Source organism: Nonomuraea sp. NPDC050404, from assembly GCF_040655495.1.
Classification (GTDB): domain Bacteria; phylum Actinomycetota; class Actinomycetes; order Streptosporangiales; family Streptosporangiaceae; genus Nonomuraea.
The window spans coordinates 57672-113522 of sequence record NZ_JBFAKB010000028.1 but is presented as its reverse complement, the minus strand read 5'-3'; the positions used below and the strand labels follow the sequence as shown (position 1 = coordinate 113522).

The window sequence follows — 55851 nt, the reverse complement described above, 5'->3', positions numbered from 1 at the left end:
AACGTCTCGGGCGAGCGGTTCCTGCAGTACGTCGTGTATCCCACCGACCGCGACGCCGACCCCACCTCCTGGAGTCACGCCCTGCCGGTGGGCCGCTGGACCCACGTGGCGGTGGTCAACGACGCGCGGCGCACGATCATGTACGTGGACGGCTCCAAGATCGCCCGCAACCCGTCCCAGCCCTCGAAGGGCATCTCCACGCTGGGCAGGCCGTTCACGATCGGCGGCACCCAGTTCGCGCTCAAGTACGGGCAGGGCTTCTACGGCTGGATCGGCGACGTGCGGATCGTGTCCAGGGCGCTGCGGCCCAAGGAGTTCCTCACCCCGTACGTGTGAGCGCGCGTACCGGGTAGGTTGCCCTTTCATGGAGGCACGACCCGACCACCCACTCCCCCTCCGGGGCCGCGCGACGGCCGCGGTGACCGCCGTGGCCCTGGCCGTGACGGCCTGCGGGACACCCGCGCCGAGCACCCCCGCGAGCAGCGCGGACACCCGGCCGCCCAGCGCGACGCAGAGCGCGCAGGAACCGGAGGAGGAATACCCCGCGCCGGACAGGAAGGTGCCGGCCGGGGCGGCGAAGCTGGCCACCGAGCTGAAGGAGACCACCGCCGCGCTGAACGAGGCCATCGACGCCTGGACGGAGGGCGGGCAACCGGCGCCGGGCGAGCCGCCCGAGGAGGTCGAACTGCTGGCCCTGTACCAGCAGCGCATCTACCGCTACACCGCCCGCCACCCCAAGGTCGCCGCCAGGGCGTTCGCCAAGCTGCCCGCCGCGCTGGCCTCCCAGGCCAGGGACAACACCAACGCGATCCGCGAACTGCTGTCCCTGGCCCACCCCATCAAGCCGAATGCCACGTTCAGGACCCAGCCGCCCCATTCCGCCGGCGAACTGCTCGGTTACTTCAAGAAGGCCGAGAAACGGTTCGGGGTGGAGTGGGAGGTGCTGGCGGCGGTCATGCTGGCGGAGACGAAGTTCGGCCGGGTCAGGACCGACAGCCACGTCGGCGCGCAGGGCCCGATGCAGTTCATGCCCGCCACCTGGAAGGCGTACGGGATGGGCGGCGATGTGCGGGAGCCGCGGGACGCGGTCATGGGGGCGGCCAACTACCTCAAGGCCAGCGGCGCGCCCCGCGACTACCGGCGGGCCCTGCACGCCTACAACCCCTCGCGGGCGTACGTGGAGGCGATCCTGCTGCACGCCCGCCAGATGAAGCGCGACCCGCGCGCCTTCTACGCGTACTACACCTGGCAGGTGTACGTGATCACCACGAAGGGCGAGCGCCGCCTGACCGGCCCCTAGCCCGGCTGGGGGCCGGGAGGCGTTCGGTTGCCGGTCGGCGCTCCGGCGAACCCCTCAGGCGTGGTCGGCGCAGCAGGGGGTCGGGTTGGGCACCTCCGCTGGGGTGAGGCGGCCGCCGGCCGCGGGCATGGTGAGCAGGGTCATCAGGCCGTCCCGCCAGACGGGCCTGACGTGGTCGTTGGTCACGACCAGGGCGTCGTCGGGCGGCGGGGCGGGGGAGGCGAGCACCAGCACCTGCTCGACGGCCGAGCCGGCGCGGATCTCGCCCGCGCTGAGGGTGCCGGTGAGCAGGTCGCGGCCGGGGAAGGTGACGATCCGGCCGCCGCGCCTGCCCGCGTGCTCGGCCGCCGCCAGCGCCGCGCCCTCCGCCAGCGGTCCTGTACGCGTCTCGCCCAGCGCCCACGATTCGATCCCCGGCGTGACCGGGCCCGGGACGGTCAGTGAGCAGGCGATGTGCGGTTCGTCGCCGGCCAGTCCCGCGGGGACGAAGTGGGTGCAGGCGACGGTGCCGGCCGGCAGGCCGAGCTCCCGCGCGACGGTGTGCAGCAGGTGCTCGGCCTCGGGCAGGGTGCGCGAGCCCGCGTCGATACCGAGGATCATCGGCTCGGCGGTCGTCGGTCCGGTCGTCGGTGCGGTCAGCGGACCGGTCAGCGGATCGCTGGTCATCGGCGGGGCAGCACCCAGATCGGGTTGCTGTAGAACCACAGGTCCTTCCACGGGTCGGCGTCGCCGTACACGTCGATCTGCGGGCCGTTCGGGTCCACGGCCGCGCCCATCAGCCCGGGTGCGGTGCGCTTGCCGTCGGTGCCGCGCAGGCGCACGTACACCGGGCGGTCCACGGCGCCGAGCTGGTAGGTGAAGGTGACGGTGCCGCTGTTCTTGTTCACCTCGTACGACTGCACGACCTTCGTGTTCGGCGTGGTGAAGGCGTCCTTGTCGGAGGCCGGTCCCGTGACGTCGCCCTGGATGACGTCCACCCGGGCCAGCGAGGGCGTGAACTGCGCCCAGTTCGGCCGCCCGGCCAGGGTGATCTCGATGGCCAGCTCGACGCGGGCGCCCTGACGTACCCGCAGGGTGTCGCCCAGCGTCACCCCGCGCTGGCCGGTGCCGGCCGCCCGCGCCCGCACCACCAGCCCGCTGATCAGGCCGCCGTGGTCCACCCAGATGCGGCCCGCGCGCAGGCCCTCCATGACCGCGCGGTAGGAGAAGTCCTGCGCGCCGACGTGGGTCCTGCTGTAGAAGCCGGGCCAGAAGTCGCCGGCGCCGAAGTTGGGCACACCCTTGTAGATCGGGTCCTCGTAGCGGCCGTTGGCGTTGAAGTCGCTGCCGGGGCCGCGGTCGCTGGTGTCGCCGTGCACCCAGTGGGAGTCGGAGTTGGCGGTGATCCACCACGGCTTGCCCTCGGCCAGCAGGCTGTCCCACAACCCGCCCACGGTCGCGGTCATCCAGTCGAAGCCGCCGAAGGTCTTGTAGCTCTCGGCCGGGTAACCGGGGAAGGAGTCGGCGCCGGGGCCGCCGTCGTAGATGCCGCGCCCGCCGCCGGGGCCGTACGGCTTGGGGATGCCCGCGGCCTGGTGGCCGGGCGCGCCCTCCATGCCGACCGCGATGGACGGCTGGGCGTCGCGCCAGCCGCGGATCTCGTGCGGCGAGTCGATGCCCTTCCTGGCGGGGTGGTTGGCGAAGAACAGCGCGTCCGGCACCCGCCGCCGCTTGACGGCCTCGGCCAGGAAGTTCAGCCCGGCGATGGCCAGCGCCTCGTTCTGCGGCGTGTTGGAGCTGGCGCCCTTGACCGACCCGTCGAAGGAGTTCTCGAACTCCTTGAGCGTCTCGACCTCGCCGCGGCCGGGGGCGACGAACACGGTGCCGTGCTCGGCCGCCGGGATGTTCCACTCCAGCCCCTGGAAGACCAGCGTGTCCTTGACGGCCTGCCTGGCGGCCACGATGTCCGGGTTGACCTTCTCGACGCCGATCTTGGCGTGCGTGGCGCCGCCGTGGTCGGTGATGACCATCCAGCCCAGGCCGTAGGCGTTGCCGTGGCGTACCTGGTCGATGACCCGGTAGACGGCGTCGGAGCTGTACTGCGTGTGGATGTGGTGGTCGCCGGCCAGCCACTGGTAGCCGTCCCTGGGCTCCCGGCCCCGCCCCTCGTCGCGTGTGGCGGCGGCGGGCTGGGCCTGCGTGCCGCCCATCACGCCGGCGGCGGTCAGCCCGGCGCCCAGCAGCCCCGCCCGGCGGAACACGCGCCGCCGGGAGAGCTGCTCGGGCGACAGTTCCTCGTCGGGGATCGACAGGTCCCGCGCCTCGCCGGCGTCCTGAGGTGTTTCGTGATCATGATGGTGGTGATGCCCGTGGCCCATCGGTCCTTCTCCGTCCCGCCGGTGAGGGTGCTCCGGCTACGGCGGGAGCGTGGCGGAACCGGATGAATCAGACATGAACACCGGAGGATCGATGGGTGCCGACTCCAGGGCTAGGCAGGCTCGCCGCGCTTCTGGGGCTGGGCGGGCTCGCAGCGCTCCTGGGACTGGGCGGACGGGCCGCGCTTCTAGGGCTGGGTGGGCTCGCCGCGTTCCTCCCGTCCTGCCCGGAAGTAGTCGGCGTCCCGGTCGTTGTCGAACTGCTCGTGGTAGTCGTGCTCGTCGAGCCCCCGCCGCCAGTAGCCGATCGCCACGTACTGCCGCCGGTGCAGTTTGCGCTCGTCCCTGAAGTACGCCCGCAACTCCCGCACGGCCGACGACTCGCCCGACACCCAGCCGAACACCCGCTCCCCGTCCTCGGGCCAGGGCACCGCGGTCACCGCGTCGCGCAGCAGCGTGGTGCTGCCGGCCGGCGCATCGCCGTGGTGCAGCCAGGTCAGCCGCACCCCCTCCGGCGGCGACAGCGGCTGCTCCTCCTCGGCCGAGGGGACCTCGATGAAGACGTGCCCGCGGGCATCGGGCGCCATCCGCTCCACGATGGTGGAAATCACCGGCAGCGACGTGTGGTCACCGGCGATCATGTACCAGTCGGCCTCGCCGAAGTCGCGCCCGCCCGGGCCCGCCACGGCCACCGGATCGCCGGGCACCGCCCTGCCCGCCCACGCCGAGGCCACCCCGTGGTCCCCGTGCATCACGAAGTCCACGTCCAGTTCCCCGGCCCGCTCGTCGTAGCGGCGAACGGTGTAGGTGCGGACGGTCGGCCCGCGCTCGGCGGGCCAGACGGGACGCCCGTCCGGCCCGTCCACCGGCCACTGCGGATCCGGTTCGCCCGCCGGCGGGATCAGCACCTTCAGGTTGGGCCCCGTGCCGAAACCGGCCAACTCGGGACCGCCCAGCGTGATCCGGCGCATCAGGGGCGTCACCTGGGTGACCCTGAGCACGCGCAATACCCTCAAGTCGCTCAACGAACCTCCAATGATTAAGGTTCGCCTAACCTAACCTAGATCGGGACGGGAGCCCAGATCAGGACAGGGCGCGGGCCGCGTGCACCAGGGGCACGTGGCTGAAGGCCTGCGGGAAGTTGCCGACCAGCCTGCTATAGCGCGGGTCGTACTCCTCCGCCAGCAGCCCAACATCGTTGCGCAGCGCCAGCAGCCGCTCGAACAGGTCCTTGGCCTCCTCCTTGCGTCCCTGCATCGCCATGACCTCCACCAGCCAGAAGCTGCACGCCAGGAACGCGCCCTCGCCGCCCGGCAGCCCGTCCACGTTGTTGTCGTGGGACAGCGGGTAACGCAGGATGAACCCGTCGGACATGAGCTCCTTCTCGATGGCCGCCACCGTGCCCTTCACGCGCGGGTCGTCGGCGGGCAGGAAGCCCACGATGGGGATCATGAGCAGCGCGGCGTCCAGCTCGGAGGAACCGTACGACTGCGTGAAGGTGTTGCGCGCGGCGTCGTAGCCCTTGTCGCAGATCTCCGCGTGCACGATGTCGCGCAGCGTGCGCCACTTCTCCACCGGCCCGGTACGCCCGAAGCGCTCGACGTACTTGACGGCCCGGTCGAGCGCCGCCCAGCACATCACCTTGGAGTGCACGAAGTGCCGGCGCGGCCCGCGCACCTCCCACAGGCCCTCGTCGGGCTCGTCCCAGTGGTCCTCGACGTAGTCCAGGAGCTGGCGCTGGATCGTCCAGGCCCGGTCGTCGGCCGACAGGCCGCGGGTGCGCGAGACGTACAGGCAGTTCATGACCTCGCCGTACACGTCGAGCTGGAGCTGTTTGACCGCCTCGTTCCCGATGCGCACGGGTCGGGAGTCCTCGTAGCCGTCCAGCCAGTCCAGGCGCAGTTCGGGCAGGCGGCGTTCGCCGGCGACGCCGTACATGATCTGCAGGTCCTGGGGGCGGCCGGCGATCGCGCGCAGCAGCCACGCCCGCCAGTCGGCCGCCTCCTCCAGGTAGCCGGAGCTGATCAGCGCGTCGAGTGTCAGTGTGGCGTCGCGCAACCAGCAGAAGCGGTAGTCCCAGTTGCGCACCCCGCCCAGGTCCTCGGGCAGGGACGTGGTGGGCGCCGCCACGATGCCGCCGGTCGGCGCGTACGTGAGGCCCTTCAGCGTGATCAGCGACCGCACCACGGCGTCGCGGTACGGCCCCTCATAAGTGCATTTGTCCACCCACTCCGCCCAGTACGCCTCGGTCTCGGCCAGCTGGTTCTCACAGTGGATCTCCGGCGGCATCGGCTCGTGCGAAGGGTGCCAGGTGAACACGAACGGCAGCCGGTCGCCCTCCTTGACGGTGAAGGTCGCCCGGTGGGCGTAGTCGCCGCCCTTGAGCGGCACGGGGGAGTGCAGCCACACCGAGTCCGGCCCGCCGATGGCCTGTAGATGCCCGTTGGTGCGCCGCACCCACGGGACGATCCGCCCGTAGTCGAAGCGAACCCGCAGCTGGGTGGAGACCTCCACGGTGCCGGAGACGCCCTCGACGATGCGCACGACGTCGGGGTTGCGGTCGCGCGGCGGCATGAAGTCGATCACGCGGACGGTGCCCGTCGGGGTGTCCCACTCCTGCTCCAGGATGAGCGTGTCGGGGCGGTAGCGCCGCCTGGTGGCCGGTTTCCTGCCGGTCGGCCCGATCCACCAGTGCCCGTTGCGCTCGCTGCCGAGCAACGCCGCGAAACACGACGGCGAGTCGAACCTCGGCAGGCACAGCCAGTCGATCGACCCGTCCCGCGCCACGAGCGCGGCCGACTGCATGTCCCCGATCAGGGCGTAATCCTCGATCCGCATGCTTAGACGCTACTCGGAAAAGGGGCGATCCCGTGGCCGGGGCGATCATGTCGCGTCATGCCCGTCCCCGGCCACGGGATCACGTCAGAGGGAACCAGCGGGTGAACAGTTGCGTCAACGGCCCGATGGCCAACGCGAACACCACCGTCCCCACGCCGACCGTGCCGCCCAGCAGGAAGCCTGCGATCAGCACGGTGACCTCGATGGACAGGCGCGCCAGCCGTACCGACAGGCCCAGCCGCACCAGGCCCGTCATGATGCCGTCACGGGGTCCGGGACCCATGCCCGCCCCGATGTAGAGCAGCGTGGAGAAGGCGATGGTGACCACGCCCAGCAGCAGGTAGAAACCCTGGAACGCCAGGTGTTCCGGCGTGGGCAGCAGGAAGATCGAGGCGTCCGCGAACACGCCGACGAGCAGCACGTTGCTGATGGTGCCGAGCCCCGGCTTCTGCCGCATCGGGATCCACAGCAGCATCACCAGGGCGCCCACCACGATGACGGCCATCCCGATGGACATGCCGGTGCGCAGCCCGAGGCCCTCGTGGAAGACGTTCCAGGGGCCGTTTCCGAGCTGGGACTTCACCTGGAGGGCGATGCCGAGCCCGTACAGTGCCAGGCCGCCGTAGAGGCGGAGGAGGCGGGCGGGCAGGGAACTCGGCAGCGGGACGGTTGTTTCGCTCATGATGGCACCAGATTGGCACCCTCCGGCTTGCCAAAACAGAGCCAATCACGAAAATTGGTCTTATGCGGCATATGTCGGCAACACAGGTGGCCCGGCTCGTCGACGTCGATCCGGCGGCGCGCCCGTACTATCGCGCCCTCGCCGACGGCGTACGCGACCTCATCATGGACGGCCAGATCCCGGTACGCGTCCGCCTGCCCGCCGAGCGCCACCTCGCCGAGGCCCTGCACGTCAGCCGCACCACCGTCACGGCCGCCTACGACCTGCTGCGCGAACGCGGCTACCTGCGCAGCAGGCAGGGCTCGGGCAGCTGGACCGCACTGCCCGACCCCGCCACGATGCCCGGCAACCCGTGGCTGGCCACCGGCGGCGACGGCCTCATCCAGCTGCACATCGCCGCCCCGCCCGCCCCCACGTTCCTGATCGCCGCCATGGCGCGGGCGGTGGAGGACCTTCCCCGGTACGGCCTGGGCAACGGCTACGACCCCATGGGCCTGGCGCCGCTGCGCGAGCGGATCGCCGCCCGCTACTCCGCCAGGGGAGTGGCCACCAGGCCGGAGCAGATCGTCGTCACCACCGGCGCCCAGCACGCGATCCAGCTCGTCACGGGCCTGCTCGTCGGCGCGGGCGACCCGGTGCTGGTGGAGTCGCCGACCTACCCGCACGCCATCGACGTCGTACGCCACCGCGGCGCCCGCATCGTCCCCGTCGGGATCTCCCACGAGGGCTGGCAGCCCGACCTGCTCGCCGGGGCCATGCGGCAGTCCGGGGCGCGCCTGGCCTACCTCATGCCCGACTTCCAGAACCCGACCGGCGCCCTCATGGAGGACGCGGTGCGCGCCGCCGTCACGGGCGCCGCCCGGCGGGCCGGCACGCTGCTGCTGGTGGATGAGACCTGGTCGGAGCTGGCGCTGGAGGAGGTGCCGCACACGTCCCCGATGGCGGCGTTCGACACCGACAGCCGCGTCATCAGCGTCGGCTCGGCCTCCAAGCTGTGGTGGGGCGGGCTGCGCATCGGCTGGATCCGCACCACGGCCGCGCTGGCCCGGCGGCTGGTCAGGTTCCGCTCGATGGTCGACATCGCCAGCCCGCTGCTGGAGCAGCTCGTCGTGGCGCAGCTGTTCGACCAGCTTGCGGAGACCCGCGCCGAACGCCGCCGCACGCTGCGCGCCTCACGCGACGCGCTGGTTTCGGGGCTGCGCGAGCACCTGCCCTCGTGGACGTTCGAGGTGCCGCGCGGCGGGGGCTCGCTGTGGGTGCGCCTGGACGGCGCCGGCTCGACCCCGCTCGCCGAGGCCGCCCTCTCCCACGGGATCCGCGTGGCGCCCGGCCCCTGGTTCGGCCTGGAAGGCACCCTCGAAGGCTCCCTCCGCCTGCCCTACACCCAGCCGCCCCAACTCCTCGCCGAAGCCGTCACCCGCCTGCACGCCGCCCACACCCACGGCCCCATCTCCGCCCCCCACCCCCCGGACCCGCTCATCACGATGGTGTAGCGGGGTACACCTCAACGCCGGCGCCGTGCCGCAGGATCGGGGTGCTCGGCCTGCAGCACATGAACGCATGCCGAGGCGTCAACGACGATCACCTCAGTCGCCGCGGCTCTCGTGGATGGCCGCGAGGATGTCGTCGTTGCTCGGCCCGTTCTCGCGGGGTCGCCGCAGCGCCCGCTCCACCACATCGGCGGCAGTGGGGCGGGTGATGAGCCGCAACTGGCGCCGCAGATAGTCGGACACGGTCAGCCCTTCCGCCTCCGCCTGGAGGCGAATCGCCTCATACGTCTCATTGGGGATGTCGTCGATCCGTATCGACTTGGCCACGCTCTGTGTCACCTCCCTCACGCTAGCCGTTTCCAGGGTGCGATGTGGTCTGCTTTCCCGTAATTCGCCGCCGTCACTCACTGAGACCCCTGGCCAGCGGTGCGCGCCAGTTGCGGCGCATCGCGGCCAGGCGAAGCCCGAAGGCCAGTACCGCCGCCGCCAGCGTGGCGGGCCAGCCGTGCAGCCCGTACGACGACAGCCCCGCCATCACCCCCGACCCCATCAGCGCCGGCAAGGCGTAGAGCTGGCGGTCGTACAACAGGGTCGGGATCTCCCCGGCCAGCACGTCACGCAACATCCCCCCGCCCACGGCCGTCGTGACCCCCAGCAGCGCCGCGTGCAGGGGATTGAGGCCGTACTCCATGGCCTTGCCCGTGCCGACCGCGCAGAACAGGCCGAGCCCGGCCGCGTCCAGCACCAGGATGGCCGGCATCACCCGGGCGACGTGCGGATGCCAGAAGAAGACGATCACGGTGGCCACGACGGGGACCAGCACGTACCCGAGGCTCTGGAAGGCGGCGGGGCGCACGTTCAGGATGAGGTCGCGTACGACGCCGCCGCCCAGCGCGGTCATCTCGGCCAGCACCCCCATCCCGACCACGTCGAGCCGTTTGCGCACCCCCATGAGCGCGCCGGACAGGGCGAAGACGAAAATGCCTGCGAGGTCGAGAATTTCGGACACGTTCGGAATGTCTACCGCATCGCGGGCTCGTGGTGCTCGGCCATCATCACCCGCAGCCGCCGCGTGAACACGAACAGCGCCACCCCGGCCACGATCGCGATCGCCGCCAGCACCAGGTAGTACATCGGCTCGGACAACACCCGGTTCAGCCGACCGGTCTGCCCGCCGACCGCGTCGCCCACCGACACCGCGATGAACCAGATCCCCAGCATCTGCCCCTTGAACGCCTCCGGCGCCAGCTTTGTCGTCACCGACAGCCCGACCGGGCTCAGCGACAACTCCCCGAACACCTGGATCAGGTAGACCAGCACCAGCCACCACACCGACACCCGCCCCGCCCCCGCCAGCCCCGCCGCCAGGGCCATGACCACGAAGCTCAGACCCACCATGACCAGCGCGAACCCGAACTTCTGCGGCGTGCTCACCCGCGTGCCCAGCTTCACCCACAACGCCGCGAACACCGGCACGAAGATCATGATGAACAGCGGGTTGAACGACTGCGTCGTGGCCTGATGGATCCGGATGCCGAACAGCGTCAGGTCCGTGTGGTCCTGGGCGAAGAACAGCAGCTTGCTCGGCGCCAGATCGAAGATCATCCAGAAGATGGACGCGGCCGCGAACAACCAGATGTAGGCCCGCATCCGGATGCGCTCGTCCTCGGTCAGGTCGTGGCTGCCGAACATGATGTAGCCGAAGTACACGACCGGCACGATCAGGATGACCAGCGTGAGCGCCACGGTGAACCGGTCGGTCGTGAGCGTGCCGGTCATCGCCCAAGCGCCCAGCGCGAGCGCCGTCAGCAGCACGCCGAGGATCACCACGCGGCCGAAGCGGCGGCGTTCGCGGCGCGACAGGCGCATGCCGGGGCGCTCGCCGACGCCGCGCAGGGACCCGCGGCCCAGGACGTACTGGATCAGGCCCAGCGCCATGCCGACCGCCGCCGCGCCGAACCCCAGGTGCCAGCGGTCGCCCGTGGCCAGCCAGCCCACCACGAGGGGCGCGAAGAAGCCGCCCAGGTTGATGCCCAGGTAGAACAGCGAGAACCCGGCGTCCCTGCGCCCGTCGTCCTCCTCCGGGTAGAGGCGGCCGACCATGACGGAGATGTTCGGCTTGAGCAGGCCGGAGCCGGTGATGATCAGCAGCAGGCCGAGCCAGACGAAGAACGGCGACGTCACCGGGATCGCCATGCTGATGTGCCCGAGCATGATGACGAACCCGCCCCAGAACACCGACCTGCGCGCGCCCAGGATGCGGTCGGCGATCCAGCCGCCCGGCAGCGCCACCAAATAGATGAGCGCGCCGTAGACGCCGACGACCGCCTGCGCGGTCTCCTGCGACAGGCCCAGGCCCTGGTTGGCGGGGGAGGCGGCCATGAAGGAGGCGAGGATCGCGCGCAGGCCGTACCAGGAGAAACGTTCCCACATCTCGGTGCCGAACAGCGTGGCCAGGCCCCACGGGTGCCCGAAGAAGGTCCTGCCGCCGCCTCTGGTCATGCGCGCTCTCCCGCGTGTACGTACCGCACTTGCTTGATTACTCTACGCAAGGTCGGCGCAGGGGCTTGCCGGTGACTCGGCGGTGTGGTGCGATGCAGGTCACATTCATGTAAGTGAATACTGACCGGAGGCGGGTGCCATGGCCGAAGTCCTCGAAGTCCGGGCCGAGATCGAGCGGCAGATCGATGGCCGTACCGTGTGTGAGCGGCTTGAACAGGCGGCGGAACGATATCCCGACGCACCCGCCTATTCCGACCCGGAAGGCGACGGCTGGCGCACGCTCACCTACGGTCAGGCCCGCCTGCGCGTCCTGGAGATCGCCGCCGCGTTCGCCGCGCTCGGGCTGGAGCCCGGCGAGGCGGTGGCCCTGATGATGGTCAACCGCAGCGAGCACGTCCTGGCCGACCTCGGCGCGGTGCACGCGGGCGGCGTCGGGTGCACGGTCTACTCGACGTTCGCGCCCGAGCAGATCGCGTTCGTGGCCGGCGACGTGGGCGCCCGCTACGCGGTGCTCGGCGGCCCGGCGGAACTGGCCCGCTGGGAGCCGGTGCTGGACGGCCTGGACGGCCTGCGCAAGATCATCATGCTGGAGGGGGCGCCGGCCGGCGAACGCTTCATGAGCTGGGCCGACTTCCTCGACCTCGGCAGGGACCGGCTGGCCACCGACCCCGCCGGCATCGAGGCCCGTTGGCGCGCGGTCACCCCCGGCGACGTGGCCACCGTGCTCTACACCTCCGGCACCACCGGCACCCCCAAGGGCGTGCCGCTCACCCACGCCAACATCTTCTACGAGGTCGCCGCCACCGACCGCCTCACCTCGCTGCCGCAACTCGGCACGCAGATCTCCTACCTCACCTACGCGCACATCGCCGAGCGCATACTCAGCCTCTACCTGCCCCTGGACAAGGCCTCCCACGTGCACTTCTGCACCGACCTGGCCAACCTGGGCGCCACGCTGGGGCAGGTGCGGCCGATGATGTTCTTCGGCGTGCCGCGCGTGTGGGAGAAGATGATGGCCCGCCTGCTCGCGGTGCTCGCCACCCAGACCGAGGAGCAGCAGGCCGCCGTGCACCAGGCCATGGCCGCCGGCGTCGCCAACATCGAGGCCGGCCAGTACGGTCACACGATCACCCCCGAGATCCGGGCCGCCTACGAGAAGGCCGACGCCTCGCTCCTGTCCGTCATCCGCGGCATGATCGGCTTCGACCGCGCGGAATGGACCGCCACCGGCGCCGCGCCGCTGCCCGACGAGGTCCAGCGCTTCTACGCCGGCCTCGGGCTCAAGGTCATCGACGTGTACGGCATGACGGAGACGACCGGCGCCTTCACCGGCAACAGCCCCGCCTGCTACCGCCTGGGCACCGTCGGCAGGGCCGAGCCCGGCGTCGAGATCCGCATCGCCGAGGACGGCGAGATCCTCACCCGCAGCCCGCTCAACACCGGCGGCTACCTCGGCCGCGCCGAAGCCACCGCCGAACTGATCGACGCCGACGGCTGGCTGCACACCGGCGACATCGGCTCGGTCGACGAGGACGGCTTCTACCGGGTCGTGGACCGCAAGAAGGAGCTGATCATCACCGCGGGCGGCGAGAACATCTCCCCCGCCGAGATCGAGAACCACCTCAAACAGCACAACCTCATCGGCCAGGCCCTGGCCTACGGCGACAACAGGCCGCACACCGTGGCCGTGCTGACGCTGGACGCCGAGGTGGCGCCCGGCTGGGCGCAGGCGCGCGGCATCACCTTCGGCTCACTCGCCGAACTGGCCGAACATCCGGAGGTGCTCAAGGAGGTCGACGCGGCGGTCCAGGCCGCCAACGCCAGGCTGGCGCGGGTGCAGCAGGTCAAGAAGTGGGCGCTGCTGGGCGTGGAGTGGACCGCCGAGACCGAGGAGCTCACGCCCAGCCTGAAGCTCAAGAGGCGGATCATCCACGCGAAGTACGCCGACATCATCGAAGGGCTTTATTCGGGCTGAACCCCGGTTTTGCCATTCGTGGCGTGTGTTGGGGTCCTGGCCATTACCGGACGGTTCCTACCGTCTCGATCATGACCAGAAGCCTACTTCTCGTCTCGCTCGCGGCGGGGTCGCTCACGGTGCCCGTGCCTGCTGCCTCCGCCGCGACCGAGCCCGCCATCCGCGCCATCACCGTACGCCCCACCGATCCGGTGGTCGGGGCGCACGGTTCCGTCAGCCTGGTGATCGACGTGATCGCCAAGGGCGTACGAGGTAAGGACGGCGTCTCCGTCAAGGTCGAGCCCGGCGCCCCGCCCGCCCAGACGATCGGCCAGTCACCCGCCACCCGACCGGCCGCGCCACCTTCCCACACGCCCGCCCGGCCACCGTCCCACGTCCCCGCCCGGCCACCGTCCCACGCCCCTGCCCAGCCACCGTCCCACACCCCCGCTCAACCACCGGCACGCCCTCCCGCGAAACCACCTGCGCGGAACCCCGCCCACCCGCCCGCGAAACCACCGGCGCAGGACACCGCCCGGCCTCCGGTTCATGCACCCGCCAAGCCACCCGCACAGGACGCCGTGCGCCCACCGGCCAAGGCACCCGCACAGGACGCCGCACGGCCACCGGCTCATACGCCTGCCCAGCCGCCCGCGCAGAACTCCGTTCGCCCACCGGCCCTGGCACCCGCCGAACCACCGGCCAAGGCACCGGCTCAAGGACCGGCCCTGGCCCCGGGGCAGGCGACCTCGACTCAGGCCTCACCCCTCGCCCCGGCTCAGGCGTCGGCGCCGTCACCTGCCATCGCCCAGCACCAGGCCCCGTCCGCCGGCACGCCCACCTCAGGCACGACCACCTCAGGCACGGCGCCCTTGGGAACGGCGTCCATGGGGAACGCACCTGGCGGCACCGCGCCCATGACCGGCGCCGCGTCCGGCGGCATCGCGCCCATAACCGGCACCGCGCCCATGACCGGGACGGCTTCCGGGGGCAATGCACAGTCACCCGCCTCCGTACCGGCCCCTCTTGAGAACCTGCAGCTGGCCCCGGCCTCCGCTCCCAAGGACGGCGTCCCCGCGGACGCCCGTGCCGAGCTACCCCCGCGACTGGTGTGGCGCCTGGCGCCGGGCGCGGCCCGGATGTCGGACGGCTGGCAGACCTGGCGCTTCCTGCCGGACAAGAAGCTCAACCGCTTCTATCCCGCGGGCACCTGGACGATCGCGGTGACCGCCAAGGGCGCGAACGGGCAGACGATCACGCAGTACTCCTCGTTCGAGCTCAGGCGCGAGACCAGGCTCGCGTCGGTACGGGCCGAGAAGTCGGCCGGCGCGGACGGCGTACGGCTGCGTGGCTCTCTGACGCGCGTGGACCCGCGCGGCCTCACCGACTACGGCCCGTTCGGCAAGCAGCGACTGGAGGTCCTCTGGCGCCAGGACCCGTCCGCGACCTGGGAGAGGGCGGGCGAGACGACGACCGACGCGGCCGGCGCGTTCGTCAGCACGGTCCAGGGCCGCACGGGCGGCTACTGGCGCGTCCGCTTCCCCGGAACAGGACACTACGCCTCGGATATCTCTAAATCCCGACAAATCGCACAATAGCGACTCAAAAGGTCGCTCGCTCAAACCCAGCAGCCGCCGCCGTTGCGGAATCGTGATCAACTTTGCCAGAACTTTTCCTTACCCTTACGCGTCATTGGCAATGGCGTGCCCCATTTGGGGTGCGTTGTTTCGGACGGGGAAGGATTTCTGTTCTGATGATGCGACGTCTCGCCGCCGGCCTGGCGGCTGCTGCTGTGGGTGCGACGATGGTGGCCACTGCCGCCTCGCCCGCGCTCGCGGACCCGGGCCTGGACCCGGATGTCGCGGGTGGCCGTACCAGCCTCTCGCTCGATGTGAACCCCGAGCCCGCCAGGAAGGGCAGGCCGCTGCACATCGAGGGCAAGCTCTCGGTCCAGTGCCAGGGCGACTACATCAGCGGACTGGTCGTGGTGCTCCGCTCCGACCGCTGCCAGAAGCAGGAAGGCTGGCACCGCCTGGCGTGGAAGCGGGTCGAGATCCTCTTCCAGCCGGCCGGCAGCGGCCGCTGGGAGCACGTGGACACGGTCCGCACCAGTGGTAACGGCTACTTCGGCCTGAAGGTGCCGGCTCGCTCGTCGGGTACGTTCCGCGCGGTGTTCGAGGGCAGCAAGTACCTCGCTCCCTCCGAGGGCACGGACTCGATCAGGGTCTTCGGCTACCGGGGCCACCGCCACTAGTGAAATCGCAGACGCCCGGCCACTCCCGGCCGGGCGTCCGCCATATCCAGGCCCAGCCCGACATCAGCCCCGGGCCAGCCCGACACCAGCCCGGGACCAGCCCGGGACCAGCGCGGTGCGGGATCAGTAGGAGACGGCGACCTGGACCCGGTGGTGTCCGGCGGTCTCCGCCTCGTCCACCAGCGCCACCGCCAGATCCGCGTACGAGAACGCCGCGTCCCCCTCGCGGGACTCGGGCACCCGCCCGTCCCCGAACCGGTACTTCCCGGTCCTGTCCGCCTCGGCGTCCAGGAACACGGGCGGTGGCGTGATGACCACCCAGTCGAGCGCCGACGCCGCCAGTACCTCCAGCTCCACCGCGTGCCCCAGCGAGAACGCCCGCGCTTCGGCGGATGCGCCAGGAGCGTCTATGAGCCGCACTCCGGGCGAGACCTCCAGCAGGGTGCCGATGCCCAGCGCCACCAGTCGCGACACCCCGGCCCGCGCCAGCCCGTCCACCAGCGCCCGCGAGGCCGCCGCGTAGAACTCCTCCGCCGGCACATCCAGCCGCGCCGACACCTGCAGCGCCACATCATGCCCCGCCGCCAGTCGCGCCACACTGTCGCCGTCGGTCACGTCTCCAGAGACCACCTGCACCCGCTCGCCGCCCAGATCGGGATATTTGGCCGGATCCCGCACCACGGCCGTCACCTCATGCCCCCGCCCGGCCGCCTCCGCGACCACCTTCGCCCCGGCCCGCCCGCCGGCCCCGAACACCACGAATCTCACGCCGAGCCTCCACCGCCATCACAACCGGCGACCGGGCCTTCCGGGCGCCGCCTTCGCAGAAGGTAGAGGGCGATGTGCCGGTTTCCGCAACGATAGTGACCCCGAGCGAGGCGTCCCAGTGACTCCGAGCGAGGCGTCGCCCATGACGCACTGCCCGCGAAGGCCGGGCGTTACCTACGATGGCGGCATGCTCGAACCACTTGATCCGGACATGTTCACCGGTTGCCCTCCACCGGCGGCGCCGATCCGCATCGGCGGCAAATGGACCCCGATGATCATGCGCTGCCTGGAGGCGGGACCGCGCCGCTTCACCGAGCTCCAGATCCCCTTGCGTGGAGTCACCCCGAAGGTGCTCACCGAGTCCCTGCGCGCCATGGAACGCGACGGTCTGCTCGCCCGCACCACGTACGACGAGATCCCGCCACGCGTCGAGTACGAGCTCACCGACCTCGGCCACAGCCTCCTCACCTTCATGGACGCCGGCTGCGCGTGGTCCCGCGAGCACCTGCCCGAGGTGCTGCGCGCCCGCGACGCCTGGCACTCCGCCGCCACCTGAGCCGGGAAGCCTCCCGGCCGGACAAGGGGCGGCGAGGAATCGATCTAGGGAAGAATGTGTTGTCGTGCGATGTAGCGGCGGATTTTGAGGACAGGCCGACAGCCGTCGTAGTCTGGCCCTCTGGCGAACGGAACAGGAGGTGACGCCCCATGTTGCGAGACTCGTTCGGACGGGTGGCGACAGACCTGCGGGTGTCCCTCACGGACAAGTGCAACCTGCGCTGTACGTACTGCATGCCGCCCGAAGGTCTTGACTGGCTGCCGAACGCCAAGCTGCTCACCGCCGACGAGATCGTCCGGCTGGTGACGATCGGCGTCGAGCAACTCGGCATCACCGAGGTCCGCTACACCGGCGGCGAGCCCCTCCTGCGGCGCGAACTGGTGGACATCGTCGGCCGCACCACCACCCTGACCCCCAGACCCCAGGTCTCTTTGACTACCAACGGCATCGGCCTGGCCCGCCTGGCAGAACCGCTGGCCGCCGCCGGGCTCGACCGGGTCAACGTCTCCCTCGACACGCTCGACGCCGCCACCTTCAAGCGCCTGGCGCACCGCGACAGGCACGCCGACGTGATCGCCGGCCTGGCCGCCGCCGACGCCGCCGGCCTGCGACCGGTCAAGGTGAACGCCGTGCTGATGCGCGGCGTCAACGACCACGAGGCCGCGCCGCTGCTGCGCTGGTGCCTCGACCAGGGCTACGAGCTGCGGTTCATCGAGCAGATGCCGCTCGACGCCCAGCACGGCTGGAGCCGCGAGGACATGGTCACCGCCGACGAGATCCTGGGCCTGCTGTCCGGCTCCTTCGACCTCACCCCCGACGACCTGGAGGAGCGCGGCAGCGCCCCCGCCGAGCGGTTCCTCGTGGACGGGGGCCCCGCCAGGGTCGGGGTGATCGGCTCGGTGACGCGGCCGTTCTGCGGGGCGTGCGACCGGGTCAGGCTCACCGCCGACGGCCAGGTACGCAACTGCCTCTTCGCGACCGAGGAGTCGGACCTGAAGGTGGCGATGCGCGACGGCGCCTCTGACGAGGAACTGGCCGCGCGGTGGGTGGCGGCGGTGTCACGCAAGCGGGCCGGCCACGGCATCGACGACCCATCGTTCCTGCAACCCTCCCGCCCCATGTCCGCCATCGGCGGCTGACCCCCCACCGGCCATGCCCGACGCCGCGCCCAGGCCACCCGGGAACCCACCCCCGTCCAGCAAAGCCACCGCCCAGCCACCTGCGCGCCCCAGCAACGCCACACCCAGCCATGGCATACGCGAAGCCGCCGCGCCCAGCGATGCCGCGCCCTACAACGCCGCGCCCAGCGATGCCGCGCCCTACAACGCCGCGCCCAGCGATGCCGCGCCCTACAACGCCGCGTCCCGCGAGGCCGCGTCCCGCGACGCCACGCCCAGTGACGCCACGCTCGGCGATGGCAGACGCGACGTCGCCGCGCCCGATGCATCCGGGCCGGATGAGTTCGCGCCCGATGAGTCCGCTCCCGGCTACGCCGCGTCAGCCCAGCCCTATGACGCCGTCATTCTCGCCGGTGGGCAGGCGCGTCGTCTGGGTGGGGCCGACAAGCCCGCGCTCACCGTGGGCGGCAAATCCCTGGTGGAGCACGTGCTGGCGGCCGTCTCGACCGCCCGGACCGCGATCGTGGCCGGTCCGGAGCGTGACCTGCCCGGGGTCGTGTTCGTCAGGGAGGATCCGCCGGGCGGCGGCCCCGTACCGGCCCTGACAGCCGGGCTGGACAGGGTGACGGCCCCCTGGGTGGTGCTCCTGGCGGGCGACCTGCCCTTCATGACGGCGAAGCACGTCAGCGCCATGCTCGGCGCCGCGCGTCAGGCGGGAGGCGGCGTCGTGCTGCTGGACGACGGCGGGCGCGAGCAGTGGCTGGCGGGCGCGTGGCCGGCCGCCGAGCTGAAGGGCGCCCTCGCCGCGTACGCGGGCCGCTCGCTCAAGGGCCTGCTCACCCCTCTGGTACGCGCCCGGCTGACACTGCCCGGACGACCCTGGTTCGACTGCGACACACTGGACGACCTACAGGAGGCTCGCATGAACGTGCTCAACGAATGGACCATCCTGGCCTGCAAGGAGCTGGGCATCGACCCGGCCCGCGTGGACCGCGACCAGATCCTCGACCTGACCAAGGAGGTCGCGCACGGCGTCGCCAGGCCGGCCGCGCCGCTCACGGCGTACCTGCTCGGCCTCGCCCAGGGCGCAGGCACCGCCCCCGAGGACGCCGTGGCCAGACTGACCACATTGGCGAAAAACTGGGGCGAGGAGACCGCCGAGACGCTGACAGACGGCTGACACTCGAACGAACTCTTGAAGTCAAGCCGGCGGATCCTGAAGATTTCCTGTGAATAACGAGGCGGGGGCGCGTGTAAACGATTTCGGGAAAGCCGCCCTATCCGACTTCGCGGCCGGCCGACACTGATCAGGAAACAGGTCCGGGAAAAGGGCGACGCCGGGTGGTTACGGGGGCAAACCACCCGGCGTCGCTTCATCGGCGTTCCGACGGGGGCCCGGAACGCCGGCACCAGCACTCCGACGGGGGACCGGAGCGCTTGGCTAAAGCGTACACCTACAACCCATGGGATGCGTCAAGACTTAGTCACGACCCGATCTCGCGTCGATGCAGCGGTATCTCGGTTTGGTTAGCTTCAGGGGTCTGAAAGGTAGGGGGAGGGGCTCCTCCTGACCTCTCATTGGCCCCGATTACCGCTATGTATGGCAAAAAGACGGCGGCGGCGATGAACAGCAGCCGGTACGGCCACGGCACCGGCACCACGACCGCCAGGATCAGGCAGATCGTCCGGATCCCCATCTTGATGAGGTAACTGACCTCTCGCTTGCGGATGTCCGCGCTCAGCGACGGCCGGGCGTCTGTGACCTGGTGGACGTCTGATTTTCTGCGCCACCCCTTCATGTCTTCCACCGTAGCCCCAGGGCGGGTCGGTGGCGATGCCGGCCCGGCGTGGGTGGAGGGGTCATGCGATCATGGCCTTCGGGTAAGGAGGATGTGGAGATGACGGATCGTACGTACCGGGTCACCGAGATCGTCGGAACTTCAGGGGAGAGCGTCGACCAGGCCATCCGCAACGGCCTCAGGAGGGCCTCCGAGACACTGCGGCACCTCGACTGGTTCGAGGTGACGGAGATCCGGGGGCATCTCGACGGGGGAGAGGTCGCGCACTTCCAGGTCGGCATGAAGGTGGGCTTCCGTCTGGAAGACGCCTGAAGCGTCCATGGCAGGGCGGTGACGGCCTCGCCGGCGCCGCCCACCGCCACGACCCCCGCCAAAGGCTCAGCGGCCCTCTCAGCGCCGCAACCCACCCACGAAGCCCTCAGCGCCGCCCACGAACTCGGTGCCGCTCACGAAAAGCTTTCAGCGCCGCAGCCCGCTCGCGAAGCCCTCAGCGCCGCCCCACAGCCAGCCCTCAGTGCGACAGCCCCGTTCGCGAAGGTGCAGTGCCACTCGCCCTGTGGCGGCAGGTGCGGCGGTTCGGGCGCGAATCCGTACAGCGCCGTACAGCCGTCATGAGTCCGGCGGTTTCGAGGACGAGCGTGACGCTTGCGTCTCCCGCACCAACCGCCTCACCCGTGCCGCCCCGAGCGGTTACATTGGCGCTCGTGAGTGGTGAGTTCCACATCCTGCTGGTGTGCACGGCCAACATCTGCCGCTCAGCCATGGCAGAGGTGATCGCCCAGGCGATGCTCCGCTCCGCGGCCATGCCGGTGGTCACGGGCAGCGCGGGAGTGCGCGCGCTGGTCGGGCACCCCATGGCCCCCCACGCGCTCGCCACCCTCGGCAGGCTCGGCCTCGACGGCCGCGCCCACCGGGCCAGGCCGCTGGACCTGGACCTGATCAGGCGGTCCGACCTGCTGCTGACCATGGAGAACGCGCACAACGCCGTGGCCGTGCACCTCGACCCGCAGGCGGCGGCCAAGACGTTCACACTGCCCGAGTTCGCCGCGCTGGCGGCGGGCGCGGGGGGCCGCCGCTACCGCTCGGAGACGGCCGAGCGGGCGCGGGCGATCGTCGCCTCGGCAGCCGAGCGCCGCGCCGGGCGGCGAGCCCTCGAGGTGTACGACCCGTACGGCGGTCCGCCGGAAGGCTACGAGGCCTGCGCCAAGACACTGGGCGAGGCGCTCAGCCACGCCCTGGCCGCCCTCCTGGGCCCCCGCTGAGACGCCCAGACGGTCGCGGTCCCGCTGAGACCGCGACCGTTCAGTCAGCTCGCTTGGCTGACCGTGGACATGTTGAAGTCGGGCACCCGCACCGGCGGCATGACCGTCCGCTGGAAGTAGTCGCTCCACTCGCGCGGCAGCGTCTGCTCCCCGGCGCCCACCTCCGTGATCCGCCCCAGCAGGTCCACCGGGCTCTCGTTGAAGCGGAAGTTGTTCACCTCACCCACGACCTCGCCGTTCTCGACCAGGTAGACCCCGTCCCTGGTCAGCCCGGTCAGCAGCAGCGTCTGCGGATCGACCTCGCGGATGTACCACAGGCAGGTCAGCAGCAGCCCGCGCCGGGTGGAGGCGATCATGTCCGGCAAAGACGCCCCGCCCGAGGGCCCTGACATGATCAGGTTGTCGATGCCGGGCGTCACCGGCAGCTTGCTCAGCTCCGCCGAGTAGCGGGTCTGCATCAGCGCCTCCAGCCGCCCGTCCTTGATCCAGTCGGTCGGCCCCAGCGGCAGCCCGTTGTCGAACACCGAGCTCTCCCTGCCGGAGGCGTGCGCCGTCACGAACGGCGCGCACGTGATGCCCGCCGCCGCGGGGTCGCTGGACAGCGAGACGGGCAGCGTGGCCAGTTGCTCGCCCACGCGGGTGCCCCCGCCGGGCTTGGCGAACACCGAACGCCCGTCCAGCGCGTCACGCGCCCCCGACGACCAGAACATGTAGATCATCAGGTCGGCCACCGCGCTCGGCGGCAGCAGCGTCTCATAGCGGCCGGCCGGCAGGTCCACCCTGGTCTTGGCCCACTCCAGCCGCTGCGCCAGCGAGGAGCCGAGCGCGGCCACGTCCACGTCGGTGAAGTCCTGGGTGGACACGCCGGTCCACGCCGAACGCTTCAGGTCGCCGGACTTGGCGTTGAGCTCCAGCCGCCCGGTCGGCTGGTCGTGCCGCAGCCGCAGGCCGGCGGAGGTGCCGAGGAACGTCGAGGTCAGCGAGTGCTCGGCGAAGCCGTACAACTTCCTGCCGCCGGCCTCGGCCGCCGCGAACGCCTCGCCGAGCGCGGGCGCGAATCCCTCGAACACCCCGATGTCGGTCGGCCGCACCTCATCGCCCCAGTGCGGGGCCGCGTCGCCGCCCTCGACGAGGGCGCGGGCGTCGTCGGCCGGCCTGGCCTCGCGCGCCGCCGCGTCGGCCGCAGCCACCACGTCGGCGAGCTGCTCCTCGCGTACGGCGGCCCGCGACACCACCCCCACGCTCTGCCCCGAGATCGAGATCACGGTGAGCTGGGACGAGCGCGCGACGCCGTTGGTGGTCAGCGTGTTCCCCGCGAAGCGCAGGTTGGCCGTGGACCCCTCGTCCACGAGCACCACACAGCCGTCATTCCGGGAGAGTTCGAGCGCCCTCTCCACCATCTCCTGGGGACCCACTACTTGCCACCCTCCTGCACGGTGTTGAGGATCCGCACGCCGCGCAGCAGCGCCGACGGGCATCCGTGGCTGACCGGCGCGACCTGCCCCGGCTGCCCCTTGCCGCAGTTGAACGCGCCGCCGAGCACGTACGTCTCCGGCCCGCCGACCGCCTCCATCGACTGCCAGAAGTCCGTCGTCGTCGCCTGGTAGGCGAAGTCCCTGACCTGCCCCTCCAGCCGGCCGTGGGAGATCCGGTACGCCCGCTGCCCGGTGAACTGGAAGTTGTAGCGCTGCATGTCGATCGACCAGCTCTTGTCGCCGACGATGAAGATGCCCCGCTCGACGCCCGAGATCAGCTCCTCCGTCGAGGGCCCGCCGGGCGCGGCGGCCAGCGACACGTTCGCCATGCGCTGGATCGGCATGTGGCCGGGCGAGTCGGCGAAGGCGCACCCGTTGGAGCGCCCGAGCCCCTTCATCAGCGCCATCCGCCGGTCGAGCTGGTAGCCGACCAGGATGCCGTCCTTGATGATGTCGAAGCTCTGCCCCCGCACGCCCTCGTCGTCGTAACCGATCGTGGCCAGGCCGTGGGTGACGGTGCGGTCGCCGGTCACGTTCATCAGCGGCGAGCCGTAGACCAGCTCGCCGAGCTGGTCGAACGTGGCGAAGCTGGTGCCCGCGTACGCCGCCTCGTAACCCAGCGCCCGGTCCAGCTCCGTCGCGTGGCCGATCGACTCGTGGATCGTCAGCCACAGGTTGGACGGGTCGATCACCAGGTCGTAGTCGCCCGCCTCGACCGAGGGCGCGGCCAGCTTCTCCGCCAGCAGCTCGGGCAGCCTGGCCAGCTCGTCCTGCCAGTCCCAGCCGGTGCCGGTGAGGTATTCGTACCCGCGCCCGACCGGCGGCGCGATCGTCGACATGTCGTCGAAGCCGCTCTCGGCCGCCTTCATCGCGTTCAGCTTCGGATGCACCCGCACCCGCTGCTGCGTGGTCACCGTGCCGGCCGTGTCGGCGTAGAACTTCTGCTCCTTGACCTGCAGCAGCCGGGCCGAGACGTGGTCGGCGCCCTTCAGCAGCCCGGCCGACCACTCGGCCAGCAGGCCCACCTTGTCGGCGGACGGCACCTCGAACGGGTCCACGTCGTACGCCGAGACCCACACCGCCTCGGCGTGCACCGGCTCGGGCGCCAGCTCGATCGGCTCCCTGTTGATCGGCGCGCTCACCTCCGCCACGCGCACCGCCTGCTCGGCCACCACGGCGGCGGCCTCGGGCGTCAGATGGATGCCGGCGGCGAACCCCCAGGTGCCGCCCTTGACGACGCGTACGGCATAACCGAGGTCGTCGGCGTCCATGGCGCCTTCGAGGCGGGCGTCGTACAGGCTCAGGGTCTCGGCCCTGACGCGTTCGAGCCGGAAGTCGGCGTGCTCGGCGCCGAGGTCGCGAGCGCGTTGCAAGGCGGCGTCCGCGAGCTGCCGCAGCGGCAGCTCCAGGAAATCGGGATCGATCTGGCGCATGTCCACGATCCTAACCCCGTGATCTTGTCTCACCCGGACAAGCCGATACCCGCCGGTAGGAGATAGCGTCAGTTCTCATGGCACGCTCTGTACTCGTCACCGGGGGCAATCGCGGCATAGGCCTCGCGATCGCCCGTGAACTCGCCGCGGCAGGCGACGCCGTCGCGGTCACCTACCGATCGGGGGAGCCTCCCGAGGGCCTGTTCGGCGTGCGCTGCGACGTCACCAGCATGGCCGACGTCGAGGCCGCGTTCGACAAGGTCGAAGCCGAGCACGGCCCCGTCGAGGTGCTCGTCTCCAACGCCGGCATCACCAAGGACACGCTGCTGGCGATGATGAAGGAGGAGACCTTCACCGACGTCATCGACGCCAACCTGACCGGCGCCTTCCGCGTCGCCAAGCGGGCCATCAGGCCCATGATGCGGCTCAAGCGCGGCCGGATCATCCTCATCTCCTCCGTCATCGGCCTGACCGGCCAGGCCGGCCAGGCCAACTACGCCGCCTCCAAGGCCGGCCTGGTGGGCTTCGCCCGCTCCCTGGCCCGCGAGTACGGCTCGCGCAACATCACGGTCAACGTCGTCTCTCCCGGCTTCGTCGCCACCGACATGACGGCCGAGCTCGACCAGGAGGCGATCGTGGCCAACATCCCCCTCGGGCGGCAGGCCGCGCCCGAGGAGGTCGCGCGCGTCGTGCGTTTCCTGGCCGGTGACGACGCCTCCTACATCACCGGGGCCGTGATCCCCGTCGACGGCGGACTTGGAATGGGGCACTGACATGGGCATTCTCGAAGGCAAGCGGATCCTGGTCACCGGGGTGCTCACCGACGCCTCGATCGCGTTCTCGGTGGCCAAGCTGGCCCAGGAGCAGGGCGCCACGGTCGTGCTGACCGGCTTCGGCCGGCTGAGCCTGGTGGAGCGGATCGCCAAGCGGCTGCCCTCGCCGGCGCCGGTGCTGGAGCTCGACGTCCAGAACACCGAGCACCTCGACACGCTCGCCGCCCGGGTGGGGGAGCACGTGGACGGTCTCGACGGCGTCGTCCACTCGATCGGCTTCGCCCCGCAGACGGCGCTGGGCGGCAACTTCCTCAACACCTCGTGGGAGGACGTCGCCACGGCCCTGCAGGTCTCGACGTACTCGTTCAAGTCCCTGGCCGTGGCCTGCCTGCCCCTGATGAAGGAGGGCGGGGCGGTGGTCGGCCTCGACTTCGACGCCTCCAAGGCGTGGCCGGTCTACGACTGGATGGGCGTGGCCAAGGCGGGCCTGGAGTCCTGCAACCGCTACCTGGCCCGCGACCTGGGCAAGCACAACATCCGGGTCAACCTGGTGGCGGCCGGGCCGCTGCGCACGATGGCGGCCAAGTCGATCCCGGGCTTCAAGGAGTTCGAGGACAGCTGGCCGGACAAGGCCCCGCTCGGCTGGGACCTGTCGGACACGCTGCCGACGGCCAGGGCCTGCGTGGCCCTGATGTCGGACTGGTTCCCCGCGACGACGGGCGAGATCGTACACGTGGACGGCGGTGTCCACGCCATCGGCGGCTGACCCGCGCCCGTCCGCTTGACCGTTCCCCCTCCTCGCGCGACGTTGGCCCAGGGCCCTGGAGCCCGGAGTCATCCGTGAGGAGGAGGCGGTCACATGGCGGACAACCTTGAGGACCTCATCGGGCGGATGTGGACGGCGGCCCTGTCCGGGGACGACCACGGCGCGGCCGACGCCGCGCTCGACGCGCTCGACGACGGCCTGCCGGTGGAGGACCTGCTGCTGGACGTGCTGGCCCCCGTCCAGTCGCGGGTCGGTGACGCCTGGGCCGCCAACGACGTGACCGTCGCGCAGGAGCACCTCGTGACCGGGGTCAGCGAGCGCGTGCTCGCCGCCGTGGTACGCCACCCGGCCGCCCGCGCCCGGCTGGCCGGCGTCAGGGGCCGGGCCGTGGTGGCGTGCGTGGACGGGGAGTGGCACGCCTTCCCCGCGCGGCTGCTGGCCGAGGTGCTGCGGCTGAACGGCTGGCGGGTCGACTTCCTGGGCCCGCACGTGCCCACGCCGTACCTGCCGATACACGCGCACGAGGCGGCGGCGGACCTGATGCTGCTGTCCGCCTCGCTGCCCACCAGGCTGCCTGCCGCCCATGAGGCGATCGCGGCCTGCGCCGGGACGGGCAAGCCCGTGCTGGCGGGCGGGGCCGCCTTCGGCGGGGACGGCCGCTACGCCCGCATGCTGGGCGCCCACGGCTGGGCCGCGGACGGGCGGGCCACCGCGGAGCGCCTGACGGGGGACCGGCCGTTCGGCACGACCGCCCAGGAACCGCCCCATGCGGTGGACCAGGAGTACGAGCAGATCATCGGGACGGCGCAGGACCTGGCCGGCTCCGTCATGTGGCGGCTGGGTGAGCGCATCCCCTCGATGGCCGCCTACAGCGAGCGGCAGCTCAAGCACACCAGGCAGGACATCCTCTACATAGTCGAGTTCCTGGCCATGGCGCTGTACGTGCGCGACCGCACCCTCTTCTCCCGGTTCCTGTGCTGGATGGCGGGTCTGCTCACTGCCCGCGGCGTACCGGAGCAGACCCTGACACCGGCCCTGGAACTGCTCGCGGACGTGCTGAAGGGCTGCCCCCGGGCGCTGGCCACGGTCGAGCACGGGCAGGAGGTGCTGCGCCGCGAACACGGCAAGGACAAGCCCGGGCACCCCTTCTGATTCAGGGGGACTCCTCACTCAGGCCGATCACGGCCTCGGCCACGGTGGCGAACAGGGGCAGCAGGCCCTCCAGCCCGGCCTCTCCCAGGACCCGGCAGATCGATCCGCGCTGGTCGACCAGCGCCATCAGCCCGCCCTGGCGTCGTACGTGATGAGCCAGCAGGACGAGCACGTCCACGCCGAAGTCATCAAGGAAGTGCACGTGGCTGACCTCGAGTATCAGCCGCCCGCCGGTGCCTCCCAGTTGCCTGATCTCCCGCTCGATCTGGTCCACGGTGGCATCGTCAAGGCTTCCGCGCAGGGCGAGGACCGTCCACTTGCGCTGGAAATCCGGAACTTGTCTGCGTTCCGCCACGCTCCCTGATCATCTCACTGGCTCGGCATGGATGGGGCAGACCCACACCTGCCCACAGGAAGGGGCGCAATCCGGAAATCGGAGAGGCCGGCGAATCCTTTTACGCCACCCGGTGCCGGCCGTTCCCGGCACGCACCGGCTCGAACGGAATCGACTCCGTGGGCTCCGTACGCTGCCGCCGCTGCTGCACGATCCGCGTCGCCAGCACGGCCGAGCCCAGCAGCGCGATGGTCAGCACCGTCCCCAGGACGTCGGAGGCGGGCGGGCTGGGGCGTACGACGCGCTGGTCCTGCATCGGCACCGCCAGCTCATGCGCGAAGGGGTTGGGCCACAGCAGGTCCACCCGCGGCTCCTCCGCGTGCGCCCGCTCCTTCTCGGCGACCGGCTGCCCGGTCTCCACGAGCTGCGGCCGGCTGTCCGGGCGGGTGGCCTGGCGCGTGGCGGAGGGCGTGGGGGTGCTCATCCAGCCCCTGCCGGTACGCGCCCTCGAAGAAGCGGGCGGGGAGGAGGGCGAGGCCCGCGGCGTCAGCCGGTCGACCACGCCCTGCTCCTGGCAGGCCAGCACGGGCAGGCACACCTCGTTGAGCGTCTCCGGCACCACCCCGGTGCTCTCCGGCTTGGGCACGGAGGTCTTCGGCGCGGGCTCCGGTTCCGGCTCGGACTTGGCCTTGGTGGTCGGGACGACCTCCCCGACCCGGCCGAGCACCTCGTCGGTGGTCTTGTCCAGCCCGTCGGTCACCTTCTCCGTGGTCCCGCCGGTCAGGGTGTTGACCGTGCCGGTGACCGTGTCCACGACGTCGCACAGGGCGTCGGTCACCCCTGAGAGCAGTCCGCCGCCGCGTGTGCAGTCCGCCGCGCTGGCCGACACGGCGGGCGCCGCCACGGGGACGGCCGCCAATGCCACCGCGAGAACTCCGGCCGAGATCGCGGTCCTGCTCCCCATCCGTCCCCTCCTGCGTCGCTTCCGGGGGAAATCTTTATGGACATCGCGCGTCAGACGCAGGCGTTTGCCGGGTAACGTTGCGATTCGGTATCGAGTAGTGATACGCGAGCCACTCTCTCGTTCCGGGTCCTCCCGCCGCAACCGGCGGGCCTGCGGCTCCTGCCGCCGCTGCTCCCGGCCATCCGGCCCGCGGCCGGGCCGGTCAGTCGAGGGACGACACGTCATCGAGGGCCTCTCGGATCTCTATCGGCAGGACGACGTCCTCCGCGGGCAGGACGCCCTTGAGCTGTTGGTGCGTACGGGCCCCCACGATGGCGGAGGCCACTCCCGGCTGATCGCGCACCCAGGAGAGCGCCACCGCCAGAGGCGACACGCCGAGCCCGTCGGCGGCGGTCATGACGGACTCCACCACACGGCGGCTGCGCTCGTCCAGGTATGGGCGGACGAAGTCGGCGAAATGGGGCGTCGCCGCGCGCGAGTCGGCCGGGACCCCGGTGCGGTACTTGCCCGTCAGCACCCCGCGCCCGAGCGGCGACCAGGCCAGCACGCCCACGCCCAGCTGGGCCGCGGCGGGCAGCAGCTCGCGCTCCGGCTCGCGGGCCAGCAGGGAGTACTCGGCCTGCACGGCGGTGATCGGGATGCGCCCGGGTACCGACTTCTGGGTGACGGCCGCCGCGGCGAGCTGCCAGCCGGCGTAGTCGCAGACGCCCGCGTACACGGCGCGGCCCGAGGAGACGATCGCGTCGAGCGCGGCCAGCGTCTCCTCCAGCGGCACCTCGGCGTCGTAGGTGTGCAACTGCCACAGGTCCACGTAGTCGAGCCCGAGCCGGTTGAGCGAGTCGTCCACGGCCGCGATCAGGTGGCGCCTGGAGGCGTCGCGCGGGCGGCGGCCCGTCGGCGTCACCACGGCCTTGGTGGAGATCACCAGCTCCGAGCGCGGCACCGAGTCGCGCAACATCCGGCCCAGCAGCCGCTCGGCGTCGCCGCCGGTGTAGACGTCGGCGGTGTCGACGAGGTTGCCGCCCGCGTCGAGGAACGTGCGGAGCTGGGCCACGGCCTCGTCCGCGTCGGTGTCACGACCCCAGGTCATCGTGCCGAGCCCCAGCCGGGACACCGACAGGCCGCTGTGGCCGACATAGCGCTGCTCCATGATCCCGCCAGGTTACCGTCCAGGTCGATGAAACGTTGTGATCGACGCCTGCGACACTTGCTGGATGACCACGCTGCTTCTGGCCCGGCACGGGCTGACGGACCTCACCGGGCCGGTGCTGGCCGGCCGTACTCCCGGGGTGCATCTGAGCGAGGCGGGAAGGGCGCAGGCCGCCGCGCTCGCCGGGCGCGTCGCGGGCGTCAGGCTCGATGCCATTGTCTCCAGTCCGCTGGAACGCTGCCGGGAAACGGCGCAAGCGGTCGCGGACGGGCGCGATGGCGAGGTGCTCATCGACGACCGGTTCATCGAGTGCGGCTACGGCGAGTGGACCGGCCGGCCCATCGCCGAACTGGCCAAGGAGCCCCTGTGGCGGGTCGTGCAGGCACACCCCAGCGCGGCGACATTTCCGGAAGGGGAGGCGCTGACCGAAATGCAACATCGCGCCGTCTCGGCGGTGCGGGAGTGGAATCTACGCCTGGGGGAGAAGGCTATCTACCTGGTCTGCAGCCACGGCGACGTGATCAAGTCGATCGTCGCGGACGCTCTGGGCCTCCACCTCGATCAGTTTCAGCGGATAACAGCCGATCCGGCGGCGGTCACCGTCATTCGCTATGCCCCCTTGCGTCCCTTTGTTCTCAGGCTTAACGATATGGGGGAATTGCGGCTCACCGAGGATTCGGAGGAGAAAGACGGGGGAGAAAACATCACCGGGAGCGATGCCGCCGTCGGCGGTGGACCCGGAACCACGTAAGGTCAGGCTATGCCGGTCTTCGACTACGACCCACCAGAGAGGTTCGTCGCCGGTGCCTTGGGGCAGCCGGGCGCACGGGTCTTTTTTCTGCAGGCCAGGGCCGAGGGCAGACTGACCACGGTGGCGCTGGAGAAGTTGCAGGTTGCCGCACTCGCGGGCAGGCTCGACGAGCTGCTCGACGAGGTGCTGCGGCTCAGCGGGGGCACCGCCCAGGTTCCCGCGCTGGCCCCGGCCGACCTGTCCGACGAGGCTCCGCTCGACGCGCCGGTCGCGGAGGACTTCCGCGTCGGTACCATGGCGCTGACCTGGGACTCCGAGAAATCGCAAGTAGTGATAGAGGCGCAGGAGGTCGTCGACGAGGACGATCTCGACAGACCCGACCCCGCCGTGTTGCGCGTGCGCATCAGCGCCGGGGCCGCGCGTGCCTTCACCCGGCGAGCCCTCGAGATCGTCTCCGCGGGCAGACCGCCGTGCCCCCTGTGCGGCCAGCCGCTCGACGCCGCAGGTCATGTCTGCGTCCGCCTCAACGGCTACCGCGGGGGTGAGGCGGCTTCATGACCGCTCCCGAGAGCGAACCGGCCGTCAAGCCCCCAGCCCCACCGCCGTCCATCCATGACGAGGAGGCGCTGACGCTGCTGCGCGACGGCAGCATCGACGTCGCCGGTCGCCTCGTCGAGGCGACCAACATGACGCTCTACTGCTCGGTCAAGCTCGGCTCGCGCTCGGCCGCCTGCGTCTACAAGCCCGTACGCGGCGAGCGCCCCCTGTGGGACTTCCCCGACGGCACCCTCGCAGCCCGCGAGGTGGCCGCCTTCGAGGTCTCCCAGGCCACCGGCTGGCGCATCGTGCCGCCCACGGTCTACCGCGACGGGCCCTTCGGCCCCGGCATGTGCCAGTTGTGGATCGACACCGAGCGCGAGATCGACCTCATGCGGCTGGTCAAGAGCCGCAACCCGGTCGTGCGCCGGATGGCGGTGTTCGACGCTGTGGTCAACAACGCCGACCGCAAGGGCGGCCACCTGCTGCCGCTGCCCACCGGCCACGTGTACGGGGTCGACCACGGCGTCTGCTTCTCCGCCGAGGACAAGCTGCGCACGGTCCTGTGGCAGTGGCGCGGCAAGCCGCTGGCCCGCGAGGCGGTGGCGGTGCTGGCCAAGCTCGAACGCGACATCGAGTCCGGCGCGCTGGGGCGCACGCTTCGCGAGTTGCTGACCCAGGCCGAGGTCGAGGCCACCTGGCAGCGCGTCAGAAAACTGCTGGACACCGGCGTGCACCCCTACCCGTCGGAGGGATGGCCGGCCATACCCTGGCCCCCCATCTGAGGTGTCCTGGGCCCGTTTATTACCCTTTGCCCATGTGTACGCTGATCGTGAGAACCGCGCCACATCTGACCCTCATGGGCGTGAGAGACGAGTTCGCCGACCGGCCCTGGGAAGGGCCGGGGGAGCACTGGCCGGAATATCCGGGCGTGATCGGCGGGCGTGATCTGAAGGCCGGCGGCACCTGGCTGGCCGTCAATCCGGCGGCCCGCCGCGCGGCGGCGCTGCTCAACGGCCACGGCCGGGAGGCCGAGGAGCGGACGAGGCTCTCGCGGGGCGACCTGGCGCTGCGGGCGGCGTACACGGGGGAGGAGCCCGGCTCCGACCTGACCCGCTACGACCCCTTCCACCTGGTGCTCGCCGACCTGTCGCGGGTGCGCCTGTTCAGCTGGGACGGCGAGCGGCTGTCGAGCTCCGACCTGCCGGACGGCACGAGCATGGTCGTCAACTCGGGCCTGGACCCCGACAGCGAGCGGGTCGTGACCTACCTGCCCCGCTTCCGCGACTCCGCCACCTGGGCGGAGCTGATCAAGGAAGAGCCGTCGCCCGACCGGAGCGCGCTCATCATGCGGCACGAACTGCCCGACGGGCGGATCTTCGCCTCCCTGTCGGTGATGGAGGTCGAGATCGCGCCCGGCGGTGTGACCTACGACTTCACCGACCTGACCGCCGATCGGGACGGATAGGCTCAAAGACATGAGATCGTGGTCCGCCCAGAACGTTCCAAAGCTCCCAGGTGAGAGCATTCCGCTGCGTCTCTACGACACGTCGGCCAGGCAGGTACGGCAGACCGATCCCGGGCCGACCGCCAGGATGTACGTCTGCGGCATCACCCCCTACGACGCCACCCACCTCGGCCACGCCAACACCTACCACGCCTTCGATCTGGTGGGCCGGCTGTGGCGGGACGCGGGCCACGAGGTGCACTACACGCAGAACGCCACCGACGTGGACGACCCGCTGCTGGAGCGGGCCGAGCAGACCGGTGTCGCCTGGCAGGAGCTGGCCGAGCGGGAGATCGAGCTGTTCCGCGGCGACATGGAGGCGCTGCGCATCATGCCGCCCCGCGAGTACGTCGGCGTCACCGAGGTCGTCGGCCGGGTGGCGGACCTGATCTCCCGGTTGTCGGCCAAGGGCGTCACCTACGAACTCGACGGCGACGTCTACTTCAACGTGGCCGACGCCCCCAAGTTCGGCCAGGTCTCCGGCTACGACGAGCAGGAGATGCTCGCCCTGTTCGCCGAGCGCGGCGGCGACCCCGACCGGCAGGGCAAGCGGCACCCGCTCGACTGGTTGTTGTGGCGCGCCGAGCGGCCCGGCGAGCCGGCCTGGGACTCGCCGCTGGGGCGGGGCCGCCCCGGCTGGCACATCGAGTGCACCGCGATCGCCCTGGACAACCTGGGCGCCGGCTACGACGTGGCGGGCGGCGGCTCCGACCTGATCTTCCCCCACCACGAGTGCGGCGCCTCCGAGGGGCACGCCGCGACCGGCGAGTGGCCGTTCGCCAAGTTCTACACGCACGCCGGCATGGTGGCGCTCGACGGCGAGAAGATGTCGAAGTCCAAGGGCAACCTGGTCTTCGTCTCCAAAATGCGCCGGGAGCACGATCCGATGGCGATCAGGCTCGTGCTGCTGGCCCACCACTACCGCGCCGACTGGGAGTACGTGCCGGAGCTGATCGCCGAGGCCGAACGCAGGCTGGCGCTGTGGCGCTCGGCCACCGGGGTGGCCGCCGGGCCGCCCGCGGAGGAACTGCTGGCGACGGTGCGCGAGCGCCTGGCCGACGACCTCGACTCGCCGTCCGCGCTGACCGCGATCGACGCCTGGGCCGAGCAGGCCGTGGCCGGCGACGGCCGTGACACCGCCGCCCCCGCACTCGTCCGCGACCTCACCGACGCACTCCTGGGCGTCACCCTGACCTGAGGCGCCGATGGGGCGTCACCCTGACCTGAGGCGCCGAGGGGTAGTCGCCCTGACCTGAGGCGCTGGCTGGGAGTCGCCCTGGCCTGACGGCCGCTGAAGGAAGGCAGGCTCAGGCGACGCCCGTGGCTTCTTCGAGCTCCTTGACCGCGGCCAGCTCCTCGGCGAACCACGCGATCGTGCGGCGCAGCCCCTCGGCCGCGGGGACCTGCGCCCGCCACCCGAGCCGCTCGGCCGCCAGCGCCGTGTCGGGCCGCCTGACCTTGGGATCGTCGGCCGGGCGGTCGATGAAGCAGATCTCCGACGACGACCCGGTCAGGCCCCTGATCAGGGTGGCCAGCTCCAGCATGGTCAGCTCGTCGGGGTTGCCGATGTTGACAGGCCCCGCGAAGTCGCTGCCCGCCATGGCCAGGATGCCCGACACGGTGTCATCGACGTAGCAGATCGAGCGGGTCTGCGACCCGTCGCCGGTGATCGTGATCGGCTCGCCGTTCAGCGCCTGCCGGATGAACGTCGGGATCGCCCGCCCGTCGAACGGCCGCATGCGCGGCCCGTAGGTGTTGAAGATCCGCACGATCCCGGTGTCGGTGGCGCGCGAGTGCCGGTAGGCGGTGGTCAGCGACTCGGCGAAGCGCTTGGCCTCGTCGTACACGCTGCGCGGCCCGACCGGGTTGACATTGCCCCAGTACGTCTCGCGCTGCGGATGCTCCAGCGGGTCGCCGTACACCTCGCTGGTGGAGGCCAGCACGAACCTGGCGCCCTTCTCCCTGGCCAGCCCCAGCGCGTGCAGCGTGCCCACGCTGCCCACGCGCAGGGTCTCGATCGGGTAGCGCAGGTAGTCGGCGGGGGAGGCGGCGGAGGCGAAGTGCAGGACGAGGTCGAGCCGGTGGGGCACGTGCACGTACCCGGTCAGGTCGCACTCGATGAGCCGGAACTCGGGCCGTACGAGGAGGTGCTCGACGTTGCGCGGCCCGCCGGTGAGGAAGCTGTCCATGCAGACCACCTCCGCGCCCTCATCCAGCAGCCGCTCGCACAGATAGGAGCCGAGGAACCCGGCGCCTCCGGTGACCAGAGCCTTCATGACGTGACCTCCAGGGCGGCTTCGACGACTTCACGAACCTCGATCTTGAGCAGGCCCGGGTCGGGTGACTGCCCGTGCGGGTCCCCGTTCCGCCCGGCCCACAGCGCCACGTGACGCCAGCCGGGCGGCGGCCCCCACAACGACGGCGAGACGGGGCCGAACAGCACCACCGACGGCACGCAGAACGCCGTCGCCAGGTGCGCCACGCCGGTGTCGCCGCACACCACCAGCCGCGCGTTGGCGACCAGGTCGATCAGGTCGGCCAGGCCGGTACGCCCGGCCAGCATCCGCTCCGGCGGCAGCCCCGCCAGCTCGGCCACCCTGACGGCGATCGGCACCTCCGCAACGTTCCCCGTGACGACCACGTCCTCCAGCGCCGCGGCCACCTCGGCGAAGCGCTCGGGCGGCCAGCGCCGCGCGGGGTAGGCGGCGCCCGGGTGCACGATCACCGGCCCCGTCCTGTCGGAGACGCCCAGCGTCAGGTCGCCGGGGTCGGCGGGGACGCCGTGCCACTCCAGCAGGCCGCACCAGCGCCGCACCTCGTGCACGCCGTCCTGCCACGGCGGCCCGGTGCCGAAGCTGATCAGCCGCCCCGGATCCGTGCGCCGCAGCGCCTCGACGCTCTGCGGCCCCCTCCCGTGCAGGTTCACCGCGATGTCCGGCCGTGCGAACGGCACAGGGCCCGGACCCGACACGTCCACCTGGTCGTCCACCGCGCCGATCAGCGGCAGCAGGGCCTCCAGCGGCCGTGGCGCGGCCAGCGTGATGCGGTGTTTGGGGAAGGCCTGGCGCAGCGCCCGCAGCGCGGGCACGGCCGTGAGCAGATCGCCCAGGCCGAGCCCGCGCAGCGCCAGCAGCTCTAGGGCCATGACGTCTCCGTGGACGGGCAGACGACGAGCTCTCTCACCTCGCAACCGGCCGGCTGCCGCAGCGCGAAGACGATGGCCTGGGCCACGTGGGCGGGATCGTTCAGCCCGGCCTCGGGGCCCGGCTTGTACTGTTCGGGACGGCCGTCGAAGAAGCCCGTCCGCATGCCGCCGGGAATCAGCAGCGTCACCCCCACCTCCCCGCGCAGCTCGACCGCCAGCCCCCTGGTGAAGCCGACCACGCCGAACTTCGAGGCCGAGTACGCCGAGGCGTCGCTGAGCGGCCGCAGCCCCAGCGTCGAGGCGCAGGTGACGACCGTGCCGCGGGTGTGCTTGAGATACGGCAGCGCGGCCCGTACGACCGCGGCCGTGCCCAGCAGGTTCACCTGGATGACCCGCTCCCAGTCGGCGGCCGGCACGTCCTCCAGCCGCCCGCAGGCGTCGATGCCCGCGGCCGTCACGACGCCGTCCAGGCCGCCGGCCCGCTCGGCGAGCTCGCGTACCGCCCGCTCGGCCTGCCCCCGGTCGGCCAGGTCCGCGGTCACGTGCTCGAAGCGCTGGTCGGGCTCGCGTACATCGACGACCAGCGCCTTCCAGCCCTCCTTCTCCACCGCCTCGGCGGTGGCCAGGCCGAGACCGGAGGCCCCTCCGGTGATCAATACGTTCACTGGATCTCCCTGATCAGGTTCGTTGTCGAACGTCCCGGCAGGGTGCTCAGCACGATGATCTCCGCGCCGAGCCTGCCGAGCACGCCGGATTCGGGCAGCACTTCCCCCTCGTAGTCGCCGCCCTTGACCCACACGTCCGGGCGCAACTGCTCGATGGCGCCCACCGGGGTGTCGTCGTCGAACACCAGCACCGCGTCCACGCAGCCCAGCGCCCGAAGCACCTCCACCCGGTCGCGCACGTCCACGATGGGCCTGGACGGGCCCTTCAGGCGGCGTACCGAGTCGTCGGAATTGACGCAGACGACCAGCGCGTCGCCCAGCGCCCTGGCCCGCCGCAGCAGGCTCACATGGCCCGCGTGCAGCAGGTCGAAGCAGCCGCCCGTGGCGATCAGCCGGCCGCCTTGGGAGCGGGTGAGGCCGGCCACCTCCAGCGCCGTGCGCGGCCGGTCGCCGAGCCGCTGCTCGCGCACCCGGACGGCGGCGGCCCCGCCGCGCTCGACGAAACGCGAGGCCTCGCCGACGCCCATCGTGACCGCCTCCTCGGCGCTGCCGCCCTCGCGCAGCACCAGCGCGGCGGCGGCGGCCAGCCGGTCGCCCGCGCCGCAGGAGTCCTGACCGCCCGCCCGCACCGGCGCCGGCACCTGCGTCAGCGGCCCGCCCGCCACGGCGAGCACGGCTCCGCTCTCGCCGGTCGTGACGGCCACCGCCCCGGCCCGCAGCTCCCTGACCAGCCGGCGGGCCGCCTGGTCAGGGCCGTGGTAGCCGGACGGGCACAGCAGCCTCGCCTCCGCCTCGCTGGGCGTCACCAGCGCGCAGCCGGGCATCGGCCGCCCGCCGCGCGGATGCGGGTCCCACACCACCGGCGCGCCGCCGCCGCCCAGCAGCTCGCGGGCCAGCCCGGCCATGCCCCTGCCGTAGTCGGAGACCAGCACCGCGCCGGCCCGCCCGATCGCCTCGACGGCCTGCGCGGTGGGGGAGTGCCTGGCCGTGCCGTCGCCGGTGTCCAGCCTGACCAGCGTCTGGCCCCTGGACCTGATCCTGGTCTTGCGCACGGTGCCGCCGTGCAGCGGCAGCCGTATCAGATCCAGCTCCTGCGACAGCAGCCCGCACAGGCGGTGCCCGTCGGGATCGTCGCCGACCGCCGTGACCAGCACGACGTCGGCGCCGTCCCGGGCGGCCAGCAGCGCCGCCAGGCCCGCGCCGCCCGGCCGGGCCCGCTCGGCCGCGACGTCCACCACCGGCACCGGCGCGTCCGGGCACAGCCGTTCGGCCTCACCCAGGACGTCCACGTCCAGCAGCGTGTCGCCGATGACGACCAGCGGAGCGCCTCTCAAAGCGGGTCCCCGACCGGCCGCAGCGCCTCCTCCATGGCGTCGCACAGCAGGTGGATCAGGGCCAGGTGCACCTCCTGCACGGTGGCGGTCTCGCCGGGCACGGCCACCGCCGCGTCGCACAACTCGGCGAGCGCGTTCGGCGCCGGGCCCGTCATGCCCCACGCGATGACCCCCGCCTCGCGCGCCGCGCCGGCCGCGGCCAGCACGTTCGGGCTGCCGCCGCTGGTGGACAGGCACAGCAGCACGTCCCCCGTACGGCCGTGAGCGCGCACCTGGCGGGCATAGACCTGATCGGCGCCGAAGTCGTTGGCGATCGCCGTCAGCGACGAGCCGTCGGCGTGCAGCGGGATGGCCGCGTACGGCCGCCTGTCGTCCCTGAACCTGCCGACCAGCTCGGCCGTCAGGTGCTGCGCCTCCGCCGCCGAACCGCCGTTGCCGCAGGCCAGCAGCCTGCCACCGGCGGCCAGCACGCCGGCCAGCTGCCCTCCCCAGCCCCGGACGGTGACCGCGTGGTCATCGACCTTCTCCAGGGTGTTCCAGAGTTTTTCCAGATGCGCATCCATGACTCAACCCCCCAGGGCCGCCAGACGGCAGACCTTTCCGTCGATGACCTGCGTGTACACGGCCTCGGTCGACTCGGCCACGCTCGGCCAGCCGTACCGCTCGCGGGCCCGGCGGGCCCCCGCCGCGCCCAGCGCCACGCGCAGCGCCGGGTTGCCGAGCACCTCCTTGAGCGCCCTGGCCAGGGCTCGCGGCCGGCGCGGCGGGACGAGCATCCCGCAGCCCGCGACCGTGTCCAGGTGGCCGCCGACCGCCGAGGCGATGACCGGCACCCCGCACGCCATGGCCTCGACCGGGACCAGCCCGAACGGCTCGTACCAGGGCACCGAGACCACGACGTCGGCCGAGCGCATCAGCGCGGGCACGTGCCGGCGCGGCACGCTGCCGATGACGTGCACGCGGTCCCCGAGCCCGTACCCATCGGCCAGCTCGCGCAGCCGGAAGGTCTCCCCGTCGTCGTGGCTGCCGCCGGCGATCACCAGGTTGGCGCCCGGCAGCTGGCGCAGGGCACGGAGCACGGTGTCCACGCCCTTGCGCGGCACCATCCGGCCGATGCTCAGCACGAGCGGCCCGTCCAGGCGCGGCGCCACCGGCCCGTCCGGGCGGAACGCCGTCAGGTCCACCCCGCACGGCACCACCGCGATGCGCTGCTCGGGTATCCCCATCGCGCACAACTCGCCCACCTCGTCGCTGCAGGTGGCCAGGACCGCGTCGGCCCTCAGGCCGATCTCGCGCTCGGTGTCGATGCGGTGCGCGGGGCTGGTGTCGGCCTCGCCCTGCCAGCGCCGCTTGACGGTGCCGAGCGCGTGGTAGGTCTGCACCACCGGCACCCCGCCGGCCGCCAGCAGCGCGGCCTGGCCGCTCATCCAGAAGTGCGCGTGCACGACGTCCGGCGGGCGCGCCGCCCAGCGCGCGGCCAGCCGTTCGGTGAACTCCGGCATGTACGGGGGCAGCTCGTCCTTGGGCACGGGAGCCGCGGGGCCGGCCGTGACGTACTCGACCGTGACGCCCGGCGCCAGGTCCACCGACTCCGGCTGAGCCGGTGACGAGCGCCGGGTGTGGATGCTCACGGTGTGCCCGCGCTCGGCGAGGGCCACCGCGAGCGCGGCGACGTAGACGTTCTGGCCGCCGGAGTCCACGCCGCCGACGGCAGCCAGCGGGTCCGCGTGCTCCGAGATGAGATCGACCTTCACTGCGTCAGCTCCCTCACTGCCTTGACCACCTGCTCACTTGTCACGTGGGACAGGCACGGGTGCCCGGGTACCGGGCAGTTCCGCGCCCTGCTGCCGCGGCAGGGCGCCTCCTGGTCGCCCAGCAACACCGCGGGCACGCCGTACGGGGCCCACCGGGCAGCCGGGACGACCGGGGCGAACAGGCTCACAACCGGCGTGCCGACCGCCGCCGCCAGGTGCGCGGGCCCGGTGTTGCCCGCCACCAGTACGGCGGCACGCTCGATCACGGCAGCCAGTTCTGCGAGTGTGGTCACTCCGCCCAGGTCGACTGCGACGTCACTGGCGACATAGGCGGTGAGTTCACGTTCGGTGCCTGTCACGACGACCTGGTGCCCGTCTCCGGCCAACTCCCGTACGGCCTGCCGATGCCTGTCGGCAGGCCATGTCCGGGCGGGGGCCGACGTCCCTGGATGCACCACGACATACGCGCCTTTGTCGGCAACGCCGCCGACGCCTATGCTTTGCCCCGTAAATTTCGCGATATCCGGCAATGGCCGCTGAACAGCGAGTTTGCCGTCATCGCCCGCCGGCAGCCGGAACCCCGCGGCCCTCGCCACCGCCAGCATCCGCTCCGCCTCCGGCACGTCCACGCTCTCGTCCACCACGTGGCGCACGTCGAGCAGCGAGCCCGGGTAGTCGTTGCTGATCGCGGTGATCCTGGCCACCCCGGCCAGCCGCAGCAGCAGCGCCAGCGGCAGCGCCGACTGGTGGAACGAGGTCAGCAGCACCGCCTCGTCGATCCCGCCGGCCATCTCGATCAGGCCGGCGACCTGGGGGCCGGTGACGGGGGGCGGGGTGTGGTCGATCCACGGGGCACGCCACTCGATCACCCGGTCCACGCCGGGCAGCAACTCGGCGGCCGCCCTGCCGTGCGGGCCGGCGAGGAAGACCACCTCGCGGGCGCCCGTCCGCACGGCCCGTACCGCGGGCCCGGCCAGCAGCACGTCCCCGGCGTCATCGAGCCGCGCCACCAGCACGCGCGGCCGTTTGGAACGTTCCGAACGGCTCATCGCCGCACCCTCCATTCCCCCCGCAACCGGTGCACGCAGGCGACCGGCGGGATCAGTACGCTCGTGACGCTCATCCGCAGCACCTCGCCCGGGGTACGCGGCCCCGGCGCGATCCGCCGCCACGCGAACTCCGCGCTCAACCCGGCCCACCCAACCGCCGCCACCCACGCCACCACGGGCACCACCCGCCTCCGGGTCGCGAGGGACGCCGCCGCGAGGAGGGACGCCGTGAGGCCGGTGGCCGTGGTGAGGGCGTGCAGGCGCAGCCGTCCGGGGCCGCCGCCGATGTCCGTGCGCCACGACGGCCCGTGCAGACGCCGCATGAGGGCGTCGTCGGCGTTGCCCCGCTGGAAGCGCACGCTCGCCCAGAACCCGTCGGCCCGCACCGGATGCGCCGTCACCCGCTCGCCCACGACCAGCCGATGCCCGGCCCGGCCCACCCGCAGCGCCAGGTCGGCGTCCTCCCGGTAGGCTCGGGGGAAACGTTCGTCGAAGCCGCCCACCGCCGCCAGCACCGACGGCCGGTATGCCATGTCGGCCGTCACCCACAGCGCCCCGGCCAGCCCCGCCGTGTGCCGCTCGGCGTCGGTCGGCGGGCGCTCGGGCAGCGGCACCACGATGCGCCCCTGGCTGCCCGCGACATCGCCCGGCAGGTCGATGAGATCCTTGTGCAGCGCCTCGGCCCACCCCGGCGCGGGAACCACGTCGTCGTCGAGGAAGACCACCCACGGCGTGCCGGCCGCCCGCCATCCGGCGTTGCGCGCCGCCGCAGGACCGCGCCCGCCCGACCGCACGACGCGGACATGCGCGGGCAGCGACTCCATCACGGCAGACGGCTCCTGTTCGTGGGTGCCGCCCGCACTGACCGTACCCGCTCGGGCACTCTCCGTACCAGGGGGGCCGGATGCTTTTCTGTCGTCCACCACGATCACCGGCACGTCCGGCCCCACGGCCGCCAGCGTCGCGCGCAGCGAGGGCCGCCCGATCGTGGGGATCACCACGGTGATCACGAGGCGTACATCTCGCCGCGCCGCACCAGGTACGGCCCCAGCACCAGCACCTCCACCGGCGAGGACCCGAAACACTCCAGCGCGTCGCGCGGATCGTCCACCATGGGCCGCCCCGCGGTGTTGAGGCTCGTGTTGACCACGACCGGCAGCCCCGTACGCGCCTCGAACTCGCCCAGCACCCGCGCCATCAGCGGCTGCTCGCGCGGCGAGATCGTCTGGATCCTGGCCGTCCCGTCCACGTGCACGACCGCCGGGATGCGCGCGGCCCAGTCCGGGTGCACGTCGTGCACGAACAACATGTACGGCGACGGCACCGGCCCCCGGCCGAAGATCTCCCGCGCCCGCGACTCCAGCACCATGGGCGCGATGGGCCGGAACTGCTCGCGTCCCTTGACGTCGTTGAGCCGCTCGGTGTTGCGCGCGTGCCCCGGATGCGCCAGCAGCGAACGCTGCCCGAGAGCCCGCGGCCCGTACTCCGCCCGCCCCTGGAACCACGCCACGATCCGGTCGGCCGCGAGCTCGGCGGCCACGGCGGCGGCCAGGTCGGCCGGGCGCGTGTACGGCACGCGCGCCACGTCCAGCCACGCCCCCAGTTCCTCGTCGGTGAAGCCGCGCCCCAGCGCCGCGTCCCGCATGGGCACGACCTGCTCGCCGTGGGCCTGCGCCAGGTGCAGGGCCCCGCCCAGCGCGGTGCCGGAGTCGCCGGCGGCCGGCTGGACCCACACCTCCTCGAACGGCCCCTCCGCCAGCAGCCGGGTGTTGGCCACGCAGTTGAGCGCCACCCCGCCGGCCATGGCCAGCCGCCGCTCGCCGGTCCGCCCGTGCAGCCAGCGCGCCAGGTCCAGCAGCACCTCCTCCAGCCGGGCCTGCACGCTGGCGGCCAGGTCGGCGTGGTCGCAGGTCCAGGGGGCGCCCCTGCGCAGGGCCTTGGCGTACCCGCTCCAGTCGATCGGCTCGACCCGGAACCCGCCGTCCCCCGTCGCGTAGATCAGCTCCCGCAGCGCCTCCAGGTGACGGGGTGTGCCGTAGGAGGCCATCGCCATCACCTTGTACTCGTCGCTGGAGCGCAGGAAGCCCAGGTGTTCGGTGACGTCCTCGTACATGAGGCCGAGCGAGTGCGGCAGCGGCTGCGTGGCCAGCACCTCCAGCTCGCCGCCGGTGTAGCGGCCCGCCAGGTGGGAGAGGTTCTCGCCGCGCCCGTCGCACACCAGTACCGCGCAGTCGCGCCACGGCGCGGTCAGGCCGGCCGAGGCGGCGTGCGCCACGTGGTGCGGCACGTAGCCGACCTGGCCGGGGTCCAGCCCCGGCAGGGCGGTGGCGAGGAAGGCGGGCGCGCGCACCGCGTACCTGGTGCGCAGCTCCTCCCAGTCGCCCTCGGGCTCGCCGCTCACCAGGGACGGGTCGTAGGAGTAGGCCACGGCGTCGAGGTCCTCGGGGGAGAGGCCGGCCTCGCGCAGGCACCAGGCGGCGGCCAGCTCGGGCAGCTCCCAGGCGGAGAACGCCAGCGGCCGCTTGCCGTGCTTGCGGCGGCTGAAGCGCTCCTCCTCAGCGGCGGCCACGATCCGCCCGTCGACCACCAGCGCCGCGGCGGGGTCGTGGAAGATCGCGTTGATGCCGAGAAAGTTCATGCTTCCTCCCCTAAGGATGTCGAGAACCGCTACCGAGAGAAGCGATGCTCAAACCTGCCGACCCCGCATGAGGTGCGAAAACGGACCAAAATCCTGAATTTGGTCACTGTGAGTAGTTGTTTGCCTGGTCGGGTGCCGGGTAGCTGCCGGGCACGCGACGGAGGTGAAAGGTGTTCGAAAAGCGACGTCCCGGCGCCGTGCTCTTCGACCGGGACGGGACCCTGATCAGGGACGTGCCGTACAACGGCGACCCCGCCCTCGTCGAGCCCATGCCGGGCGCGATCGAGGCGCTGATCAGGCTCAGACGCGCCGACGTGCCGGTGGCCGTGGTCACCAACCAGTCGGGCGTGGCCAAGGGCCTGCTCTCCCCGGACGAGATGGACCAGGTCAACGCCAGGGTGGAGGAGCTGCTCGGCCCGTTCGACGCGTGGGCGATCTGCGTACACGACGACGCCGACGGCTGCACCTGCCGCAAACCCGCGCCCGGCCTCGTGATCAGGGCCGCGGCCGTGCTCGACGTCAGCCCGCGCGACTGCGTGGTGGTCGGCGACATCGGCCGCGACATGGAGGCGGCCAGGGCCGCCGGCGCCAGGGGCATCCTCGTCCCGACCAAGGAGACGCTGCGCGATGAGATCCAGCAGGCCGCCGAGGTCGCCGACGACCTCATCGACGTCGTGGACCGCGTGCTGAGCGACGCGGAGAGCCCCGTGCCGGCCGCCGCGGCGCCCTGGGCCCGCGCCATGGGCTGGAGCCGCTGGTGAGGATCCTGCTCTGGCACGTGCACGGCTCCTGGGCCGGCGCGTTCCTCAGCGGATCCCACGAGTACGTGCTGCCGCTCGTTCCCGGCCGTGGTCCCGACGGCCGGGGACGGGCGGCGACCTACGACTGGCCCGACAACGCCCGCGAGGTGCCCTACGACCGCCTGCGCCACGAACCCGTGGACGTTGTCGTCTACCAGCGCCCGCACGAGATCGACCTGGCCCGCGAATGGCTGGGCCGCGACGTGCCCGGGATCTACGTCGAGCACAACACGCCGGTCGGCGACGTGCCCCGCACCCGCCACCCGCTGGCCGGCCGCGCCGACATCACGCTCGTGCACGTCACCCACTTCAACGAGCTGTACTGGGACAACGGCCGCGCCCCGACCCGCGTCATCGAGCACGGCGTCCCCGACCCCGGCCACCTGTACACGGGGGAGTTGCCCAGGGCGGGCGTCGTGGTCAACGAGCCGGTACGCCGCACCAGGGTCGCCGGGACCGACCTGCTGCCCCGCTTCGCCGAGCGGGTGCCGCTCGACGTGTTCGGGATGAAGGTGAACGGGCTGCCGTACGGCACCCACGAGGACCTGCCCCAGCACGCCATGCACGCCGAACTCGCCCGCAGGCGCGTCTACCTGCACCCCTACCGCTGGACCTCGCTCGGCCTGGCCCTGATCGAGGCCATGACCCTGGGCATGCCCGTGGTCGCGCTGGCCGCCACCGAGGCGATCGAGGCCGTGCCGCCCGAGGCCGGCGTGTTGTCCACGAAGGTGCACGTGCTGGCCGACGCCCTGCACGCCTTCGCCCGGGATCCGGAGAGCGCGGGTCAGGCCGGCAAGGCGGCCAGGGCGGCCGCGCTGGCCCGCTACGGGCTCGGCCGGTTTCTGGCCGACTGGGATGACCTGCTGCTCAGCGAGGTATGACGCCCTGAGGTGTGGGTAGCGCGAACATCATGATGATGCTCGACTGGACACGCAGGGCAGCCTGCCTCGACCTGGACCCGGAACTGTTCTTCCCGATCTCCATGGAAGGTCCCAGCCAGTCTCAGGTCGAGCAGGCCAAACAGGTGTGCGGGAATTGCCCCGTACGGGAGACCTGCCTCGCCTACGCGCTGGACACCCGGCAGGCGTACGGCGTGTGGGGCGGCACCGACCCCGCGCAGCGACGAGAACTCACCCAGCCGGCCGGGGCCCGCTAGGTCTCGCCGGCACCCGCCGGATCAGATGGCGGGCAGGGCCTCGGCGAGGAAACGTTCGCGCTCGGCAGCCTCCAGGTGGTCGCTGAACAGCACGCCGTCGAGGTGGTCGGCCTCGTGCTGCAGCACCCGCGCCAGCACCCCGAGCGCCCGCACCGTGACGGGCTTGCCGAACATGTCGCGGCCACGCGCCGTGACCATGTAGGAGCGTTCCAGTGGCCACCACACGCCGGGCGCGGACAGGCACGCCTCATCAGCGGTGACCCGCCGCTCCGACAACTCAAGCCGCGGATTGATCAGATGGCCCGACCTGCCGTCGTAGGAGTAGACCAGCACCCGCACCGGCTCGCCGATCTGCGGAGCGGCCAGGCCGGCGCGGCCCGAGGCCGCCCGCATGGTGGCCGTCAGCGCCTTGACCAGCCGACGGAGCTCCCGATCGAAATCCTGGATCGGTGCCGCGACCGAGCGGAGCACCGGATCATCGAACACGCGAATAGGCCGGACCGTCACCCGCAACTCCCCGATAGGCCGCGTCGTCTCCAAGAACGTTTCCCATGACCGAGCCGGGCCAATCGTGAAGCTTGTTGCTTGTAGCACAGCGGTAACAGAAGAGACCCAGTGGCGAAACCCCCCGAAAGCAGTATCGGAGGGTGATCTCACTTGCGTCACACGCGCCTGTGATGTCTGGCCGGGCGCTCGGGGCCCGGCCAGACATCTTCGACTATCTGGAGGTGCCAGCATGAGCGCGCTTCCCCTTGAGGGCGGATCCTCCCCGGAGACGGCGCCCGACGCCCTGGCCGGCTTCACCATCGGCGTGACCGCGACCAGGCGGCGCGAGGAGTTCGGCGCGCTGCTGGAGCGCCGTGGCGCGCGCGTCGTCAGCGCCCCCGCGATCCGGCTCGTCCCCCTGGCGGAGGACGCCGACCTGCTCGCCGCCACCCGCCAGAGCCTGGAGCAGCCGCTCGACGACGTGGTCGTCACCACGGGCGTCGGCTTCCGCGGCTGGATGGCCGCCGCCGAGGGCTGGGGCCTGTCCGCCGACCTGGGCGAGCACCTGTCCACCTCCCGCCTGCTGACCCGCGGCCCCAAGGCCAGGGGAGCGGTACGCGCGGCCGGGCTCAACGACCACTGGACGCCGGCGACCGAGTCGTGCCAGGAGGTCAAGGAGTACCTGCTGGCCCAGGACCTGCGCGGGCGGCGCATCGCGGTACAGCAGCACGGCGAGCCGCTGCGCGACTTCGTGGACGACCTACGCGGGGCCGGGGCCGAGGTGATCGAGATCCCGGTCTACCGGTGGCTGCCCTACCGCGACATCTCGCCGCTGCGCCGCCTGATCAGCCAGACGATCTCCGGTTCGGTGGACGCGGTCGCCTTCACCAGCGCGCCCGCCGTGCACGCCATGCTCGGCGCGGCCAGGTCGGAGGGGCTGGAGGAGTCGCTGCTGGCCGCGTTCAGCGGATCCGTCGTGGCCGCTTGCGTCGGGCCCGTCACCGCCGACCCGCTCACCTCGCGCGGCGTGCCGACCCTGCAGCCCGACCGCTCCCGGCTCGGCGCGCTGGCCCGCGCCCTGGCCCGGCACCTGCCCGAGCACGGCGTCACCCGGCTCACGGCCGGCGGGCACCGGCTGGAGATCCGCGGGCACGCGGTGGTCGTGGACGGCGAACTCCGGCCGCTGCCGCCCGCCCCGATGGCGGTGCTCAAACGCCTGGCCGACAAGCCGGGGCACGTGGTGTCGCGGGCCGACCTGCGTACGGTGCTGCCGGGCAGCGTCGCGCGCGACTCGGCCGAGCACGCCGTGGAGATGGCCATCACCCGGCTGCGCCGCGCCCTGGGGCCCAGCGGCATCGTCGAGACGGTGGTCAAGCGCGGCTACCGCCTCGCCTGCCAGTACGAGGCAGCCCTTTGACCACCACGCACGCCCACGATCACGCCGACACGCATCACTTGCAGCATGAGGAGAACACCATGCCTTGGGGCACTGCGTTTTCCGGTCGCGTCACGCGCGCCGGGGGAGACCGGTGACGCCCGCACTCGTCCTGGCCGCGCACGGCACGCGCAGCGCCGCGGGGGAGCACACCCTGGCGGCGCTGGCGGACACGGTCAGAAGGGTCCGTCCAGGGCAGCGCGTGGAGCTGAGCTACCTGGAGATCAGCTCACCCCTCCTGGCGGAGGTCCTGCCCGCGGTCCGCGGCCCGGTGGTCGTGGTCCCGCTGCTGCTGGCCGGCGGCTACCACGTGCACATCGACCTGCCCGAGGTCATCGCCGAGCACCGCCCGGACGCGGTGGTGGCCGGCTGGCTGGGGCCGCACCGGTTGCTGACCTCGGCGCTGGCCCGCAAGCTGGCTCGGGCGGGCCTGCGCGCCACGGACGCCGTGCTGCTCGGCGCGGCCGGCTCGTCCGACCCGTCGGCCCTGGCCGACGTGCGCGCCGCCGCCCACCAACTCGCCGTCCGCCTGGCACGCCCGGTGACGGCGGCCTTCGCCTCGGCCGGCACGCCGTCCCTTGAGGAGGCGATGGAACGGCTGCGCTCGACACCCGCCGCCCGCGTGGCTATCGCCTCGTACCTGCTCGCCCCCGGCTACTTCCACGACCGGCTGGTGTCCTCGGCGGAAACGGGGCCGGTGAGCGACCCGCTGGGCGCGGACCGCGACGTGGCGGCACTGATCTGGCACCGCTACGACGAGGCCCTGCACCGCACCAGAACCACCGCCGAACCCCAGCCCCTGACCCGAACCTGACGATCACGCGTAGCCCGCGGGCCCGCAGGCAGGCAGCCCCGGAGTCCCCGCAGGCCCGCCGCCCGCCGCGGTGGGCTGGAGGTGGCCAGGCGGGGCGGGGTGGGGCGGAGGAGAGGTCAGGCGGGCTGGGGGATGGGTTCCAGGCGTAGCTCCCGTACGATCTCGCGGGCGCTGGCCTCCCGCGCCGGCCCGTCGTCGGCGCCGACGAACATCTCGATGTAGGCCCGGTGGAAGCAGCCCGCGACCAGCAGCCGGGCGCTCCCTTCCGGGTCCACGTCGGCCCGTACCCGGCCCAGCCCCTGCTCGGCCGCCAGGTAAGCGGCCAGCGGCGCGGTCTCCGTACGGGGCCCGAGCCCCGTCTCGCGGACGGCCTGGCGGAAGCGGACCGTCACGTTCGGCGAGGTGAAGGCCGGAAGTGCGGCGCTTTGTACATCTATGTAGTAGTCAATCCCCGCTCGCGCAATCGGCAGAAGATTGTCCGCTACGGACCCTTTTCCGATGCGATGGGAAAGATCGTGGAGAATGCTGAGCCAGAGGGGGAGGCGGTCCTGCAGCAGGGCGAGGAAGTAGTCCACCGAGCCGCCGGCCCGGTCCTCCCTGAGCGAGACGGCCATCTCCAGGATGCGCCGCCTGGTGTCCTGGCTCCTGCGGGGCGGGTCTATGTGGGGTGTCGCCATGGCATGCCTTACGTGCGCGGTCAGTTGTTGAGCAGCATCACGTGCGAAGCCGAGGTGCCCGGAGGTTCCGGGCGACTCTAATCTGGGATCCCAACTTGGTGGAAAATTATACGGGTTCCCGATTATGGCCCAAAGGCGCGAAACATTGGCGGATTTGCGCCCTGAGCGTTAGCTGTCAGTGTCGCGGTCCCTGCGCCGCAGGTAGCGCTCGAACTCGGCCGCGATCGCATCGCCACTGGCCTCGGGCAGCTCGGCGGCGTCTTTGCGCTCCTCAAGCTCCTTGACGTAGTCGGCCACCTCGCTGTCCTGCGAGGCCAGCTCGTCCACGCCGCGCTCCCAGGCCCGCGCCTCCTCGTCGAGGTCGCCCAGCGGCATCGGCACCTCCAGGACGTCCTCCAACCGGCGCAGCAGCGCGAGCGTCGCCTTGGGGTTGGGCGGCTGGGCCACATAGTGCGGCACCGACGCCCACAACGAGATCGCGTCGAGCCCCGCCTGGCCGAACGCGTGCTGCAGCACTCCCACGATCCCCGTCGGGCCCTCGTAGCGGCTCAGCTCCAGGTTGATCGAGCGGGCCAGCCCCGAGTTCGTCGCGCCGCCCAGGATCGGCACCGGACGCGTGTGGGGCGAGTCGTTGAGCAGCGCGCCCAGCATCACCGCCAGCTCGATGCCCAGCTCGCGGCAGACGTAGATGATGTCGGAGCAGAACGAGCGCCAGCGCATGTTGGGCTCGATGCCGCGCAGCAGGACGATGTCACGCTCTAGGCCCGGCGGCCTGGCGCGCAGCAGCCGCGTCGTCGGCCACGTGATCGACTGGCCCGGCCCCTCGGCCAACATCTCCACCACGGGCCGGGTCACCTGGAAGTCGTAGTAGTCGTCGGGGTCGAGCGAGACGAGCGGCTCGGCCTTCCAGGCGGACTCGAGATGGGCGATCACACCGCTGGAAGCCTCACCCGCGTCGTTCCACCCCTCGAACGCGGCAATGAGCACCGGGTCGACGAGCTCGGGGAGCCCTTCGAGCTCTATCACGTGTCGCCTCCTCTCTCCATCGTCCCGCTAAGCCTATGCGGTAAGCAGGCTTCACCGTCACCGATCTTCCCGCGAACGCCGCGCCGTACCCCACCTCGAACGGCCTGCGCGTGTGTGGGCCGGCAGGGGCGCGAACGGTCCCGATCGCCGGAGCAGCGGCGGCCCGAGGGGCGTGGGCGGCACGTAACCCCAGGTAACGGCACGGTTGCCGCACGTCCGCCCCACCTCGCGCACGCGGGCGCGGGCGTGACGGAAGTCCGGGAAGAAACGGGCTCGGGCCGATGCGAGGCGGACGCGGCGTTCGCGCCCCGCGAACTCCACAAGCTTGCGAGGGCGCGTCGCGGGGGCCGCGTCCAGGAAACCCGCCGCCCAGGAAACCCGCCGCCCAGGAGGGCCGGCTCGCGCGGGAGCTCTTCGGTGGGTCAGCGGCCGCCGTCGGTCGTGCGGACGATCAGCACGTCGCACGGGGCCCGGTGCGTGACCTCCGACGGCACCGACCCGAGCAGCCGCCCCGCCAGCGTGTTCAGCCCCCGGTTGCCCACCACGAGCAGGTCGGCCCGGTGCCGCCCCGCCAGCGAGACCAGCACGTCCACCGCCTCTCCCTGCTCGGCCGCCAGCACCACGTCACCGGCGCCCGCCGCCACGGCGTGCCCGCGCGCCGCACGCAGGGCGTCCTCCGCCGGGGTGGCCCCGCTCACCTTGTACGCCAGCCGCCCCAGCAGGTCGGCCGCCGCGGCCCGCTCGCTCTCCCGCATGGGCAGGTACGCGCAGGCCAGCACGAGCGTGGCGCCGGTGGCCGAGGCCAGGGCGGCCGCCGCCGAGACCGCGCGGAAGGAGGACGCCGAGCCGTCGGTGCCGACGAGGACGGTGCGGTAGGCCATGGAGCCTCCCCAGGGGGACGTCTCACGCAATTGACACAAAATACAATAGCGGTGAACGCAGGCCGGAGGTGTGCGCGAACTGCGCTTGAGGCGCACCGGATAAGCTTTCCCCCATGAGCATCTCCCCGTCCTTGCGAGAAGTGTTGTCCCAGCGCGTCATCGTCGCCGACGGGGCGATGGGCACCATGCTCCAGGCGCAGGAGCCCACGCTCGACGACTTCCACGGTCACGAGGGCTGCAACGAGGTGCTCAACGTCACCCGCCCCGACATCGTGCGCGGCGTGCACGACGCCTACTTCGCCGTCGGCGTCGACTGCGTGGAGACCAACACCTTCGGCGCCAACTGGGCCGCGCTCGGCGAGTACGACATCCCCGACCGCGTCTTCGAATACTCCGAGGCGGGCGCCAGGATCGCCCGCGAGTCCGCCGACCACTGGTCCACGCCCGACCATCCGCGCTTCGTGCTCGGCTCCATGGGCCCCGGCACCAAGCTGCCGACCCTCGGCCATCTGCCGTACGCGAAACTGCGCGACTCCTACCGTGACAACGCCGCGGGCCTCATCGCGGGCGGCGCCGACGCGCTGATCGTCGAGACCTGCCAGGACCTGCTGCAGGTCAAGGCCGCCGTCATCGGCTCCAGGCGGGCGATCGAGGAGTCGGGGCGCGACATCGTGCTCATCGCCCAGGTCACCATCGAGACCAACGGCGCGATGTTGCTCGGCTCCGAGATCGGCGCCGCGCTGACCGCGATCGAGCCGCTCGGCGTCGACATCGTCGGCCTCAACTGCGCCACGGGCCCGGCCGAGATGAGCGAGCACCTGCGCTACCTCGCCCGCCACTCGCGGCTGAAGCTGTCGTGCATGCCCAACGCGGGCCTGCCGGTGCTGACCGCCGACGGCGCGTACTATCCGCTGAGCGCGCAGGAACTGGCCGACGCCCACCAGAACTTCACCCGCGACTACGGCCTGTCCCTGGTCGGCGGCTGCTGCGGCACCACCCCCGAGCACCTGCGCCAGGTGGTCGAGCGGGTGCGCGGCAAGGAGGTCACCGGGCGCCGCCCGCACCCGGAGCCGGGCGCCTCCTCGCTCTACCAGACCGTCCCGTTCCGGCAGGACACCTCCTACCTGGCCATCGGCGAGCGCTGCAACACCAACGGCTCCAGGGCCTTCCGCGAGGCCATGCTCGAAGGCCGCTGGGACGACTGCGTCGAGACGGCCCGCGACCAGGCCCGCGACGGCGCCCACATGCTCGACCTGTGCGTCGACTACGTGGGCCGCGACGGCGTGGCCGACATGAAGGAGCTGGCCTTCCGCTTCGCCACCGCCTCCACCCTGCCGATCATGCTCGACTCGACCGAGCCCGCGGTGCTGCAGGCCGGCCTGGAGATGCTCGGCGGGCGCGCGGCGGTCAACTCCGTCAACTACGAGGACGGCGACGGCCCCGACTCCCGCTTCCAGAAGATCATGCGCCTGGTACGCGAGCACGGCTCGGCCGTGGTCGCGCTGACCATCGACGAGGAGGGCCAGGCCCGCACCGCCGACTGGAAGGTGCGCGTGGCCGGCCGCCTGATCGACGACCTGACCGGCAACTGGGGCATGCGCGTCGAGGACATCATCGTCGACTGCCTGACCTTCCCCATCGCCACCGGCCAGGAGGAGACCAGGCGCGACGGCCTGGAGACCATCGAGGCCATCCGCGAGCTCAAGCGCCGCTACCCGGGCGTGCAGACCACGCTGGGCCTGTCCAACATCAGCTTCGGCCTCAACCCGGCCGCCCGCATGGTGCTCAACTCCGTCTTCCTCAACGAGTGCGTCAACGCCGGGCTCGACTCCGCCATCGTGCACGCCTCCAAGATCCTGCCGATGGCCCGCATCCCCGACGAGCAGCGCCAGGTCGCGCTCGACATGGTCTACGACCGCCGCCGCGAGGGCTACGACCCGCTGCAGAAGTTCATGGACCTGTTCGAGGGCGTGGACGCCGCCGCCATGCGCGCCGGCAAGGCCGAGGAGCTGGCGGCGCTGCCGCTGTGGGAGCGGCTCAAGCGGCGCATCATCGACGGCGAGAAGAAGGGCCTGGAGGCCGACCTCGACACCGGCCTTGAGCAGCGCCCCGCCCTGGAGATCATCAACGACGTGCTGCTCGACGGCATGAAGACGGTCGGCGAGCTGTTCGGCTCCGGCCAGATGCAGCTGCCGTTCGTGTTGCAGTCGGCCGAGGTGATGAAGACGGCCGTCGCCTACCTCGAACCCCACATGGAGCGCGTCGAGGGCGAGACGAAGGGCCGCATCGTGCTGGCCACCGTCAAGGGCGACGTGCACGACATCGGCAAGAACCTCGTCGACATCATCCTGTCCAACAACGGCTACCAGGTCGTCAACCTGGGCATCAAGCAGCCGGTCTCGGCCATCCTGGAGGCCGCCGACGAGCAGAAGGCCGACGTCATCGGCATGTCGGGGCTGCTGGTGAAGTCCACGGTGATCATGAAGGAGAACCTGGAGGAGATGAACTCCAGGGGCCTGTCGGAGAAGTACCCGGTGCTGCTCGGCGGCGCCGCCCTGACCCGCGCCTACGTCGAGCAGGATCTGGCCGGGCTGTTCGAGGGCGAGGTGCGCTACGCGCGTGACGCGTTCGAGGGGCTGCGGCTGATGGACGCGTTCATGGCCGTCAAGCGCGGCGTGGCCGGCGCGAAGCTGCCGCCGCTGCGCGAGCGGCGCGTCAAGACCGGCGCGGTGCTGGAGCGCACGCCCGTCGAGGAGCTGCCCGCCCGCTCCGACGTGGCCGCCGACAACCCCGTGCCGGCCGCGCCCTTCCGGGGCGACCGCGTGGTCAAGGGCATCTCGCTGAACGAGTACGCCGCCTTCCTGGATGAGCGGGCCCTGTTCCTCGGCCAGTGGGGGCTCAAGCCCACCAGGGGCGGCGACGGCCCCGGCTACGAGGAGCTGGTCGAGACCGAGGGACGGCCGCGGCTGCGCATGTGGCTGGAGCGGATGCAGACCGAGGGCCTGCTGGAGGCGGCCGTCGTCTACGGCTACTTCCCGTGCGTCTCCGACGGCGACTCGCTGATCATCCTCGGCGACGACGGCAACGAGCGCACCCGCTTCACCTTCCCGCGCCAGCGCCGCGACCGGCACCTGTGCCTGTCGGACTTCTTCCGCGGCAAGGACACGGGCGAGGTCGACGTGGTCGGCTTCCAGGTGGCCACCATGGGCTCGAAGATCTCCGACGCCACGGCCGAGCTGTTCGCCAAGGACGCCTACCGCGACTACCTGGAGCTGCACGGCCTGTCGGTCCAGCTCACCGAGGCGCTGGCCGAGTACTGGCACGCCCGGGTGCGCTCGGAGTGGCGGATCGGCGGCGAGGAGTCCCTGGACGACATGCTCAAGGTCAACATCCAGGGCTGCCGCTACTCCTTCGGCTACCCGGCCTGCCCCAACCTGGAGGACCAGAAGCAGCTGTTCGAGCTGCTCGACCCCGAGCGCATCGGGGTGTCGCTGTCGGAGGAGTTCCAGCTCCACCCCGAACAGGCGACCTCCGCCCTGGTCGCCCACCACCCGGAGGCCAAGTACTTCAACGTCTGAGCACTCAGGGGGGTCAGGCCGTTCGCGGCAGGGCCCTGCTGTTATGCAGGATGCGGAAGCGCCCGCCGGCGTCGGCGTCGAGGAAGATGATGTCCCGGTGCTCGCCGTGCTCGGCCTCGACCTCCACGAAGTGGGCGTCGTCGAGCGCGGCCAGGGTCGTGACCGGGTTCGTGACCAGGGTCTCGACGAGCTCGCCGCGCGGGATGACGGTCATGGTCAGCGACCGCCGCCCGTCGTGGCCGATCCTGATGGTGGCCAGGCCCATGTCGAAGTCGCCCACGTACCGGCGGGGATCGGCGACCGGCACCGCGACCGCCGGGGGCCGCGGCGGCGCGGGCGCGCGCACGCCGCCCAGCTCCTCCAGCAGCGGGAGCACCAGGTTCTGGTAGAGCCCGGCCGTGCCGCCGCCGTTGGTCAGCAGCGCCACCGCGACGCCCGCGTCCGGGACCATGCGCAGGAACGCCTTCTGGCCGATCGTCGCGCCGTGATGGCCGATCACCGTGCCGCCGTCCCAGTCATGCAGCTCCATGCCGAGCCCGTACGCGGCGGGGAACCCCGACAGCGGCGGCGACGACACCTGGCGGGCGCGCATCGCGCGGGCGGAGGCGGCGGAGAGCAGCCGCGTGCCGTCGCCCGCGAGCCCGTCGGCCAGCAGCGGCCGGGCGAACTCCAGCAGGTCCGTGGCGCTCATGACGAGCCCGCCCGCCGGATCCAGCGCCCGCGGCAGTGACCAGGCCGGGGCCGGCCCCGCGTGCTCTCCCTCGCCGACGTGGCCGACGGCGGCCCGGTGCATGAGCGCCTGTTCCGGCAGCGTGACCGCGGCCCGCAGGCCGAGCGGCTCGATGAGCCGCCACTGCGTCGAACGGCTCCAGCTGTGGCCGTCCAGCACCTCGATCAGCCGGCCGAGGACGACGAAACCCGCGTTGTTGTACGAGAACAGCGTCCCCGGCGCGGTGACCTGGGGTGCGCCGCGCAGGTTGGCCACGAGGGCCGCGACGGCGTCGTCGCCCCGGCCGTAGTCCGTGATGTCCTCACCTGCGAAGCCCGCGGTGTGCGTCAGCAGGTGCCGCGGCGTGACGGTCGCGGCGGCGTCCGGGTCGGCCAGCGCGAAGTCCCGAAGGTGGTCCCTGACGGGCCGGTCGAGGTCCAGCCGCCCTTCGTCCGCCAGCTGCATGATCATCGTGGCGGTCCACGTCTTGGTGATCGAGCCGATCTGGAAGATCGAGCCGGGGGTGGCCTCGACGCCGGTGCGCGTGTTGAGCACGCCGGTGGCGGCCTCGGTGATCGCGCCGTCGTACAGGACCGCGAGGGTGGCGCCCGGGACGCCGTGCCGGCCGGCCTCCTCGGTGAGGCGTTCCTGGACATCTATTGAGTTCATATTTGGCACTATAGCCAAAAGTGGAATCAATGTCGCGGTAGAGTTCCGGTGGAGGACGATCGGCAGGAAGGACGCCAGTGAGTGACGTCGGTGTGCTGCACCCGGTGCGGATCCGGGTGGCGCAGATCCTGGCGCTCGGCCCCCATACGGGCACCGAACTGCGGCAGGCGCTGCCTGACGTGCCCTACAGCACGCTCTACCGGCATGTCCGCTGGCTCGCCGGCGCCGGCGTCATCCGCGTCAGCGGGGAGCGCAAGGTGCGCGGGGCGGTCGAGCACACCTACGAGCTCGACGAACCCGCGGTCCAGGTGGCGGTGCCGGATCCGGCGCGGATGACGGCGGCCGACCACGACCGGGCGGTGACCGCCTTCGTCACGGGTCTCATGGCGCAGGCGCACGCCTACCTGGAGGGGGAGCCGGAGGATCCGGTCGCGGACGGGCTGACGTACCTGACGACGCAGCTGTGGGTGGATGAGGAGGAGCTGGCGCTGGTGCGGGCCCGGCTGCGGGAGATCATCGCGCCGCTCGCGCGCAGCGGCCCCGGGCCGGGGCGGCGGCAGCTCACCCTGGGGATCGTCGCGGTCCCGCGCTCCGGCGGCGGCACACCGCATCCCCCCGCCGCCACACACCCAACAGCGAAGCCGGATACGGGTGTGGACCCAGAGGCGAACTCTGGCTGATTTTCCGGGGCGGGCCCGCGGAACTCCTCCGCGAGAACGTTCCTCGTGCGTTCAGAACGGGATGACGGCGGCGCGTGCCGTTCGTTCAGCACAAGGCGAGCACGATTCAGCCCTCCGTTCACGCGGGGGCTATGACATGGGCCGACACTTACCACCGAATCGGGGGCAAAGCATGGACGCGGTATTTTTCGACATGGACGGGCTGCTGGTCGACAGCGAGCGGGTCTGGCTGGAGATCGAGACAGAGGTGATGGGCAGGCTCGGCGCCGAGTGGACGCCCGAGCACCAGGCCCACCTGGTCGGCGGGTCCATGGAGCGCACGGTGGCCTACATGCTGGCGGTGTCGGAGTCCGCCGTGCCGCCGCAGACGGTACGCGAGTGGATGATCGACGGCATGGTGAAGCGGCTGGCGTCGGGGGTGCGCGTCATGCCCGGCGCCTCCGAACTGCTCGACGCCCTGCGCGCCGAGGGGGTGCCGGTCGGGCTGGTCACCTCCTCGCTCAAGGAGATCGCCGACGCGGCGCTCAAGAGCATCGGCAGGGACCGTTTCGACCTGGTCGTGACGGCCGACGACGTGACCCGTACCAAGCCGGACCCCGAGCCGTACCTGACGGCCGCCCGGCTGCTCGGCGTGCG

Annotated in this window: 56 protein-coding genes (2 of these 56 running past the window's edge); 27 read left to right on the top strand and 29 right to left on the bottom strand. The window is 71.7% G+C overall.

The features are described 5' to 3' along the window. Together AB0I81_RS50100 and AB0I81_RS50095 are read left to right on the top strand one after the other, a co-directional pair. Positions 1 to 336 carry the end of a LamG-like jellyroll fold domain-containing protein gene (locus tag AB0I81_RS50100; protein WP_360674099.1) on the top strand. The gene continues 1539 nt to the left of window position 1, outside the view, so 336 of the gene's 1875 nt are visible here — the last part of the coding sequence; its start codon lies off the left edge, out of view; the stop codon is at positions 334 to 336. Positions 337 to 364: 28 nt separating this feature from the next. Further along, positions 365 to 1300, top strand: coding sequence for a transglycosylase SLT domain-containing protein (locus AB0I81_RS50095; RefSeq protein WP_360674096.1), 936 nt, complete (start codon positions 365 to 367; stop codon positions 1298 to 1300). A 54-nt stretch (positions 1301 to 1354) separates the two neighbouring features. Here the strand turns inward: AB0I81_RS50095 and AB0I81_RS50090 are convergent, their stop codons facing one another. From AB0I81_RS50090 to AB0I81_RS50070, 5 genes are all read right to left on the bottom strand, one after another. Continuing rightward, on the bottom strand, positions 1355 to 1966 hold the full coding sequence (locus tag AB0I81_RS50090; RefSeq protein ID WP_360674093.1) for a hypothetical protein: 612 nt from the start codon (positions 1964 to 1966) through the stop codon (positions 1355 to 1357). Continuing rightward, on the bottom strand, positions 1963 to 3657 hold the full coding sequence (locus tag AB0I81_RS50085) for a histidinol-phosphatase (RefSeq protein ID WP_360674090.1): 1695 nt from the start codon (positions 3655 to 3657) through the stop codon (positions 1963 to 1965). The genes AB0I81_RS50090 and AB0I81_RS50085 overlap by 4 nt, the downstream gene beginning before the upstream one ends. Before the next feature lie 185 nt (positions 3658 to 3842). Beyond that, entirely contained in the window at positions 3843 to 4655 is an 813-nt protein-coding gene (locus tag AB0I81_RS50080) for a siderophore-interacting protein (protein ID WP_360674087.1), read from the bottom strand. Between the two features lie 82 nt (positions 4656 to 4737). Further along, positions 4738 to 6492 (bottom strand): glycoside hydrolase family 15 protein, encoded by a 1755-nt coding sequence (locus tag AB0I81_RS50075; RefSeq protein ID WP_360674084.1) that lies wholly within the window; start codon positions 6490 to 6492, stop codon positions 4738 to 4740. Between the two features lie 79 nt (positions 6493 to 6571). Next, entirely contained in the window at positions 6572 to 7174 is a 603-nt protein-coding gene (locus tag AB0I81_RS50070) for a hypothetical protein (protein WP_360674082.1), read from the bottom strand. Between the two features lie 71 nt (positions 7175 to 7245). Between AB0I81_RS50070 and AB0I81_RS50065 the strand changes: the two genes are divergently transcribed. Continuing rightward, positions 7246 to 8667, top strand: a complete 1422-nt coding sequence (locus tag AB0I81_RS50065; RefSeq protein ID WP_360674079.1) for a PLP-dependent aminotransferase family protein — start codon at positions 7246 to 7248, stop codon at positions 8665 to 8667. A 93-nt stretch (positions 8668 to 8760) separates the two neighbouring features. On the opposite strand, the gene AB0I81_RS50060 is transcribed toward AB0I81_RS50065, so the two are convergent. From AB0I81_RS50060 to AB0I81_RS50050, 3 genes are all read right to left on the bottom strand, one after another. Further along, positions 8761 to 9003 carry a hypothetical protein gene (locus tag AB0I81_RS50060; RefSeq protein ID WP_360674076.1) on the bottom strand — a complete coding sequence of 81 codons (243 nt, stop codon included), beginning with the start codon at positions 9001 to 9003 and terminating at the stop codon, positions 8761 to 8763. A 61-nt stretch (positions 9004 to 9064) separates the two neighbouring features. Continuing rightward, entirely contained in the window at positions 9065 to 9673 is a 609-nt protein-coding gene (locus AB0I81_RS50055) for a trimeric intracellular cation channel family protein (protein WP_360674073.1), read from the bottom strand. Between the two features lie 11 nt (positions 9674 to 9684). After that, entirely contained in the window at positions 9685 to 11166 is a 1482-nt protein-coding gene (locus tag AB0I81_RS50050; protein WP_360674070.1) for an oligopeptide:H+ symporter, read from the bottom strand. A 139-nt stretch (positions 11167 to 11305) separates the two neighbouring features. Between AB0I81_RS50050 and AB0I81_RS50045 the strand changes: the two genes are divergently transcribed. The 3 genes from AB0I81_RS50045 (at position 11306) to AB0I81_RS50035 (ending at position 15374) form a co-directional block, all read left to right on the top strand. Then, the gene (locus AB0I81_RS50045) at positions 11306 to 13141 is read left to right on the top strand and encodes an AMP-dependent synthetase/ligase (protein ID WP_360674067.1); all 1836 of its coding nucleotides are present in this window, start codon (positions 11306 to 11308) and stop codon (positions 13139 to 13141) included. A gap of 71 nt (positions 13142 to 13212) precedes the next feature. Next, the gene (locus AB0I81_RS50040; RefSeq protein ID WP_360674065.1) at positions 13213 to 14718 is read left to right on the top strand and encodes a hypothetical protein; all 1506 of its coding nucleotides are present in this window, start codon (positions 13213 to 13215) and stop codon (positions 14716 to 14718) included. A 155-nt stretch (positions 14719 to 14873) separates the two neighbouring features. Further along, on the top strand, positions 14874 to 15374 hold the full coding sequence (locus AB0I81_RS50035; protein WP_360674062.1) for a hypothetical protein: 501 nt from the start codon (positions 14874 to 14876) through the stop codon (positions 15372 to 15374). A gap of 123 nt (positions 15375 to 15497) precedes the next feature. Here AB0I81_RS50035 and AB0I81_RS50030 read toward each other — a convergent pair whose 3' ends face one another. Continuing rightward, complete coding sequence (locus AB0I81_RS50030) at positions 15498 to 16142, bottom strand: NAD(P)H-binding protein (RefSeq protein ID WP_360674059.1); 645 nt, start codon at positions 16140 to 16142, stop codon at positions 15498 to 15500. Positions 16143 to 16329: 187 nt separating this feature from the next. Here AB0I81_RS50030 and AB0I81_RS50025 point away from each other — a divergent pair, with 187 nt between their 5' ends. The 3 genes from AB0I81_RS50025 (at position 16330) to AB0I81_RS50015 (ending at position 18996) form a co-directional block, all read left to right on the top strand. After that, positions 16330 to 16698 (top strand): helix-turn-helix domain-containing protein, encoded by a 369-nt coding sequence (locus AB0I81_RS50025; RefSeq protein WP_360674056.1) that lies wholly within the window; start codon positions 16330 to 16332, stop codon positions 16696 to 16698. Positions 16699 to 16847: 149 nt separating this feature from the next. After that, entirely contained in the window at positions 16848 to 17837 is a 990-nt protein-coding gene (gene moaA, locus AB0I81_RS50020; protein ID WP_360674054.1) for a GTP 3',8-cyclase MoaA, read from the top strand. Positions 17838 to 17850: 13 nt separating this feature from the next. After that, positions 17851 to 18996 carry an NTP transferase domain-containing protein gene (locus AB0I81_RS50015; RefSeq protein ID WP_360674051.1) on the top strand — a complete coding sequence of 382 codons (1146 nt, stop codon included), beginning with the start codon at positions 17851 to 17853 and terminating at the stop codon, positions 18994 to 18996. A 304-nt stretch (positions 18997 to 19300) separates the two neighbouring features. On the opposite strand, the gene AB0I81_RS50010 is transcribed toward AB0I81_RS50015, so the two are convergent. Continuing rightward, positions 19301 to 19615: a DUF3099 domain-containing protein gene (locus tag AB0I81_RS50010; RefSeq protein ID WP_360674048.1), complete on the bottom strand. Its 315-nt coding sequence runs from the start codon at positions 19613 to 19615 to the stop codon at positions 19301 to 19303. A 99-nt stretch (positions 19616 to 19714) separates the two neighbouring features. Here AB0I81_RS50010 and AB0I81_RS50005 point away from each other — a divergent pair, with 99 nt between their 5' ends. Then, positions 19715 to 19927, top strand: coding sequence for a dodecin (locus tag AB0I81_RS50005; protein ID WP_360674046.1), 213 nt, complete (start codon positions 19715 to 19717; stop codon positions 19925 to 19927). A 392-nt stretch (positions 19928 to 20319) separates the two neighbouring features. Then, entirely contained in the window at positions 20320 to 20877 is a 558-nt protein-coding gene (locus tag AB0I81_RS50000) for a hypothetical protein (protein WP_360674044.1), read from the top strand. Between the two features lie 44 nt (positions 20878 to 20921). Here AB0I81_RS50000 and AB0I81_RS49995 read toward each other — a convergent pair whose 3' ends face one another. Together AB0I81_RS49995 and AB0I81_RS49990 are read right to left on the bottom strand one after the other, a co-directional pair. Beyond that, positions 20922 to 22292, bottom strand: coding sequence for a metallopeptidase TldD-related protein (locus AB0I81_RS49995; protein WP_360674041.1), 1371 nt, complete (start codon positions 22290 to 22292; stop codon positions 20922 to 20924). Continuing rightward, positions 22292 to 23785 (bottom strand): TldD/PmbA family protein, encoded by a 1494-nt coding sequence (locus tag AB0I81_RS49990; RefSeq protein WP_360674038.1) that lies wholly within the window; start codon positions 23783 to 23785, stop codon positions 22292 to 22294. Before AB0I81_RS49990 ends, AB0I81_RS49995 begins: the two co-directional genes overlap by 1 nt. A gap of 77 nt (positions 23786 to 23862) precedes the next feature. Between AB0I81_RS49990 and AB0I81_RS49985 the strand changes: the two genes are divergently transcribed. The 3 genes from AB0I81_RS49985 to AB0I81_RS49975 all read left to right on the top strand — a co-directional run bounded on the left by AB0I81_RS49985 (position 23863) and on the right by AB0I81_RS49975 (position 26476). Continuing rightward, positions 23863 to 24558, top strand: coding sequence for a beta-ketoacyl-ACP reductase (locus tag AB0I81_RS49985; protein ID WP_360674035.1), 696 nt, complete (start codon positions 23863 to 23865; stop codon positions 24556 to 24558). Between the two features lies 1 nt (position 24559). Next, on the top strand, positions 24560 to 25324 hold the full coding sequence (gene fabI / locus AB0I81_RS49980; RefSeq protein WP_360674032.1) for an enoyl-ACP reductase FabI: 765 nt from the start codon (positions 24560 to 24562) through the stop codon (positions 25322 to 25324). A 93-nt stretch (positions 25325 to 25417) separates the two neighbouring features. Further along, entirely contained in the window at positions 25418 to 26476 is a 1059-nt protein-coding gene (locus AB0I81_RS49975) for a cobalamin B12-binding domain-containing protein (RefSeq protein WP_360674029.1), read from the top strand. A gap of 1 nt (position 26477) precedes the next feature. Here AB0I81_RS49975 and AB0I81_RS49970 read toward each other — a convergent pair whose 3' ends face one another. From AB0I81_RS49970 to AB0I81_RS49960, 3 genes are all read right to left on the bottom strand, one after another. Then, positions 26478 to 26831, bottom strand: a complete 354-nt coding sequence (locus AB0I81_RS49970; protein ID WP_360674026.1) for an STAS domain-containing protein — start codon at positions 26829 to 26831, stop codon at positions 26478 to 26480. Between the two features lie 100 nt (positions 26832 to 26931). Continuing rightward, entirely contained in the window at positions 26932 to 27774 is an 843-nt protein-coding gene (locus AB0I81_RS49965; RefSeq protein WP_360674023.1) for a hypothetical protein, read from the bottom strand. A 202-nt stretch (positions 27775 to 27976) separates the two neighbouring features. Then, positions 27977 to 28924 (bottom strand): aldo/keto reductase, encoded by a 948-nt coding sequence (locus tag AB0I81_RS49960; RefSeq protein ID WP_360674020.1) that lies wholly within the window; start codon positions 28922 to 28924, stop codon positions 27977 to 27979. A gap of 64 nt (positions 28925 to 28988) precedes the next feature. Here AB0I81_RS49960 and AB0I81_RS49955 point away from each other — a divergent pair, with 64 nt between their 5' ends. The 5 genes from AB0I81_RS49955 to mshC are packed head-to-tail and all read left to right on the top strand — an operon-like array spanning position 28989 to position 32917. After that, positions 28989 to 29675 (top strand): MSMEG_4193 family putative phosphomutase, encoded by a 687-nt coding sequence (locus AB0I81_RS49955; protein ID WP_360674017.1) that lies wholly within the window; start codon positions 28989 to 28991, stop codon positions 29673 to 29675. Between the two features lie 9 nt (positions 29676 to 29684). Continuing rightward, positions 29685 to 30233: a DUF3090 domain-containing protein gene (locus AB0I81_RS49950; protein WP_360674014.1), complete on the top strand. Its 549-nt coding sequence runs from the start codon at positions 29685 to 29687 to the stop codon at positions 30231 to 30233. Next, on the top strand, positions 30230 to 30997 hold the full coding sequence (locus AB0I81_RS49945; protein ID WP_360674012.1) for an SCO1664 family protein: 768 nt from the start codon (positions 30230 to 30232) through the stop codon (positions 30995 to 30997). The genes AB0I81_RS49950 and AB0I81_RS49945 overlap by 4 nt, the downstream gene beginning before the upstream one ends. A 32-nt stretch (positions 30998 to 31029) precedes the next feature. Next, positions 31030 to 31680 carry an NRDE family protein gene (locus tag AB0I81_RS49940; RefSeq protein ID WP_360674010.1) on the top strand — a complete coding sequence of 217 codons (651 nt, stop codon included), beginning with the start codon at positions 31030 to 31032 and terminating at the stop codon, positions 31678 to 31680. 10 nt (positions 31681 to 31690) lie between these two features. Next, positions 31691 to 32917 (top strand): cysteine--1-D-myo-inosityl 2-amino-2-deoxy-alpha-D-glucopyranoside ligase, encoded by a 1227-nt coding sequence (mshC, locus tag AB0I81_RS49935; protein ID WP_360674008.1) that lies wholly within the window; start codon positions 31691 to 31693, stop codon positions 32915 to 32917. Between the two features lie 109 nt (positions 32918 to 33026). Here the strand turns inward: mshC and AB0I81_RS49930 are convergent, their stop codons facing one another. From AB0I81_RS49930 to AB0I81_RS49890, 9 genes are read right to left on the bottom strand one after another with little or no spacing between them, the layout of a single operon-like run. Next, positions 33027 to 33995, bottom strand: a complete 969-nt coding sequence (locus AB0I81_RS49930) for a UDP-glucuronic acid decarboxylase family protein (RefSeq protein WP_360674005.1) — start codon at positions 33993 to 33995, stop codon at positions 33027 to 33029. Next, positions 33992 to 34864, bottom strand: a complete 873-nt coding sequence (locus tag AB0I81_RS49925; protein ID WP_360674002.1) for a glycosyltransferase family 9 protein — start codon at positions 34862 to 34864, stop codon at positions 33992 to 33994. Before AB0I81_RS49925 ends, AB0I81_RS49930 begins: the two co-directional genes overlap by 4 nt. Further along, positions 34855 to 35529, bottom strand: coding sequence for an SDR family oxidoreductase (locus AB0I81_RS49920; RefSeq protein ID WP_360673999.1), 675 nt, complete (start codon positions 35527 to 35529; stop codon positions 34855 to 34857). Before AB0I81_RS49920 ends, AB0I81_RS49925 begins: the two co-directional genes overlap by 10 nt. Further along, positions 35526 to 36863 (bottom strand): PfkB family carbohydrate kinase, encoded by a 1338-nt coding sequence (locus AB0I81_RS49915; protein ID WP_360673996.1) that lies wholly within the window; start codon positions 36861 to 36863, stop codon positions 35526 to 35528. The genes AB0I81_RS49920 and AB0I81_RS49915 overlap by 4 nt, the downstream gene beginning before the upstream one ends. Then, a complete protein-coding gene (locus tag AB0I81_RS49910; protein WP_360673993.1) occupies positions 36860 to 37426 on the bottom strand; it encodes an SIS domain-containing protein in 567 nt (188 codons plus the stop codon). The genes AB0I81_RS49915 and AB0I81_RS49910 overlap by 4 nt, the downstream gene beginning before the upstream one ends. A gap of 3 nt (positions 37427 to 37429) precedes the next feature. Continuing rightward, positions 37430 to 38617 (bottom strand): glycosyltransferase, encoded by a 1188-nt coding sequence (locus AB0I81_RS49905; protein ID WP_360673990.1) that lies wholly within the window; start codon positions 38615 to 38617, stop codon positions 37430 to 37432. After that, positions 38614 to 39666: a glycosyltransferase family 9 protein gene (locus AB0I81_RS49900; RefSeq protein WP_360673987.1), complete on the bottom strand. Its 1053-nt coding sequence runs from the start codon at positions 39664 to 39666 to the stop codon at positions 38614 to 38616. The genes AB0I81_RS49905 and AB0I81_RS49900 overlap by 4 nt, the downstream gene beginning before the upstream one ends. Further along, positions 39663 to 40676, bottom strand: a complete 1014-nt coding sequence (locus tag AB0I81_RS49895; RefSeq protein ID WP_360673984.1) for a glycosyltransferase — start codon at positions 40674 to 40676, stop codon at positions 39663 to 39665. Before AB0I81_RS49895 ends, AB0I81_RS49900 begins: the two co-directional genes overlap by 4 nt. Next, on the bottom strand, positions 40673 to 42304 hold the full coding sequence (locus AB0I81_RS49890; RefSeq protein ID WP_360673981.1) for a carbamoyltransferase C-terminal domain-containing protein: 1632 nt from the start codon (positions 42302 to 42304) through the stop codon (positions 40673 to 40675). Before AB0I81_RS49890 ends, AB0I81_RS49895 begins: the two co-directional genes overlap by 4 nt. A gap of 170 nt (positions 42305 to 42474) precedes the next feature. Between AB0I81_RS49890 and AB0I81_RS49885 the strand changes: the two genes are divergently transcribed. Genes AB0I81_RS49885 through AB0I81_RS49875 form a run of 3 tightly spaced genes read left to right on the top strand, consistent with a single transcriptional unit; the run spans position 42475 to position 44260 of the window. Further along, the gene (locus AB0I81_RS49885; RefSeq protein WP_360673978.1) at positions 42475 to 43065 is read left to right on the top strand and encodes an HAD-IIIA family hydrolase; all 591 of its coding nucleotides are present in this window, start codon (positions 42475 to 42477) and stop codon (positions 43063 to 43065) included. Next, entirely contained in the window at positions 43062 to 43985 is a 924-nt protein-coding gene (locus tag AB0I81_RS49880) for a glycosyltransferase (protein ID WP_360673975.1), read from the top strand. The genes AB0I81_RS49885 and AB0I81_RS49880 overlap by 4 nt, the downstream gene beginning before the upstream one ends. Positions 43986 to 44014: 29 nt before the next feature. Further along, on the top strand, positions 44015 to 44260 hold the full coding sequence (locus AB0I81_RS49875; protein WP_360673972.1) for a WhiB family transcriptional regulator: 246 nt from the start codon (positions 44015 to 44017) through the stop codon (positions 44258 to 44260). Between the two features lie 21 nt (positions 44261 to 44281). Here the strand turns inward: AB0I81_RS49875 and def are convergent, their stop codons facing one another. Then, a complete protein-coding gene (gene def / locus AB0I81_RS49870) occupies positions 44282 to 44767 on the bottom strand; it encodes a peptide deformylase (protein WP_360673969.1) in 486 nt (161 codons plus the stop codon). Between the two features lie 229 nt (positions 44768 to 44996). On the opposite strand from def, the gene AB0I81_RS49865 reads away from it, so the two are divergent. Both AB0I81_RS49865 and AB0I81_RS49860 read left to right on the top strand, forming a co-directional pair. Then, the gene (locus AB0I81_RS49865) at positions 44997 to 46163 is read left to right on the top strand and encodes a uroporphyrinogen-III synthase (RefSeq protein ID WP_360673966.1); all 1167 of its coding nucleotides are present in this window, start codon (positions 44997 to 44999) and stop codon (positions 46161 to 46163) included. A 112-nt stretch (positions 46164 to 46275) separates the two neighbouring features. After that, positions 46276 to 46995, top strand: coding sequence for a CbiX/SirB N-terminal domain-containing protein (locus tag AB0I81_RS49860; RefSeq protein WP_360673963.1), 720 nt, complete (start codon positions 46276 to 46278; stop codon positions 46993 to 46995). 116 nt (positions 46996 to 47111) lie between these two features. Here AB0I81_RS49860 and AB0I81_RS49855 read toward each other — a convergent pair whose 3' ends face one another. The 3 genes from AB0I81_RS49855 to AB0I81_RS49845 all read right to left on the bottom strand — a co-directional run bounded on the left by AB0I81_RS49855 (position 47112) and on the right by AB0I81_RS49845 (position 49579). Next, entirely contained in the window at positions 47112 to 47672 is a 561-nt protein-coding gene (locus tag AB0I81_RS49855) for a hypothetical protein (protein ID WP_360673961.1), read from the bottom strand. 168 nt (positions 47673 to 47840) lie between these two features. Further along, positions 47841 to 48698 (bottom strand): PAC2 family protein, encoded by an 858-nt coding sequence (locus AB0I81_RS49850; protein ID WP_360673958.1) that lies wholly within the window; start codon positions 48696 to 48698, stop codon positions 47841 to 47843. Positions 48699 to 49120: 422 nt separating this feature from the next. After that, a complete protein-coding gene (locus AB0I81_RS49845) occupies positions 49121 to 49579 on the bottom strand; it encodes a universal stress protein (protein WP_360673955.1) in 459 nt (152 codons plus the stop codon). Positions 49580 to 49692: 113 nt separating this feature from the next. Between AB0I81_RS49845 and metH the strand changes: the two genes are divergently transcribed. Then, the gene (gene metH, locus AB0I81_RS49840; protein ID WP_360673952.1) at positions 49693 to 53157 is read left to right on the top strand and encodes a methionine synthase; all 3465 of its coding nucleotides are present in this window, start codon (positions 49693 to 49695) and stop codon (positions 53155 to 53157) included. 13 nt (positions 53158 to 53170) lie between these two features. Here metH and AB0I81_RS49835 read toward each other — a convergent pair whose 3' ends face one another. Beyond that, complete coding sequence (locus AB0I81_RS49835) at positions 53171 to 54535, bottom strand: serine hydrolase domain-containing protein (RefSeq protein ID WP_360673949.1); 1365 nt, start codon at positions 54533 to 54535, stop codon at positions 53171 to 53173. Between the two features lie 77 nt (positions 54536 to 54612). Between AB0I81_RS49835 and AB0I81_RS49830 the strand changes: the two genes are divergently transcribed. Both AB0I81_RS49830 and AB0I81_RS49825 read left to right on the top strand, forming a co-directional pair. Further along, on the top strand, positions 54613 to 55215 hold the full coding sequence (locus tag AB0I81_RS49830; RefSeq protein ID WP_360673946.1) for a helix-turn-helix domain-containing protein: 603 nt from the start codon (positions 54613 to 54615) through the stop codon (positions 55213 to 55215). Positions 55216 to 55387: 172 nt separating this feature from the next. After that, positions 55388 to 55851, top strand: partial view of an HAD family phosphatase gene (locus AB0I81_RS49825; RefSeq protein ID WP_360673943.1) — the 5' portion only. 181 nt of this gene lie beyond the right edge of the window; the window shows 464 of its 645 coding nt (coding positions 1–464); its start codon is at positions 55388 to 55390; its stop codon lies beyond the right edge, outside the window.

Coding starts and splice junctions, on each gene's coding strand:
- AB0I81_RS50095 (WP_360674096.1), top strand. CDS start 365: ATGGAGGCACGACCCGACCACCCACTCCCCCTCCGGGGCCGCGCGACG.
- AB0I81_RS50090 (WP_360674093.1), bottom strand. CDS start 1,966: ATGACCAGCGATCCGCTGACCGGTCCGCTGACCGCACCGACGACCGGA.
- AB0I81_RS50085 (WP_360674090.1), bottom strand. CDS start 3,657: ATGGGCCACGGGCATCACCACCATCATGATCACGAAACACCTCAGGAC.
- AB0I81_RS50075 (WP_360674084.1), bottom strand. CDS start 6,492: ATGCGGATCGAGGATTACGCCCTGATCGGGGACATGCAGTCGGCCGCG.
- AB0I81_RS50070 (WP_360674082.1), bottom strand. CDS start 7,174: ATGAGCGAAACAACCGTCCCGCTGCCGAGTTCCCTGCCCGCCCGCCTC.
- AB0I81_RS50065 (WP_360674079.1), top strand. CDS start 7,246: ATGTCGGCAACACAGGTGGCCCGGCTCGTCGACGTCGATCCGGCGGCG.
- AB0I81_RS50050 (WP_360674070.1), bottom strand. CDS start 11,166: ATGACCAGAGGCGGCGGCAGGACCTTCTTCGGGCACCCGTGGGGCCTG.
- AB0I81_RS50045 (WP_360674067.1), top strand. CDS start 11,306: ATGGCCGAAGTCCTCGAAGTCCGGGCCGAGATCGAGCGGCAGATCGAT.
- AB0I81_RS50040 (WP_360674065.1), top strand. CDS start 13,213: ATGACCAGAAGCCTACTTCTCGTCTCGCTCGCGGCGGGGTCGCTCACG.
- AB0I81_RS50035 (WP_360674062.1), top strand. CDS start 14,874: ATGATGCGACGTCTCGCCGCCGGCCTGGCGGCTGCTGCTGTGGGTGCG.
- AB0I81_RS50025 (WP_360674056.1), top strand. CDS start 16,330: ATGCTCGAACCACTTGATCCGGACATGTTCACCGGTTGCCCTCCACCG.
- moaA (WP_360674054.1), top strand. CDS start 16,848: ATGTTGCGAGACTCGTTCGGACGGGTGGCGACAGACCTGCGGGTGTCC.
- AB0I81_RS50015 (WP_360674051.1), top strand. CDS start 17,851: ATGCCCGACGCCGCGCCCAGGCCACCCGGGAACCCACCCCCGTCCAGC.
- AB0I81_RS50010 (WP_360674048.1), bottom strand. CDS start 19,615: ATGAAGGGGTGGCGCAGAAAATCAGACGTCCACCAGGTCACAGACGCC.
- AB0I81_RS50005 (WP_360674046.1), top strand. CDS start 19,715: ATGACGGATCGTACGTACCGGGTCACCGAGATCGTCGGAACTTCAGGG.
- AB0I81_RS49990 (WP_360674038.1), bottom strand. CDS start 23,785: ATGCGCCAGATCGATCCCGATTTCCTGGAGCTGCCGCTGCGGCAGCTC.
- AB0I81_RS49985 (WP_360674035.1), top strand. CDS start 23,863: ATGGCACGCTCTGTACTCGTCACCGGGGGCAATCGCGGCATAGGCCTC.
- fabI (WP_360674032.1), top strand. CDS start 24,560: ATGGGCATTCTCGAAGGCAAGCGGATCCTGGTCACCGGGGTGCTCACC.
- AB0I81_RS49975 (WP_360674029.1), top strand. CDS start 25,418: ATGGCGGACAACCTTGAGGACCTCATCGGGCGGATGTGGACGGCGGCC.
- AB0I81_RS49965 (WP_360674023.1), bottom strand. CDS start 27,774: ATGGGGAGCAGGACCGCGATCTCGGCCGGAGTTCTCGCGGTGGCATTG.
- AB0I81_RS49960 (WP_360674020.1), bottom strand. CDS start 28,924: ATGGAGCAGCGCTATGTCGGCCACAGCGGCCTGTCGGTGTCCCGGCTG.
- AB0I81_RS49955 (WP_360674017.1), top strand. CDS start 28,989: ATGACCACGCTGCTTCTGGCCCGGCACGGGCTGACGGACCTCACCGGG.
- AB0I81_RS49950 (WP_360674014.1), top strand. CDS start 29,685: ATGCCGGTCTTCGACTACGACCCACCAGAGAGGTTCGTCGCCGGTGCC.
- AB0I81_RS49945 (WP_360674012.1), top strand. CDS start 30,230: ATGACCGCTCCCGAGAGCGAACCGGCCGTCAAGCCCCCAGCCCCACCG.
- AB0I81_RS49940 (WP_360674010.1), top strand. CDS start 31,030: ATGTGTACGCTGATCGTGAGAACCGCGCCACATCTGACCCTCATGGGC.
- mshC (WP_360674008.1), top strand. CDS start 31,691: ATGAGATCGTGGTCCGCCCAGAACGTTCCAAAGCTCCCAGGTGAGAGC.
- AB0I81_RS49930 (WP_360674005.1), bottom strand. CDS start 33,995: ATGAAGGCTCTGGTCACCGGAGGCGCCGGGTTCCTCGGCTCCTATCTG.
- AB0I81_RS49925 (WP_360674002.1), bottom strand. CDS start 34,864: ATGGCCCTAGAGCTGCTGGCGCTGCGCGGGCTCGGCCTGGGCGATCTG.
- AB0I81_RS49910 (WP_360673993.1), bottom strand. CDS start 37,426: ATGGATGCGCATCTGGAAAAACTCTGGAACACCCTGGAGAAGGTCGAT.
- AB0I81_RS49900 (WP_360673987.1), bottom strand. CDS start 39,666: ATGAGCCGTTCGGAACGTTCCAAACGGCCGCGCGTGCTGGTGGCGCGG.
- AB0I81_RS49890 (WP_360673981.1), bottom strand. CDS start 42,304: ATGAACTTTCTCGGCATCAACGCGATCTTCCACGACCCCGCCGCGGCG.
- AB0I81_RS49875 (WP_360673972.1), top strand. CDS start 44,015: ATGATGATGCTCGACTGGACACGCAGGGCAGCCTGCCTCGACCTGGAC.
- AB0I81_RS49865 (WP_360673966.1), top strand. CDS start 44,997: ATGAGCGCGCTTCCCCTTGAGGGCGGATCCTCCCCGGAGACGGCGCCC.
- AB0I81_RS49855 (WP_360673961.1), bottom strand. CDS start 47,672: ATGGCGACACCCCACATAGACCCGCCCCGCAGGAGCCAGGACACCAGG.
- AB0I81_RS49845 (WP_360673955.1), bottom strand. CDS start 49,579: ATGGCCTACCGCACCGTCCTCGTCGGCACCGACGGCTCGGCGTCCTCC.
- metH (WP_360673952.1), top strand. CDS start 49,693: ATGAGCATCTCCCCGTCCTTGCGAGAAGTGTTGTCCCAGCGCGTCATC.
- AB0I81_RS49835 (WP_360673949.1), bottom strand. CDS start 54,535: ATGAACTCAATAGATGTCCAGGAACGCCTCACCGAGGAGGCCGGCCGG.